57 protein-coding genes are annotated in these 55,395 nt (G+C 71.8%); 20 read left to right on the forward strand and 37 right to left on the reverse strand.

What is annotated here, in order from left to right:
- The 4 genes from EV190_RS01010 to EV190_RS01025 form a co-directional block, all read right to left on the reverse strand.
- On the reverse strand, positions 1-1,153 hold a 1,153-nt coding region (locus tag EV190_RS01010), incomplete at its 3' end, for an acetoin utilization protein AcuC (protein ID WP_133740093.1).
- A 216-nt stretch (positions 1,154-1,369) separates the two neighbouring features.
- Positions 1,370-2,164, reverse strand: a complete 795-nt coding sequence (gene proC, locus EV190_RS01015; protein ID WP_133739496.1) for a pyrroline-5-carboxylate reductase — start codon at positions 2,162-2,164, stop codon at positions 1,370-1,372.
- A gap of 104 nt (positions 2,165-2,268) precedes the next feature.
- Complete coding sequence (locus EV190_RS01020) at positions 2,269-2,853, reverse strand: TetR/AcrR family transcriptional regulator (RefSeq protein WP_133739497.1); 585 nt, start codon at positions 2,851-2,853, stop codon at positions 2,269-2,271.
- A 10-nt stretch (positions 2,854-2,863) separates the two neighbouring features.
- Positions 2,864-3,844 (reverse strand): sugar phosphate isomerase/epimerase family protein, encoded by a 981-nt coding sequence (locus EV190_RS01025; RefSeq protein WP_133739498.1) that lies wholly within the window; start codon positions 3,842-3,844, stop codon positions 2,864-2,866.
- A gap of 239 nt (positions 3,845-4,083) precedes the next feature.
- On the opposite strand from EV190_RS01025, the gene EV190_RS01030 reads away from it, so the two are divergent.
- Positions 4,084-4,671: a class I SAM-dependent methyltransferase gene (locus EV190_RS01030; protein WP_394345488.1), complete on the forward strand. Its 588-nt coding sequence runs from the start codon at positions 4,084-4,086 to the stop codon at positions 4,669-4,671.
- Between the two features lie 238 nt (positions 4,672-4,909).
- On the opposite strand, the gene EV190_RS01035 is transcribed toward EV190_RS01030, so the two are convergent.
- Positions 4,910-5,593, reverse strand: a complete 684-nt coding sequence (locus tag EV190_RS01035) for a hypothetical protein (RefSeq protein ID WP_133739500.1) — start codon at positions 5,591-5,593, stop codon at positions 4,910-4,912.
- Between the two features lie 181 nt (positions 5,594-5,774).
- Here EV190_RS01035 and radA point away from each other — a divergent pair, with 181 nt between their 5' ends.
- Entirely contained in the window at positions 5,775-7,133 is a 1,359-nt protein-coding gene (gene radA, locus EV190_RS01040) for a DNA repair protein RadA (protein WP_133739501.1), read from the forward strand.
- Positions 7,134-7,239: 106 nt separating this feature from the next.
- On the opposite strand, the gene EV190_RS01045 is transcribed toward radA, so the two are convergent.
- From EV190_RS01045 to EV190_RS01075, 7 genes are all read right to left on the reverse strand, one after another.
- Positions 7,240-7,953 carry a type 1 glutamine amidotransferase gene (locus tag EV190_RS01045; protein WP_133739502.1) on the reverse strand — a complete coding sequence of 238 codons (714 nt, stop codon included), beginning with the start codon at positions 7,951-7,953 and terminating at the stop codon, positions 7,240-7,242.
- A 13-nt stretch (positions 7,954-7,966) separates the two neighbouring features.
- A complete protein-coding gene (locus tag EV190_RS01050) occupies positions 7,967-9,223 on the reverse strand; it encodes a Mur ligase family protein (protein ID WP_133739503.1) in 1,257 nt (418 codons plus the stop codon).
- Positions 9,224-9,410: 187 nt separating this feature from the next.
- Positions 9,411-11,261, reverse strand: coding sequence for a hypothetical protein (locus EV190_RS01055; protein ID WP_243742258.1), 1,851 nt, complete (start codon positions 11,259-11,261; stop codon positions 9,411-9,413).
- A gap of 230 nt (positions 11,262-11,491) precedes the next feature.
- Positions 11,492-13,006, reverse strand: a complete 1,515-nt coding sequence (locus tag EV190_RS01060; RefSeq protein WP_133739505.1) for an RNA polymerase sigma factor — start codon at positions 13,004-13,006, stop codon at positions 11,492-11,494.
- 127 nt (positions 13,007-13,133) lie between these two features.
- On the reverse strand, positions 13,134-13,967 hold the full coding sequence (locus EV190_RS01065; RefSeq protein WP_133739506.1) for a hypothetical protein: 834 nt from the start codon (positions 13,965-13,967) through the stop codon (positions 13,134-13,136).
- Positions 13,968-14,058: 91 nt separating this feature from the next.
- The gene (locus EV190_RS01070; protein WP_133739507.1) at positions 14,059-14,505 is read right to left on the reverse strand and encodes a hypothetical protein; all 447 of its coding nucleotides are present in this window, start codon (positions 14,503-14,505) and stop codon (positions 14,059-14,061) included.
- Between the two features lie 174 nt (positions 14,506-14,679).
- On the reverse strand, positions 14,680-15,108 hold the full coding sequence (locus EV190_RS01075; RefSeq protein ID WP_243742259.1) for an ATP-binding protein: 429 nt from the start codon (positions 15,106-15,108) through the stop codon (positions 14,680-14,682).
- Positions 15,109-15,374: 266 nt separating this feature from the next.
- Here EV190_RS01075 and EV190_RS01080 point away from each other — a divergent pair, with 266 nt between their 5' ends.
- Together EV190_RS01080 and EV190_RS01085 are read left to right on the forward strand one after the other, a co-directional pair.
- Positions 15,375-16,229, forward strand: a complete 855-nt coding sequence (locus EV190_RS01080; RefSeq protein WP_133739509.1) for a helix-turn-helix domain-containing protein — start codon at positions 15,375-15,377, stop codon at positions 16,227-16,229.
- A gap of 5 nt (positions 16,230-16,234) precedes the next feature.
- Positions 16,235-16,420: a DUF397 domain-containing protein gene (locus EV190_RS01085; protein WP_133739510.1), complete on the forward strand. Its 186-nt coding sequence runs from the start codon at positions 16,235-16,237 to the stop codon at positions 16,418-16,420.
- 175 nt (positions 16,421-16,595) lie between these two features.
- On the opposite strand, the gene EV190_RS01090 is transcribed toward EV190_RS01085, so the two are convergent.
- From EV190_RS01090 to EV190_RS01110, 6 genes are all read right to left on the reverse strand, one after another.
- On the reverse strand, positions 16,596-16,898 hold the full coding sequence (locus EV190_RS01090) for a DUF1416 domain-containing protein (protein ID WP_133739511.1): 303 nt from the start codon (positions 16,896-16,898) through the stop codon (positions 16,596-16,598).
- The gene (locus EV190_RS01095) at positions 16,895-17,734 is read right to left on the reverse strand and encodes a sulfurtransferase (protein ID WP_133739512.1); all 840 of its coding nucleotides are present in this window, start codon (positions 17,732-17,734) and stop codon (positions 16,895-16,897) included. The genes EV190_RS01090 and EV190_RS01095 overlap by 4 nt, the downstream gene beginning before the upstream one ends.
- A 364-nt stretch (positions 17,735-18,098) precedes the next feature.
- Complete coding sequence (locus tag EV190_RS24450) at positions 18,099-18,224, reverse strand: putative leader peptide (protein ID WP_394345475.1); 126 nt, start codon at positions 18,222-18,224, stop codon at positions 18,099-18,101.
- A 75-nt stretch (positions 18,225-18,299) separates the two neighbouring features.
- Complete coding sequence (locus tag EV190_RS01100; protein ID WP_133739513.1) at positions 18,300-18,617, reverse strand: TlpA family protein disulfide reductase; 318 nt, start codon at positions 18,615-18,617, stop codon at positions 18,300-18,302.
- 154 nt (positions 18,618-18,771) lie between these two features.
- Complete coding sequence (locus EV190_RS01105) at positions 18,772-19,458, reverse strand: LmeA family phospholipid-binding protein (protein WP_133739514.1); 687 nt, start codon at positions 19,456-19,458, stop codon at positions 18,772-18,774.
- Between the two features lie 279 nt (positions 19,459-19,737).
- Positions 19,738-20,928 (reverse strand): putative quinol monooxygenase, encoded by a 1,191-nt coding sequence (locus EV190_RS01110; protein WP_133739515.1) that lies wholly within the window; start codon positions 20,926-20,928, stop codon positions 19,738-19,740.
- Between the two features lie 342 nt (positions 20,929-21,270).
- Here EV190_RS01110 and EV190_RS01115 point away from each other — a divergent pair, with 342 nt between their 5' ends.
- On the forward strand, positions 21,271-21,996 hold the full coding sequence (locus EV190_RS01115) for an HAD family hydrolase (RefSeq protein WP_243742328.1): 726 nt from the start codon (positions 21,271-21,273) through the stop codon (positions 21,994-21,996).
- 107 nt (positions 21,997-22,103) lie between these two features.
- On the opposite strand, the gene EV190_RS01120 is transcribed toward EV190_RS01115, so the two are convergent.
- From EV190_RS01120 to hemL, 6 genes are all read right to left on the reverse strand, one after another.
- Positions 22,104-23,066, reverse strand: coding sequence for a lysophospholipid acyltransferase family protein (locus EV190_RS01120; protein ID WP_208112979.1), 963 nt, complete (start codon positions 23,064-23,066; stop codon positions 22,104-22,106).
- Positions 23,067-23,162: 96 nt separating this feature from the next.
- Positions 23,163-24,164, reverse strand: coding sequence for an NAD-dependent epimerase/dehydratase family protein (locus EV190_RS01125; protein ID WP_133739517.1), 1,002 nt, complete (start codon positions 24,162-24,164; stop codon positions 23,163-23,165).
- 114 nt (positions 24,165-24,278) lie between these two features.
- Positions 24,279-24,377: a 30S ribosomal protein bS22 gene (locus EV190_RS01130; protein WP_078760640.1), complete on the reverse strand. Its 99-nt coding sequence runs from the start codon at positions 24,375-24,377 to the stop codon at positions 24,279-24,281.
- Between the two features lie 242 nt (positions 24,378-24,619).
- The gene (locus tag EV190_RS01135) at positions 24,620-25,255 is read right to left on the reverse strand and encodes a histidine phosphatase family protein (RefSeq protein WP_133739518.1); all 636 of its coding nucleotides are present in this window, start codon (positions 25,253-25,255) and stop codon (positions 24,620-24,622) included.
- Positions 25,256-25,289: 34 nt separating this feature from the next.
- The gene (locus EV190_RS01140; protein WP_133739519.1) at positions 25,290-26,243 is read right to left on the reverse strand and encodes a LysR family transcriptional regulator; all 954 of its coding nucleotides are present in this window, start codon (positions 26,241-26,243) and stop codon (positions 25,290-25,292) included.
- Between the two features lie 211 nt (positions 26,244-26,454).
- Positions 26,455-27,747, reverse strand: a complete 1,293-nt coding sequence (gene hemL / locus EV190_RS01145; protein WP_133739520.1) for a glutamate-1-semialdehyde 2,1-aminomutase — start codon at positions 27,745-27,747, stop codon at positions 26,455-26,457.
- 111 nt (positions 27,748-27,858) lie between these two features.
- Here hemL and rraA point away from each other — a divergent pair, with 111 nt between their 5' ends.
- Entirely contained in the window at positions 27,859-28,359 is a 501-nt protein-coding gene (gene rraA / locus EV190_RS01150) for a ribonuclease E activity regulator RraA (protein WP_133739521.1), read from the forward strand.
- Between the two features lie 273 nt (positions 28,360-28,632).
- Here the strand turns inward: rraA and EV190_RS01155 are convergent, their stop codons facing one another.
- From EV190_RS01155 to EV190_RS01190, 8 genes are all read right to left on the reverse strand, one after another.
- Complete coding sequence (locus EV190_RS01155; protein WP_133739522.1) at positions 28,633-29,304, reverse strand: bifunctional DNA primase/polymerase; 672 nt, start codon at positions 29,302-29,304, stop codon at positions 28,633-28,635.
- 140 nt (positions 29,305-29,444) lie between these two features.
- Complete coding sequence (hemB, locus tag EV190_RS01160) at positions 29,445-30,428, reverse strand: porphobilinogen synthase (protein ID WP_133739523.1); 984 nt, start codon at positions 30,426-30,428, stop codon at positions 29,445-29,447.
- Between the two features lie 13 nt (positions 30,429-30,441).
- Positions 30,442-32,133 (reverse strand): bifunctional uroporphyrinogen-III C-methyltransferase/uroporphyrinogen-III synthase, encoded by a 1,692-nt coding sequence (locus tag EV190_RS01165; protein WP_133739524.1) that lies wholly within the window; start codon positions 32,131-32,133, stop codon positions 30,442-30,444.
- A gap of 54 nt (positions 32,134-32,187) precedes the next feature.
- Complete coding sequence (gene hemC, locus EV190_RS01170; protein ID WP_133739525.1) at positions 32,188-33,147, reverse strand: hydroxymethylbilane synthase; 960 nt, start codon at positions 33,145-33,147, stop codon at positions 32,188-32,190.
- Position 33,148: 1 nt separating this feature from the next.
- Positions 33,149-34,606: a glutamyl-tRNA reductase gene (locus tag EV190_RS01175; protein WP_133739526.1), complete on the reverse strand. Its 1,458-nt coding sequence runs from the start codon at positions 34,604-34,606 to the stop codon at positions 33,149-33,151.
- 96 nt (positions 34,607-34,702) lie between these two features.
- A complete protein-coding gene (locus tag EV190_RS01180) occupies positions 34,703-35,395 on the reverse strand; it encodes a redox-sensing transcriptional repressor Rex (protein ID WP_133739527.1) in 693 nt (230 codons plus the stop codon).
- Positions 35,396-35,597: 202 nt separating this feature from the next.
- Positions 35,598-35,873, reverse strand: coding sequence for a glutaredoxin family protein (locus EV190_RS01185; protein ID WP_133739528.1), 276 nt, complete (start codon positions 35,871-35,873; stop codon positions 35,598-35,600).
- Positions 35,874-35,920: 47 nt separating this feature from the next.
- Positions 35,921-36,181 carry a MoaD/ThiS family protein gene (locus EV190_RS01190; RefSeq protein WP_133739529.1) on the reverse strand — a complete coding sequence of 87 codons (261 nt, stop codon included), beginning with the start codon at positions 36,179-36,181 and terminating at the stop codon, positions 35,921-35,923.
- 106 nt (positions 36,182-36,287) lie between these two features.
- On the opposite strand from EV190_RS01190, the gene EV190_RS01195 reads away from it, so the two are divergent.
- From EV190_RS01195 to pstB, 7 genes are all read left to right on the forward strand, one after another.
- Positions 36,288-37,046, forward strand: a complete 759-nt coding sequence (locus EV190_RS01195) for a winged helix-turn-helix transcriptional regulator (RefSeq protein WP_133739530.1) — start codon at positions 36,288-36,290, stop codon at positions 37,044-37,046.
- 300 nt (positions 37,047-37,346) lie between these two features.
- Positions 37,347-38,405, forward strand: coding sequence for a hypothetical protein (locus EV190_RS01200; protein WP_133739531.1), 1,059 nt, complete (start codon positions 37,347-37,349; stop codon positions 38,403-38,405).
- A 50-nt stretch (positions 38,406-38,455) separates the two neighbouring features.
- On the forward strand, positions 38,456-39,424 hold the full coding sequence (gene mshD / locus EV190_RS01205) for a mycothiol synthase (protein WP_133739532.1): 969 nt from the start codon (positions 38,456-38,458) through the stop codon (positions 39,422-39,424).
- 281 nt (positions 39,425-39,705) lie between these two features.
- A complete protein-coding gene (pstS, locus tag EV190_RS01210) occupies positions 39,706-40,824 on the forward strand; it encodes a phosphate ABC transporter substrate-binding protein PstS (protein ID WP_133739533.1) in 1,119 nt (372 codons plus the stop codon).
- 339 nt (positions 40,825-41,163) lie between these two features.
- A complete protein-coding gene (pstC, locus tag EV190_RS01215; protein ID WP_133739534.1) occupies positions 41,164-42,126 on the forward strand; it encodes a phosphate ABC transporter permease subunit PstC in 963 nt (320 codons plus the stop codon).
- Positions 42,127-42,174: 48 nt separating this feature from the next.
- The gene (gene pstA / locus EV190_RS01220; protein ID WP_133740095.1) at positions 42,175-43,218 is read left to right on the forward strand and encodes a phosphate ABC transporter permease PstA; all 1,044 of its coding nucleotides are present in this window, start codon (positions 42,175-42,177) and stop codon (positions 43,216-43,218) included.
- 38 nt (positions 43,219-43,256) lie between these two features.
- A complete protein-coding gene (gene pstB / locus EV190_RS01225; RefSeq protein WP_133739535.1) occupies positions 43,257-44,036 on the forward strand; it encodes a phosphate ABC transporter ATP-binding protein PstB in 780 nt (259 codons plus the stop codon).
- 70 nt (positions 44,037-44,106) lie between these two features.
- On the opposite strand, the gene EV190_RS01230 is transcribed toward pstB, so the two are convergent.
- A complete protein-coding gene (locus tag EV190_RS01230) occupies positions 44,107-45,108 on the reverse strand; it encodes an inorganic phosphate transporter (protein ID WP_133739536.1) in 1,002 nt (333 codons plus the stop codon).
- Positions 45,109-45,138: 30 nt separating this feature from the next.
- Entirely contained in the window at positions 45,139-45,756 is a 618-nt protein-coding gene (locus EV190_RS01235; protein WP_133739537.1) for a DUF47 domain-containing protein, read from the reverse strand.
- Positions 45,757-46,392: 636 nt separating this feature from the next.
- On the opposite strand from EV190_RS01235, the gene EV190_RS01240 reads away from it, so the two are divergent.
- From EV190_RS01240 to purM, 3 genes are all read left to right on the forward strand, one after another.
- Positions 46,393-46,893 carry a sterol carrier family protein gene (locus tag EV190_RS01240; RefSeq protein WP_133739538.1) on the forward strand — a complete coding sequence of 167 codons (501 nt, stop codon included), beginning with the start codon at positions 46,393-46,395 and terminating at the stop codon, positions 46,891-46,893.
- 10 nt (positions 46,894-46,903) lie between these two features.
- A complete protein-coding gene (gene purF / locus EV190_RS01245) occupies positions 46,904-48,379 on the forward strand; it encodes an amidophosphoribosyltransferase (RefSeq protein WP_133739539.1) in 1,476 nt (491 codons plus the stop codon).
- 79 nt (positions 48,380-48,458) lie between these two features.
- Entirely contained in the window at positions 48,459-49,514 is a 1,056-nt protein-coding gene (gene purM, locus EV190_RS01250) for a phosphoribosylformylglycinamidine cyclo-ligase (RefSeq protein WP_133739540.1), read from the forward strand.
- 199 nt (positions 49,515-49,713) lie between these two features.
- On the opposite strand, the gene EV190_RS01255 is transcribed toward purM, so the two are convergent.
- On the reverse strand, positions 49,714-49,977 hold the full coding sequence (locus tag EV190_RS01255; protein ID WP_133739541.1) for a DUF3073 family protein: 264 nt from the start codon (positions 49,975-49,977) through the stop codon (positions 49,714-49,716).
- Positions 49,978-50,487: 510 nt separating this feature from the next.
- Between EV190_RS01255 and EV190_RS01260 the strand changes: the two genes are divergently transcribed.
- Both EV190_RS01260 and bldC read left to right on the forward strand, forming a co-directional pair.
- Positions 50,488-51,423 (forward strand): hypothetical protein, encoded by a 936-nt coding sequence (locus tag EV190_RS01260; protein ID WP_133739542.1) that lies wholly within the window; start codon positions 50,488-50,490, stop codon positions 51,421-51,423.
- Between the two features lie 655 nt (positions 51,424-52,078).
- Positions 52,079-52,282 carry a developmental transcriptional regulator BldC gene (gene bldC / locus EV190_RS01265; protein WP_011293174.1) on the forward strand — a complete coding sequence of 68 codons (204 nt, stop codon included), beginning with the start codon at positions 52,079-52,081 and terminating at the stop codon, positions 52,280-52,282.
- Positions 52,283-52,407: 125 nt separating this feature from the next.
- Here bldC and EV190_RS01270 read toward each other — a convergent pair whose 3' ends face one another.
- Positions 52,408-52,770: a YkvA family protein gene (locus EV190_RS01270; protein WP_133739543.1), complete on the reverse strand. Its 363-nt coding sequence runs from the start codon at positions 52,768-52,770 to the stop codon at positions 52,408-52,410.
- A 283-nt stretch (positions 52,771-53,053) separates the two neighbouring features.
- Here EV190_RS01270 and EV190_RS01275 point away from each other — a divergent pair, with 283 nt between their 5' ends.
- Positions 53,054-53,866, forward strand: coding sequence for an N-acetylmuramoyl-L-alanine amidase (locus EV190_RS01275; protein WP_394345476.1), 813 nt, complete (start codon positions 53,054-53,056; stop codon positions 53,864-53,866).
- Between the two features lie 190 nt (positions 53,867-54,056).
- Positions 54,057-54,686, forward strand: a complete 630-nt coding sequence (locus EV190_RS01280; protein WP_133739545.1) for a DivIVA domain-containing protein — start codon at positions 54,057-54,059, stop codon at positions 54,684-54,686.
- Here EV190_RS01280 and EV190_RS01285 read toward each other — a convergent pair.
- Positions 54,683-55,285 carry a TetR/AcrR family transcriptional regulator gene (locus tag EV190_RS01285; protein ID WP_133739546.1) on the reverse strand — a complete coding sequence of 201 codons (603 nt, stop codon included), beginning with the start codon at positions 55,283-55,285 and terminating at the stop codon, positions 54,683-54,685. The two genes, EV190_RS01280 and EV190_RS01285, sit on opposite strands and share 4 nt — an antisense overlap.
- Between the last annotated feature and the right edge of the window lie 110 nt (positions 55,286-55,395).

Raw genomic sequence — 55,395 nt, forward strand, 5'->3', positions numbered from 1 at the left:
AGGGGAAGACTGCCTTGCGCGTCGCCTGGATGGCGCGGTCCACCGGGCTGTCCGGGTCGAAGCCCTCCTCGAACGGGGTGTAGTCGGGAACGTGGCCGTCGGTCATGCGGAGCGGGGCGAACTCGCCGGTGCGCTCCCTGACGAACTCCCGCCACTCCTCGGTGGTCGACGTTCCGGGGTCGAGGGGGTGGCCCGACGCCTCGGCCAGCAGGTGGGTCCAGGCGCGCGGGACCACCTGGACGAGCTCGTACCCGCCGCCGCCCAGGAGGACCCAGCGTCCGCCCGCGGTCTCCTTGGCGAGCTCGTGCAGCGCGGCGTAGGTGCGGCGCTGGCCGTCCAGGCTGAGCACCAGGTTGGCCAGCGGGTCGAGCGCGTGGGTGTCGCAGCCCTGCTGGGTGACCAGGACCTCGGGCTGGAACTCGCGCAGCAGCGGCGGGACGACCGCGTGGAAGGCGCGCAGCCACAGGCTGTCGTCGGTCCCCGCGGGCAGGGCGACGTTGACCGCGTAGCCCTCGGCCTTGGGGCCGCCGATCTCCTCGGCCCGCCCGGTGCCGGGGAACAGGGTCAGCGGGGACTCGTGCAGGCTGACGGTGAGCACGCGCGGGTCGTCGTAGAACGCCGTCTGCACGCCGTCGCCGTGGTGCACGTCCACGTCCACGTAGGCGACCCGCTTGGCGCCCTGCTCCAGCAGCCAGGCGATGGCCAGCGCGGCGTCGTTGTACACGCAGAAGCCCCAGGCGTTCCCGGGCATCGCGTGGTGCAGGCCCCCGGCGATGTTGGCGCCGTGCTCGGCCTCCCCGGTCCACACGGCGCGCGCGGCCGCCACGGAGGCGCCTGCGACCAGCGCGGACGCCTCGTGCATGTTGGGGAAGACGGGGTTGTCCGAGGTGCCCAGGAAGTAGGCGTCGTCGGGGGCCAGGGTGTGCCCGGCCCGCTTGACCGCGGCGATGTAGCCGGGGTCGTGGACGAGCTCCAGCAAGGCGTCGTCGGCGGGCTCCACCGGCGCGAAGGAGACTCCCGGCGCGTCGAAGACGCCGAGGCTTCGGGAGAGCGCCATGGCCAGTTCGACCCGGACCGGCGCGAGCGGATGCTGCGGGCCGAAGTTGTAGCTCGTCAGTCCGTCATCCCACGCGATGCGCAGTGAGCAGCCCATTCGCCCCCCCGTCAGCCGATTCCGTGTTCTGCACCACACAGTAGCCAAACCCGGCGGCGGACAGGATGCCCGGGTGAGGGACGGGCGGCCCGCCGCGCCCCCTCCTCCGCGCCACCGCACGCGGCCCCCGCCCCCGGGTGTCCCCGGGGACACCCGGGGGCGGGAGAACCACCCGTCCGGACCGCCGGGGGGCTCCCCCTGCCTGCGGGGCGGGTGTCACCCCTCGGAGAGCTCCCGGCTGCGGTTCCTGGCGGCCTCGATGGCGTCGGTGAACGCGGTGCGCACACCGTGCCGCTCCAGCTCGCGCACCGCGGCCGCGGTGGTTCCTCCGGGGGAGCTGACGGCCTCGCGCAGGACCACGGGGTGCTCCCCGGAGTCGCGCAGCATCGCCGCGGAGCCGGTGATGGTCTGGGTGACCAGCTTCTCGGCCGTCGTGCGCGGCATGCCCATGAGCACGCCCGCCTCGATCATCGTCTCGGCGATGAAGTAGAAGTAGGCCGGGCCCGTGCCGGACAGCGCGGTGACGGTGTCCATGTGCGCCTCCGGCACGCGCAGCACCTCGCCCACCGAGCGGAGCAGGGACTCGGCGCGGTCCAGGTCGGCCTCCGAGGCGTGCCTCCCGGCCGCGATGGCGGTCATTCCCAGCCCCACCAGCGCGGGCGTGTTCGGCATGGCCCGCACCACCGCGATGTCGGCCGCGAGGTGCTTCTCCAGCACGGCCGTGGTGATCCCGGCGGCCACCGAGACGACCAGGCAGTCCGCCTTGAGCGCGGGCGCGATCCCGTCCAGGAGCGCGACCATGTCCTGCGGCTTGAGCGCGAGGATGAGCGTGCCGGCCCGGGACGCGGCCTCGTCCGCGGTGACGACCTCGACTCCGTAGCGCGCGCGCAGCGCCAGCGCGTGGTCCTCGCGCGGCTCGGTGACGAGCACGTCGGCCGGGTCGTGCCCGGTGTTCAGCATTCCGGCGAGCAGGGCTTCGCCCATCTTGCCCGCTCCGATGATCGCGATCATGAAGTCCACACCTTTCCGAGGCCTCCAACGGTAGCGGGGCCGGGGCCGCCCCGGCCCCGGCGCCTCCTCCCCCGGCAGGGGCGGCCCCGGGCCCACCGGACCGGTCAGGGCCCCTTCGGCAGGTCCATCGCCAGGCGGACGGCGGGGGCGTACAGGGCCACCACGTCCTCGGGGGAGGCCGACGCCAGCGGCTCCACCCGGATGACGTAGCGCACCAGCACCATTCCGAAGAGCTGGGAGGCCACCAGGCTGGCGCGCAGCGGGCTCACTCCGAGCCTGGGGGCGATCCGCCTGAGGAGGACGTCCCCCATGAAGCCGCGGACGATGTCGGCGGCCTGCTCCGTGCCCACCGCCGAGCGGATCAGCGCCAGCATGGGGGCCTGGGTCCGCGGGTCGCCCCACACCTGGAGGAAGACCCGCAGCACCGCCTCGGCGGGGTCCTGGCCGGTGTCCAGCATGACGCGCTCCAGCACGTCGCCCGGATCGTAGGGCAGCTCCATCGCCGCGACGAAGACCTGGTCCTTGGAACCGAAGTAGTGGTGCACCAGAGCCGGGTCGACCCCGGCCCTGCGGGCGATACCGCGCACCGAGGCGCCGTTGTAGCCCTTCTCGCCGAAGTCGGCCCGGGCGGCCTGCAGGATCTCCTCCCGGGTCCGCGTCGCCCCCGGTCTCCTCCCCGTACGAGCCATGGCCGTCCTGTCAGGCCTCTCCGCTGACCGTGCCGTCGTCTCCGACCGAGAACACGCGCGGCTCCTCGTCGGAGGGCCGTGAGCGCATGGCGATCCGCTCGCGGCGGTCGAGGCGCCGGGCTGGCCCGGCTTCCTGCCCCCGCGCGGTCTCCGCACCGTGCCCCCGCGCGGTCTCCGCACCGTGCCCCCGCGCGGTCTCCGCGAAGTGCAACCGGGTGAAGGCCAGCGATTCGGCCAGGTCGGTCAGCCGGCCCTCGCGGTCGGACTTGCGGGTGCTGACCTCCAGCACGATCTGGCCCCGGTACCCCGTGTTGGCCAGGTGCTCCAGCAGTTCGGCGCAGGGTTGGCCGCCCCGGCCGGGGATCAGGTGCTCGTCGATGTTCTGGCCGCCGAACCCGTCGGCGAGGTGCACGTGGGAGAGCCGGCCGCCGAGCTTGTGCGCCATGTCCATGGCGTCGGAGCGCGACATCGCGGTGTGCGAGAGGTCCAGGGTGACGTCGGGGTAGTCGCGGTCCAGCGGGTTCCAGCTGGGCGCGTAGGGGACGACTTTCCGGCCGCGCATGTGCACCTGGTACATGTTCTCGACCGCGAACTTGACGTCGGTCTCCTCCTGCATGCGCTCGATGCCGGTCTCGAACTCCTTGGCGTACTCGCGCTGCCACTTGAACGCGGGGTGCACCACGATGGTCCGGGCGTCCAGCGCCTCGGCCATCTCCTTGGACTTGACGAGCTTGGCCCAGGGGTCCCGGCCCCACACCCGCTGGGTGAAGATCAGGCACGGGGAGTGCACCGCGAGGATGGGGATCTGGTGGTAGTCCGACAGTCTGCGGAGCATGTCGACGTCCTGGCTGACCGGATCGGTGGTGACCATGACCTCGACCCCGTCGTAGCCGAGCTTGGCCGCGATCTCGAAGGCCGCGGGCGTCTTCTCCGGGTAGACCGACGCGGTCGAGAGGACGACCGGCGCGTCTGGAACCTGGATAGCGTTCACTTGAACCACCCTACGTGCTGTCGTAACGGAAATCCCCGCGTATCGGTCAGATGACCGTAAGCGGCGGCCGGTTCCCGGACAGGGCCTCCGAGGAGCGCGTCCGCCGGTCGCGCTCTAAGCTCGTTCGGGTGAACAAAGCGGTCCCCGGGGCGATTCCCAGCCCCAACATCTGGAACGACCCGAGAGCGTACGAGGCGGAGAACCGCGCCGTCGACCCGGACGGCCGGATCGAGGCCGCCATGCGCGAGATCCGCGGCTGGGACGGCGCGCACGTGCTGGACGTGGGCTGCGGCACCGGTTTCCACCTCCCCCGCTTCGCCGCCGACGCGGCCGCGGTGACGGGGGTCGAACCGCACCGGCGGCTCGCCGACGCGGCCCGGGCCCGCGTGCGCGGCCTGCCCAACGTCGCCGTGCGCACCGGCGTCGCCCAGGACCTGCCGCTCCCCGACGCGTCGGTGGACGTGGCGCACGCCCGCTGGGCGTACTTCTTCGGCCCCGGCTGCGAGCCCGGCCTGGCCGAGCTGGGCCGGGTGATGCGGCGCGGCGGCGTCGCGTTCGTCATCGACAACGACGCCACCCGCAGCACCTTCGGCGGCTGGTTCCGCCGCTCCCTGCCGTCCTACGACCCCCGGTCCGTCGAGCGGTTCTGGGCCGGAAGGGGGTTCCGGCGGCGGTCCCTGGACATGGGCTGGCGGTTCGAGCGCCGCGAGGACTTCGAGGCGGTCGTCCGGATCGAGTTCGCCCCCGGCCTCGCCGCGGAGATCATCGCGACCCACCCGGGACTGGAGGTCGACTACGCCGTCAACCTCTGGTGGCGCGAGTACTGACCCGGCCCCGGCACCCCGGGGCCTCCGCCGGAACGGCCCTCGACGGGACGGGCGCCGTGGCGCGTCCCTCTCGGGGGGCGGGAGGGCCCGCCCCTGAGAAGAAGCGCGGTTCTTCCCCTCCGCCGCGGTTCCGGGGGCTCGGCGCCCCCAGCGGGGTCCGGTCGTCCGATGGTCCGTCCTTTGCCGGTCGGCTCCGGGCGGACGAGGGGGACGAGCGCGGACCCCGGGGTGGGAGCGGTCAGTAGCGCCCGTAGAAGCTGAGCCCCCCGTAGACGGAGGTCTCCAGGTCGTAGACGGTGACGCCGCCGTAGCCGTCGTCGGCCTCGCAGGTGATGCCGCTCTCGCCGACGGAGCCGAGCTGGTACTCGTCCATGTCGCAGGCCACGGCCTCGGAGTCGGCCTGCCAGCGCAGCGACTCCTCGGTGAACTCCCTGGACAGCGGGACCATGTCCGCGGCGTACTCGTAGCTGAAGACGTACTCGCCGCCGGTGACGTCCACCGTCCAGGTGCTGGACTGCCCGTAGACGAGGGAGGTGCAGGTGATGGTCTCGTCCGTGTCGGCGTTGGTGGCCGGGCAGTCCGCGTAGGACGCCGGGTCGAAGCTTCCGACGTACGAGCTGGCGGTGGAGAGGATCTCCCACTCGATCTGCTCGTCGGGGGTGCCCTCCGTCGGCTCGGGGGGAAGCTCGCCCTCGTCGAACTCGGGCATCTCGGCCGGGATCGGGCCGGTCCGCAGGCCCAGCCCCGCCGGGTCCGCGCTCTCGGCCGCGTCGGTGGTCTCGACGTCCAGCGGCGGCTGCTCCTGCGGGGGGAGCAGCCGCTGGGGGAACAGCAGGCCGCACCCGGAAAGAGCGACGACGGCCCCGGCCGACGCGAGGCCGAGTGCGATGCGGGTGACGGTCTTCGACGCGGGGGGTGCCACGGCGCGTCCTCTCTCCATGAGGAGTGCCGCGACCGCGGCCTCCAGTGTCGTTGTCTGCCCTTATGCGACTACCGGATGACTGCTCTGGTTCCGGGTTTTCCACAGGAAAATATGGAGAGATTTCCGGACTCCCCTCCGGCCGTGGGACGGAGTGTCCCCGCCAGGCGCTAGCGTGCGGGATATGGCGAAGGCTGCGAAGAGCTCGTTCCGGTGCACCGAGTGCGGGTGGACCACCCTGAAGTGGGTGGGCCGCTGCGGCGACTGCGGCGCGTGGGGCACCGTCGAGGAGGCCGGGGCGCCCGCGCCCGGCAGGGCCCTCGCGACCAGGGTCAGCGCGCCCGCGCTGCCCATCGCCGAGATCGACGTCGAGGCCGCGCAGGCCTCCCCCACCGGTCTGGACGAGCTGGACCGGGTACTGGGCGGCGGCATCGTGCCCGGCGGGGTGCTGCTGCTCGCGGGCGAGCCCGGGGTGGGCAAGTCCACGCTGCTCCTGGAGGTCGCCGCGCTGTACGCGGACCTGGGCCCCGTGCTCTACATCACGGGCGAGGAGTCCGCCGGGCAGGTGCGGCTGCGCGCGGAGCGGCTCGGCGCGCTGGCTCCCAAGCTCTACCTCGCGGCCGAGAACTCGATCGGCGCCCTCGTCGCGCACGTGGACCAGATCGCGCCCCGGCTGCTGATCGTCGACTCGGTGCAGACCATGATGGCGCCCGAGGCGAGCGGCACGCCGGGCGGGACCACCCAGGTCCGCGAGGTCGCGGCCGCCCTCATCCAGCTCGCCAAGTCGCGCAACATCGCCACCGTCCTGGTCGGGCACGTCACCAAGGACGGCTCCATCGCGGGGCCGCGCGTCCTGGAGCACCTGGTCGACGTGGTGCTCCAGTTCGAGGGCGACCGGCACTCGCGGCTGCGCCTGCTGCGCGCGGTGAAGAACCGGTACGGCCCCACCGACGAGATCGGCTGCTTCGAACTCACCGACTCGGGCATCATCGGCCTGCCCGATCCGAGCGGGCTGTTCCTGACCCGCCGCAACGAGCCCGTCCCGGGCACCTGCGTCACCGTCACCCTGGAGGGCCGCCGTCCGCTGATCACCGAGGTGCAGGCGCTCGTGGCGCCCACCGCGCTGCCCCAGCCGCGCCGCGCCACCTCCGGCCTGGACTCGGCCCGCGTGGCGATGGTGATGGCGGTCCTGGAGAAGCGGGCGAACCTGCGGGTGGGCGCCTCCGACGTCTACGCCTCGACGGTCGGCGGGGTGCGTCTGGTCGAGCCCTCGGTGGACCTCGCGCTGGCCCTGGCGCTGGCCGGTTCGCACACCGACCTCGCCCTGCCGAGCGGCATGATCGCCATCGGCGAGGTGGGCCTGGCCGGGGACGTCCGCGTCGTCAGCGGCATCCAGCGCCGCCTCCACGAGGCCCAGCGCCTGGGCTTCACCCGGGCGATCGTGCCCGCGAACACCGAGGAACCGGTCGAGGGCATCGAGACCGTCAGCGTCGAGGACCTGGGCGAAGCCCTGCGCACCGCCCTCCCGGAGCGGCGCCGCTAGGGCGCGGGCCCCGGCACCCTTTTCTCCTGTTGATCGTGGCCTTTCCGGGGTCTCAACCGCGGTTGAGACCCCGGAAAGGCCACGATCAACAGGAAGGCCGGAGGCCCTAGCGGAGCGCGGCGGCCAGGCGCTCCTCGTGGAGGGTCTCCCCCCACGACGGCTGGAGCGGCGGGATCTGGCCCACCCGCCAGCGCAGCAGCAGGTCGGCGAGTGCCGGGTTGCGCGGCAGCGCCGGTCCGTGCAGGTAGGTGCCGAGGATCTGGCCCTGGTAGGCGCCCTCGGTGGCGTCGTCGTTGCCGATCCCCTTGACCGTGGTCGACAGGGGGCGGGCCGACGGGCCGATCGCGGTGCGTCCCTGGTGGTTCTCGAAGCCGGTGATCCGGCCGACGCCCAGCGCCGGGTCCACGTCCGCGACGATCTCCCCGACCGCCCTGGTCTGCCCCCGGTTGCTGCGCACGTCCAGGATGCCGACGCCGGGCAGCGGGTTGGCCGCGTCGTCGCCGTAGGTCTCGCCGATGATCTGGTACCCGGCGCAGACCGCGAAGACGGCCGCGCCGCGCTCGGCCGCGCGCTTGAGGCCGCCGTCCGCGCGCAGCCGCTCCGCCGCGAGGATCTGCGGGCGGTCCTCGCCCCCGCCCAGCAGGTAGACGTCGCCCTCCACCGGCACCGCGTCGCTGGAGTGGACGTGCACGGTCTCGGTGGGGATGCCGCGCAGTTCGGCGCGTCGGCGCAGGATCAGCACGTTGCCCTGGTCGCCGTAGGTGCTCAGCAGGTCGGGGTAGATCCAGACGATCCGCAGCCTGCTGCTGGTGTCGCTCATGGGTGTTCCCTGTCTACTGGACGCGGCCGTAGGCCGTGCGGATCTGCTGGAAGGCGGTGTAGTTGGCGATCACGTCGATCTTGGTGATGTCGGGCTGCTCGCTCTTGAGCCTGCCGATGACCTGGTCGACCCGGTCCACCACCTCGAAGGGAACCTCGTCGGTCTCCAGGCGCAGCGCCAGGTCGGTGCGGCGCTCGCCCATCACGAACACGCGCCGCCCGCGCAGCACCGTGTAGTCCACGTCCCACAGCCAGGAGGTGTCCTTGCCGTCGGGGATCTGCGCGTTCACCGAGAGGATGACCGGCACGCGCGGCGGGTCCAGGACGGCGAACGACTCCAGCCACCCGGCCGGGTTCTTGGACAGCAGCAGCCGCACCTCGACCCCGCTGGTGACGATGGAGGTGTAGCGCCCGGCCACCGACTCGATCTCGCGCAGCCGCGGCAGCGCCTGCTCGGGGTGGATCCCGTAGGCGGCGGCCGTGGCCAGCGCGATCACGCCGTTGGCGCGGTTGGCGTCACCGGGGAGGTGCAGCTGGAGCCTGAACTCCTGGCCGTTGGGGTCGGTGACGGTGTCGGTCGCGTTGTTCACCGCCCACGTGGTGTCGGGCCTGCGCAGCCCGCACTCGGGGCACTCCCAGTGGGGGTCGGGATCGCGCTTGAGGTGGCCGCCGCACTCGGGGCAGCACCACGAGTCCTCCTTCCACCGCTGTCCCGCCGAGACCCAGGTGGCGTTCCGGGCGCCGAGCCCGGCCCAGGCCACCAGGGGGTCGTCGGCGTTGGCGATCACGTGCGTGTCGCTCATGGCCAGGGCGTCGCGCCACTTCTTGGCGAGCAGGTTGATCTCGGAGGCGCGGTCCATCTGGTCCCGGCTCAGGTTCATCAGCACCACGACGGCGGGAGCGGTCTCCCTGAGCACCTGCGGAAGGTACTTCTCGTCGGTCTCCAGCACGCCGTTGCGCGCGTTGGGCCTGTTGGAGAGCGCGGTGATGTGGCCGGTCGGCATGTTCGCGCCGTGCTCGTTGGTGGCGATCTCGCCGAGCTGGCGCAGCGCCGAGGCGATCAGCCTGGTCGTCGTGGTCTTTCCGTTGGTCGCGCTGACCAGCGTGAGCCGACGGCCGCGGGCGAGCTTGGAAAGCAGGTCCGGTTCGACCTTGAGTGCGATGCGCCCCCCGATGACCGAGCCGTCCCCGCGCCCGGTGGCCCGGGACAACGAGGCCGCGCCCTTGCCCAGCGCGGCGGCCAGCTGGGCACGCAAGGGAAGTTCGCTCATTGATCCCCACAAGATTCGATGAAAGAAGTACGATGCGCCTTCGCGACAGGCGGCGGACCCAGCCTATTCCCCGCCGCCGCGCGCCGGATCCGCGCAGCGGGCGGAGCACGCCTTCTTCACACGTCCGAAACGACCGGTCGGCATCCGGACCGCGCGGCCGGGCGCGTCCACGGGTGTCCGGCGGGGGTCAGCCCCGCCAGTCCAGGCGCTCGGGCGGGGGGCCGATGTTGGCGGGCGGCTCCTCCTCGGGCCGGACGATCCGCTCGGGGGCCGGGTCGCCGACGGGGGTCAGGGTGGCGGTGGCCAGGGTGAGGATGCCCGGGTTGGCGTCGGCGACCACGGGTCCTCCCGACGGGGCGGGCAGGACCATGGCGGTGGGCGGCAGCTGCTGGAGGCCGTAGGTGTCCAGTCGGCGGTCGGTGAGCCGGTCCGTCCCGTCGTCGTCCACCGGGTCGTCGTTCTCGGCGGCGTGCGCCGTCGCCCTGCCCCAGGCGGTGGCCGAGCGGATGTGCCGGACGAGGTCGAGCGGGGCGATCGACCTGGCGGTGTAGCGGACCGGGACCGCCGCCGTCACGCTCTCGGCGGTGTCCGTGACGTAGCCGTCCGCGGCGCTCTCGTCCAGCGCGGTGCCGACGACCTCGGTGAGGCGGTGCACCCGGCCCCGGCTGCCGGCGCCGAGGAACGCGGCGGTCGCGGCCGCCGACCCGGCGCCGGGCTGGCGCATGACGACGGGCAGGGTCCCGTCGGCGCCCAGCCACGACAGGGCGTTCCCGTCCGTCTCCCGGTACATCAGGACCAGCCCGACCGACACCCTCTCAGCGGCGTGGACCAGGCGCTCCACCGCCCAGCCGGGCAGCGTGTCGGCCCCGCACAGCACGATCGTGCGCGCCCACGGCCTGCCCGTCCCGCCCCTGCGCGCCCGCAGGTCCAGGAGCTCGCTGAGCGAGTCGAGGGTGTAGGTGCCGTAGGCGCGCCCGGCGAACTCCCCGGTGGAGCGGTCGGTGGCGATGATCTTGACCTGCGCGTAGGGCTCCTGCTCAGCGCGGCTGCCCAGTCCTTCGAAGGGGGTGAGCGCGCGCTGCAGGTCCGGCGCCCGCTCCATGGCCGCCGTGTCCCCGGTGAACGCCGCGCGCAGCTCCTTGCGCTCGTACTCGGACAGCAGCGCCAGGGCGGGGTCGTCCCGGGTGTCGGCCGCGCCGGGCAGGCCGAGCATGCCCAGGGCCGCGGTGACGCGCATGATCGCGGTGTCCTCGCCGAGGACGTCGAAGACCTTGACCAGGATGGTGCGGTCGGCCTCGATGTCGGCCCTGGGGTCGATGGCCAGGACCGTGGAGGCGAGGATGTCCGCCCGGTGCGCGGCGTCGAGGTCGCTGCCCAGCTTCATCCGGGGCAGGTCCGCGGGGAGCACCCACACCCTGGGGATCAGGCCGCAGCGCTGGACGAGCGAGACGAACTCCCCGGCCGCGGCGCGGCCCGACAGGTCCACGACGGTGAGGTCTCCGCCGTCGCGGAGCCGGGCGGCCCCGATCGTGGTGAGGAGGGCGGACCAGCCCACGTTCGCGCCGCCCGTGACCACGACCCGGCCGGTGCCCGGAGGGACCTCGACCGCGTGCCAGCGGGGCTGTGCCTCGTAGGCGCGTCTGCGGGTCTGCCACTCGGTGTACTCGGCGGCGTGCGCCTCCTGCCGCTCGCGCAGGAGGCGTCGCTTCTCCTCGAGTTCGAGGGCGCGCCTGTCCCGCTCGTCGGCGAGCCGGTCCCCCACCGCCTGGCGGCTCTGCATGAGCGCGACGACCACCGGAAGCGCCACGGCCAGGCAGGCCACCCACCCGGTGGCGGCGAGGAAGAACGGCATCGCCCCGAGCATGGCCAGCAGCACCAGGACCGTGCCGATCGCGACGAGCGCGAGGAGCACGAACAGCAGCGGGCGGTTGATGTCGGCCTCGGAGCGGCGCTGGGCCGCCACCCATTCGGCGCTGACGTCACTGTGCTCCTCGGGGGCGGGGCGGCGCGGCGGCGGCCCCGGCGACGGTACGAGCACTTCGTGCCGCCAACCGAGCAGGGTCTTCTCCGAACGCCTTCGAACCGGTCGAACCTCGGACACCGCTCAGCACCTCCCACCCGGTCGCGACCAGACGGACCGGAGCAGCTTTCGCGTGACACGTGCGATTGTTGTCGGACTGTGGCCATGGTGTCACGCGCTCACGCGAAATAAAGAGGAAGAGAACCGCGCCGGGGTTTCGCCTTCCCGAAGGTCTCGGCTTCTCGGGGTCAGCCCGGTTCCACGGGGCAGCTCCGGCGGGAGGCCGTTCCGCCGCCGCTCGCGGTCGATCCGTCCGGGGAGCTCGCCGTGACCGACCAGGTGACCTCGGTGTCCAGCGGGAGGCCCTCGGCGACGGCGTGCCAGCTGCCCGGTGCGCCGTCCGATGCCATGGCGACCTGCCGGGAGCCGAAGGCGCCGCTGACGGTCAGGGTCGCGGCGGACGCCTCCCCCTCGGTCAGCGCCGAGACCGCCAGGGTCCACGCCTCGGGGCAGCCGGGCCCGGTGACGTCCTGCCCGCTGGCCGAGGCCACGGCCAGCGGGACGGCCGGGGGCGCCGCGGTGCCGTCCGTCGGCTCCTCCTCGTCCTGGTCCGCCTGCTCCTCCTGGGCGGCCTGCTCGTCCTGGGGCGGCTCGGGGGCGGACGCCGGACCCGCCTCCTCGTTCCCGGTGGCGGCCGCCTCCCCGCTCCCGGCCCCGGCCGTGGGCCCGGGTTCCGGGGAGGTCTCCGCCGGTTCGGGCTCGACCGGCTCCAGCGAGACGACCGGGACCACCTCCACCTCCCCGTCTCCCAGCTCCGCGGCGAGCAGCGGCAGCGCCATCCAGCCCGACACGACCAGGACCACGATCCCGGCGGCCAGTGCCAGCACGGACGGCAGCCGCGCCGCCGGGCCGGTCCCGGCCTCGGTCTGGTCGGGGAACCCGTCGGGGCGGTAGGGGCCGGCCCGGTCCGCGAACTCGGCGTGGTGGTAGACCAGGTCCGGATCGAAGGCGTTGGCCAGCAGCTGGTCGTGCAGGAAGGCCGGGGCCGCCGCGACGGGCAGCACGCCCAGCAGCGACGCGGGCGCCGCCAGCACCGCGCGGCTGCGCTCGCAGTCCCCGCACGACGACATGTGGCGGTTGACCCGCTTGCGCCACAGCGGGGTGAACTCGCCGTTCCAGCCCTCGAGGAGGGCCCGCAGCCTCTCGCAGTCCCGGCCCCGGGTCCGGGCCACCAGCAGCGCGCCCAGGGCGCGCTCGAACTGCGCCCGCGCGGTGGACGCCACCGCGTTGGCCTGCTTGACGCCGACGCCGAGCACCGCGGCCAGCCCGGGGCCGTCGAGCTGGTGCCGCAGGGTCAGGTGGATGACCTCGTACTCGCGCGGGTTGAGCCCGTCCATCACCTCGTGCACGAGGGCGCGCAGCTCCCGGCGGTGGATGCCGGTCTCCGGGGGGTCCAGGGACTCGTCGTTCATGTCCGTCGCCTCGTCCAGCGGGGCGAACCGGCCGCGACGGCGCAGGACCCGGTGGCACTGGGAGCGGGCGATGGCGTACAGCCAGGGCCGCAGGGCGTCGGGGTCGCGCAGCTGGGCGATCCGTTCGCGGGCGATCAGGAAGGCGTCGTGCACCGCGTCGGCGGCCGCCTCCGGATCGCCGAGCAGCCGCAGGCAGTAGTCGTACAAGCGATCGGCGTACGCGCGGTACGCCTCGCTCAGCCCTTCCCTCTCGCCCGCGGCGATCGCGTGCACGATGTCTGCGTCACGCATGGCCAGAGCCTAGCCTCGCTGTCGTTTCAGGCACAGTCCCGCAATTGTCGCAGCGCGGTCGCGGAAACGGATCCCCAATTTCCGCGATCGCGCGTCGTTTCGGCGCAGCAGACCGGTTCGGGGCGGCTCAGGCGAGGGGGTCCCCTCCCCGCTGCTCGCGGCGGCGGGCCAGCAGCAGCCCTCCTCCGCCGACCGCGACGAGCACCGCGCCCGCGCCCGCGAGCAGCGCCAGGCCCGGACCGGTCACCGGGAGGCCGGGCCCGCCCTCGTGGGCCGGGGGTGTGCCGGGCTCGTCCCCGGGCGTGTCGCCGGGCTCGTCCCCGGGGGCGTCATCGGGGCGGCAGTCGTCGGAGACGTGGGTGAGCGGGCAGTCGGGCGAGGGGTTCACGGAGTCGTCGGGGCACTCCCCCGGCTCGCACGGTCCCGGGTCGCCGGGATCGCCGGGACCGCCGGGGTCGTCGCCGTCCGGGAGGCAGTACACGTGGTCGTTCTTGAGGTAGCAGCCGTCCTCGTCCACCTCCTGGGGGTGCTCCTCGCCCGGGCAGTACACCCACCCGTAGTCGCCGTTGTAGACGAAGCACCCGCTGTCGAGCTCGGTCCACTCGTCCTCGGGGCCGCAGGGGTCCTCGACGGTGCAGCCGTCCAGCGGCGGCTCCTCCCCGGGGTCCTCCGGTCCGCAGACGTCGACCGGGCAGGGCAGCACGAAGTCCTCGTCGCCGGCCGGGTCGGGGTCCGGGTCGGGGTCCGGGTCCGGGGTGGCGGGCGTGGTCCCCAGGTCGGGTCCGGCGGGCGGGTCCAGCCGGACCGGCGCGGACGGCTCGGCCTCGACGAGCGGACCGCCGTCCACCCGGCCGACGTCGGAGTCGGCCGCGGCGGGCGCGGCCAGGACCAGCGCGGTGAGCCCGGCGCCGAGCGTCAGGGCCCCGGCGCTCAGCGCCCGTCGGGCTAGGGAAGAGAACATGATCGCGACTCCTTCGGTGTCGGTGCTTTCTCGCGCGTGCACCGGTAAGAGCCGCGACCCTCCCCGAGGACAACGGTTTTCCCGGGTTTTTTCAGCGGAGTCTCCCGAGGGCGCGGCGCAGGGTGTGGAGGGCGCGGTGGAGTCGGGTGGGGCGGGTCTTGCGGGCGTAGTAGGCGGGGGTGGCGTGGGCGGGCCAGTGCTGGCCGGGGCGGTGGGTTCCGGCGGCGATGGCGCGCAGGCGGGCGATGGAGTCGGCGCGTTCGCGGTTCGCGGGGAAGTCCTCGCGGGTGGGGGTGCGGCCGGTGACGGGGTGCGGGGCGAGCGGGTCGCGCAGGCGGGGCCAGGGCAGCGGCCGCGGCGTCCGGGCGGGCGCCGGGGTCGCGGCCGGAGCAGGGACGGGGGCCGGAGGCGGGGTCCAGCCCATGGCGATCTCGGGGCGGCGGACGGCGAGGAGCCGGATGAGCGAGGCCAGTTCGGCGTCCTGCGCGGCGTCCCGGTCGGTGACCAGGAGGTCGCGGTGGGTGGTGGTCATGGTCATGGGTGTGTTCCTCTCTCGTGCGGGTGTGCGGGGGCCGGGTGAGGGCCGGGAAGGTTCAAGGGGCGGGGGCGAGCGGGCGCGGACGGCTTACGGCCCGGGCGGGCCCGCGTGGAGGCTCGCCCCCGGAGAAGGGATGTGCGGTCCCCTCGGGTGCTGCGGGTGCTGCGGGTGCGGTCAGGAGTGGGGGAAGGCCGGGGGCGGGGGCTCGAAGAGCGCCCACACGGCGTGCCCGCCCTCCTCGGTCACCCAGTACCCCCAGTCGTCGGTGACCTCGGCGACCAGGCCCAGCCCCCGGAAGGCGCAGGCGTCCGGATCGGACGCCACCACGCGCGGCGCCAGCGGCCGCCGGGTGCCCGGACTCGGGCGCGGACCGCCGTCGGCGACCGACAGGAACACCAGCCCGGTGCGCAGCGCCGACACGCTGACGGCGACCTTGCCGCCGTCGCCGCTGCGCGTGTGCCGGCAGGCGTTGCCGAACAGCTCCGACACCACCAGCTCGGCCTCGTCCACCACCCGGGAGAAGGAGGCCAGCACGGCCCGGGTCCGATGACGGACCTCCCGGCACCACACCGGCTCGCCCGGATACTCCCAGAACTCCGACACGGCCGTCAGACGACCGAACCGGTGCCCGGCCATCACACGACCGCCCTCAGCACAGCGACGCGGACCCGCTCAGCCAGGTCGAACAGGACCTGGGAGTCGGGAGGGGGGTTGTTCACGGACATGGGGAAACCTCCTGCAAAACCCTTCCCCTAGCCAAGAGATAGGGGTATCCGGTATTGCCTTCAACACTATGACGGGTAACTCTAGAGATCAAGATAATTTCTAGGGTTACCCGGATTTTCCTGAAGGGAGATAGGGTGATTCGCATGAAACGGAGCTACAGCCCTACTGTCCGGCGACGTCGGATCTCTGCTCAACTACGGAAGTTCCGCAAGCAGGAGGGCCTATCGGCAGCGGCAGCAGGGGAGAAGCTGGGGTGGGCGCAACAGAAGGTCTCGAAGATCGAGAGCGGCGAGCAGAAGAGGATTCCACCAGCGGAGCTTGACGCGCTTCTTGACATCTACAAGGTCACAGACCCACAAGTTCGAGACGCCCTCCATGAGTGCGCACGGCTTGCGAAACAGCGTGGGTGGTGGACGAAGTACAAGGAGGCATTTCCCGGCGGCCTGCCAGACTTCGAGAGCGAAGCGTCGGTGATTCGGTCCTACGAGGCCCAAGTCATCCCAGGGTTACTGCAAACCCCTGACTATGCGGAAGCAGTGTTCCGCGCTTACAAGCTCCGCGAGGATGCGGAGATCAAACGACTGGTTGAAGCACGCATGGAGCGGCAGCACATTCTCAATCAGGTTGGCCCGCCTGACTTCACGGCTGTCATCGACGAGGCAGCACTGCATCGACTGGTCGGGTCGGAGGAGGTGATGCGCATGCAGTTGCGCCACCTGACTCATATGGCGGCCCGGCACAACATCGACATCTATGTGCTGCCTTACAGAGCAGGCGCACATGCCGCAACCAGCGGAAGCTTCACGATCATGGACTTTCCGGACCCAATGGACACCAGTGTCGTTTACGTGGAAACCCCAACCTCTACCCTGTACCTCGAAGAGGACGAGGAAGTCCGGGAGTTCAACACCATGATCAGCCGTGCCCAGTCTGCGGCGCTGAGCCCCACCTTGTCCCTGAAACTTGTCGAAGAGACCATCACGTCCCTAGAAGAGTGAGCCGAGTGCCTGAGCAGCGAGTATGGCGGAAGAGCAGCTATAGCGGCGGACGTGAGAACTGCGTCGAGGTCGCCGACCTCCCTCTCCGCACCGCTGTCCGGGACTCCAAGCACCCCCGGGCCGGACACCTCTCCTTCACCACTCCCGAGTGGTCGGCCTTCCTCGCCGCACTGAAAGACCGCGAGGTCTGACGCTCCCCGGTGGGTTTCCGGCGATCTTGACGTTTTCGGGGTCTCAACCGCTTCCGAGACCCCGAAAAGGTCAAGATCACCGGGAAACCACCGGGTGAACGCGAGAACGCCGGTGGCGACGGGGCTTTCCCCGTCGCCACCGGCGTTCAACCGCCGTGTAGGACCCTGTCCGTCGCTACGCCTGCACCTGGATGTCGATGACCTTGCCGACCTCGGCCGTCACCGCGAACTCGCCGGTGAAGCCCTTGGAGGCCAGCACCCGCACCTTCCAGTCGCCGTCGGCGGCGAAGAAGCGGAACGTGCCCTCGGGGCCGGTCACGACCTCGCCGACGAAGTCGTCGGACGCGCTCAGCAGACGCGCGTACGCGCTGGCGAGCGGCTGGCCGTCCCGGGTCACCGTGCCCTGGATGACCGCCTGGTTGCCGGCGTCGGCGTCGGCCAGTGCCACGCCTCCGACCGGAGCTCCGCAGGTGCTCACTTGGCCTCCCCCAGCTCCACCGGAACGCCGATCAGCGACCCGTACTCGGTCCAGGAACCGTCGTAGTTCTTCACGCTCGGGATGTCGAGGAGCTCGTGCAGCGCGAACCACGCGATGGACGAGCGCTCGCCGATGCGGCAGTAGGCGATGATCTCCTTGTCGAGGTCCACGCCCGCGTCCGTGTAGAGCTCCTTGAGCTCGTCCTCGGACTTGAAGGTGCCGTCCTCGTTGGCGACCTTGGCCCACGGGATGTTGCGCGCGGTGGGGATGTGGCCGGGCACCTGGGAGACCTCCTGCGGCAGGTGCGCGGGGGCCAGCAGCTTGCCGGTGAACTCGTCGGGCGAGCGCACGTCGACCAGGTCCTTGGTGCCGATCGCGGCGACGACCTCGTCGCGGAAGGCCCGGATCGAGTTGTCCTGCTCCTTGGCGGTGTAGGTGGTCCGCTCGCGCTGCGGGACCTCCTCGACCAGCTCGCGGGAGTCCAGCTCCCACTTCTTGCGGCCGCCGTCGAGCAGGCGCACGTTCTCGTGGCCGTAGAGCTTGAAGTACCAGTAGGCGTAGGCCGCGAACCAGTTGTTGTTGCCGCCGTACAGCACGACGGTGTCGTCGTTGGCGATCCCGCGCTCGGACAGCAGCTTCTCGAAGCCGGCCTTGTCGACGAAGTCGCGGCGGACCGGGTCCTGGAGGTCCTTCTTCCAGTCGACCTTGACCGCGTTGCGGATGTGGCCCTTGTCGTAGGCCGAGGCGTCCTCGTCGACCTCGACGATGACGACACCCTCGTCGCCCAGGTGGGCCTCGACCCAGTCAGCGTCCACCAGGACGTCGGAGCGGCTCATGGGAACCTCCTTTTTCTCTTGCTGTCGTTGGTCGTCGCAAGCGTGTGGACCCGCCGGGGCGGGCCGTGGTTCCGGCACGGCACCCCGGGCGCGGCCGGTGGTGATCAGGTGTGTCTCGCGGCCTCGGCGGAAGCCGGGGGCCGCGTCGGGGGAGGCGGTGAAGCGGGGTGGCCCCGCCGGCCGCGTGTGCGGCCACGCGCTACCGGTGGGAAGAACCGCGACGGGTACGAGGGGGACGGCGGCAGCGGTGAAGCGCTGCCCCGGGGATCGACCTGCATCGTGGGTTCCCAGCTGCGTGAGCGGTGCGAGAAGGGGGTGAGGGCGGCGGCCGGGGACCGGGCCGAGCGCGCGAAGGCGGTCCGCTCTAACAGGCAGCGTGACAGAGCGCGGTGGCGACGCGGCAGAAGTCGACCGCGCGTCGCTTCGTCAAAAGCGCCTCTGTCAGGGAAGTCACGAGAGTGATGTTACGTGGTCGCGAACACGATGTCACGGGTGGGGTGCTTCACAATCCGATTGAAACCGACCGTTTCGCTTGGTTTTCACTCCGCGTGACCGCCGCTCCGCGTCAGAGGACCGTGCCCAGCGCCGCGATGACGGCGGGCTTGGTGGGCGGGCCGTCGGCGCGGGTGGCGACGCGCCCCTCCGCGTCCAGCACCAGGACGGTGGGCGTGCGCAGGACGTCCAGGCGCCGGACCAGGTCGAGGTGGGACTCCGCGTCGATCTCGACGTACTCGACGCCGTCCAGCATGGCGCCGACCTCTCCGAGGACCCGGCGGGCGGCCCGGCAGGGCTGGCAGAAGGCCGTGGAGAACTGCACGAGCGTGGCCCGCTCCCCCAGCGGCCCGCCGAGGTCCGCCGCCGTCAGTACGAGCGTGTCCGACATCCGCGCCTCCTTGCTCCCGGTCCCCGAGCGGAGCGCCCGGAACCCGCCACCCGGCCGCCGCGTTCGCCGAACGGGCCCGGCGAACGCGGCGGCCGGGGGCGCGGCGGGTCCCGCCGCGCCCCCGGCCGACCGTGCCGGGCCCGTTCGGACACCACTACCCGTTCTGGGCCCCGACGATGGGGACGTCGGTCCCGGCCGCCGTGGCCTGGATGCCGTTGGGCAGCAGCTCCACCTCGGTGACCTTCAGGTCGAAGGGCAGCCGGGGCAGCTGCACCGACGGAGCCAGCATGGACTCCGCCCAGCTCATCGGGATGATCGCCTCACCCAGCTGGACGTCGGACGGCGTGACCGTCAGGACGTCGTCCTCCACCGAGATCTGGAACTCGCTGGAGACCGAGACGCTGAAGCCCTGATAGGCGAGGTCTCCGGAGATACGGGGCTTCCCGTCCTCGGTCTCGATCACCACACCCGGGGGCAGCCGCTTCTGGAGCTCGCTGTAGGGCAGCAGCACCGTCCCCTCGACCTCTCCGGCCGTCACGCTGGGCGTCGACAGCAGGTCCATGAGCGGCGCCTCGACGCTCCGCAGCGTCACGTCGACCCGGTCCACCTGGACCTCCTCGACGGTCATCGCGCCGGTGACCACGTGGATCTCGGCGTACTCCCCGCCGACGGCCTGGTTTAGGAAGGGGAATCCCCCGATCGTGACCTCGGGCTCGGTGGTCATTCCGTACTGCTGGGCGATCCGCTTGGCGATCTCGGTCTCCGCCGCGTAGTGGGATCCCCGATCCGCGGCCACCAGTAGGACCAGCAGAAAAATCAAGAAGACGAGGAACTTTCGCATCGGGCTTCCAGCACACTCCCGTAGATCTGGCGAGTCGCGTGGCTCGTACGAGCGCACCGGACCCCGGACACCTCTGGATCGTGGCGTGTGGACCGCTCCGGAACCGCGACCACCCGGGGGTGCCCGCGCCGTCGGCGCGTTCGGACGGCCGACCTGGACGGACCGGGTCGGCGGACGCCGACCCCGGTTTGTCCACATGCCACGCCCTAGGAGATTACTTCAGCCACCCGGTTGTTCCGGTTTTGTGGTGGAGTCTCCCAGTGAAAATTGAGGAACGGTTCACTGTCGCGGCATCAGCATGTCCGCGAGGTTGTCGGTGGCCGACGCCCCCGACAGCGCCAGTTCGATGACGTTGGTCGCCACGACGTGCACGGCGCGGCGGCGCGCGAAGTCGACGACGTACGGCTGCTGCTCGTGCTCCTCGAAGGCCAGCTGGTCGCGGTAGATCGCGTAGACGATGCGCTGGAGCGGCGCCCTGGGCACGGTGTGGCAGGCGAACAGGAGCGTGTCGGGCTCGTTGCGGCCCACCTCGTCGACGACCTCCTCCGCGCACTCGTCGAAGGCCGCCGCGTGGCCGTCCGCCAGCGTGTAGATGGTGATGATCCCGTGCAGCTTCGGGGACCTGCTCCGGGACCGGGTCACCGGCTCGTCGTCATAGTCGGCAGCTCGCCGCCTGCGTCGCACCGGCTCCTCCTTCTCGACGGGGTCGTCGTCTTCGTCGTAGTCGTCGTAGTCGTCGTGATCCGGGTCAGCGTCGTCGTCGTGATCGCCGCCGCGCCGCCTGCCCCTGCGGCGCCCTCCGCCGCGTCCGCGCGGCGGGGCCGCCGCCCACACCACCGCGCCCCAGAGCGCGGCGACCGCGCCGATCAGCATGAGCTGGCCCAGCGAACCGAGCCCCAGCCGACTGACGACGACCTCCAGCAGCGCCGCCAGCGCGACGAGCCCCAGGACGGACAGCTCGCGCCGCGCCCCCTCCGGGTCGTCGCCCATCCGGCGCGCCACCGTGATCGCCGCGGCCAGCAGAGCCGCCCCCACGAACACGTGCACGAGCGTGAGCGCGCCCGTCGGAACCACGTCGTAGTGGTCGCCCAGCGCGGGATAACCCGTGTCGTAGCGGCCGCGGAGCCGGTCCATGACGAGGACCACCAGGGGGACCACGGTCAGCGTGGTGACCACCAGGCGGACGCCGAAGCGCGCCCTGGGCGAGTCCACGGCGTACTCGACCGCTCCCCACGCCAGGAGCAGCGGCCCCAGGAGGCCGACCCCGATGTGGAAGATCCGGAAGGTGACGTTGGAGAAATCCAGGAGCGCGGCGGGGAAGGCCGCGCTGAGCGCGACGGTCACCGCTGCCGCGGAGCCCACCCAGATGCCCGCGGCGAACCCCGGGCTCCGGTAGGCACGCGCGCTGAGCGCCGCGGTGGCGATCCAAGCCACCAGGGCGCCGACGAATGCAAGTCCTACCTCGACCATCCCGATAATGATGCTGCACTTTCAGCCCAGAACGCGCATTCGGTCCGGCCTCCCCCTCCTCCACCGAAGGTGATCATGCTGGCATTAGGGCTATTGCCAGCCAGAAGATGTGACTTACCTCACTCCATGTCATTCCTCGTTCCGGAGACGTGAGAACCTCGGTGCTCCGGGCCGTAGGCTCGGACCATGTGGGGCCATCTCCGAGACCGTGACCACGGCCGCGCCGCGCTCGCCGGAGAGGCGTCCGCCGCCGCGGCCGAAGCCCTCCTTCGTTCGGAAGGCGCGCCCGAACACCCCGGACGCACCAGAAGCGCCGCCTTCTTCGACGTGGACAACACCCTCATGCGGGGCGCGTCGATCTACCACTTCGCCCGCGGCCTGGCCGCGCGCGACCTGTTCACCACGCGCGACCTGCTCCGCTTCGGCTGGGGCCAGATGATCTTCCGGATCAGCGGCACCGAGCAGCCCGACCACATCAACGCCGCGCGCGAGGCCGCCCTGGCGTTCGTGGCCGGGCACAAGGTCGACGACCTGGTCACACTGTGCGAGGAGATCTACGACGACTCCATGGCCTCCCGCATCTGGGAGGGCGCGCGCGTCCTGGTGCAGCGGCACCTCAACGCCGGGCAGCGGGTCTGGCTGGTCACCGCGACACCCGTGGAACTCGCCGACATCATCAAGCGCCGCCTGGGCCTGAGCGGGGCGCTGGGCACGGTCGCCGAGTCGGTGGACGGCGTGTACACGGGCCGCCTGGTGGGCGACCTGCTGCACGGCCCCGCCAAGGCCCAGGCGGTGCGCGCGCTCGCCAAGCTGGAGGACCTCGACCTGTCCGCCTGCACGGCCTACAGCGACTCCTACAACGACCTCCCGCTGCTGTCCGCCGTGGGGCACCCCAACGCGGTCAACCCGGACGACGACCTCCAGGGGTACGCGGCCGCGCACGGCTGGCCCGTGCACGACTTCCGCAGGCACCGCAGAGCCCTCACCGTGGGCCTCCCCGCCGCCGTCGCGGGCGCGGTGGCGGGCGGCGTGGCGGTCGGGGTCCTCCGCAGGCGCAGACGGTTCTAGCCCCCTTCGTGGTTCTCCCCCGCTGGTCGTGACCTTCTCGGGGGCTCGGATGCGGTCGAGACCTCGAGAAGGTCACGACCAGCGGGGGGGAGGGCGGGCGCGGAACGCTAGAACGGGTCTCCGCGTTCGACCACCAACCGGTCCAGTGTCCGCTGGACGATCTCGCGCACCTCGTCTCCCACCTCGAAGACCACGCCCGGGTCGTCGGCCGCCTCGGGCTCGTGGCGGTCGGTGCCGACGGGGGCGCCGAACTCGATGATCCACCTCGTGGGCAGCGGGAGCAGGCCGACCGGGCCGAAGAGGGGGAAGCCCGGGGTGACCGGGAAGTACGGGAGCTTCAGCAGCCGGGCCAGGGCCTTCAGGTCCGCGATCTTGGGGTAGATCTCCTCCGCGCCGACGATGGCGCACGGGATGATCGGCGATCGGGTGCGCACGGCCGTGGAGACGTAGCCTCCGCGTCCGAACCTCTGGAGGCGGTAGCGCTCGCTGAACGGTTTCCCCAGGCCCTTGTAGCCCTCGGGGAACACCCCCACCAGCTCGCCCCTGCCCAGCAGCCGCTCCGCGTCCTCCGAGGCGGCCAGGGTGTACCCCGCTTTGCGGGCGAGGTGGGACAGCACCGGGGTCTCGAACACCAGGTCGGCCGCCAGGGTCCGGAGCCTGCGCGCGGCCCGGTGGTGGTCGCGCAGCGCCACCTGGAGCATGAGCGCGTCGAAGGGCAGCACGCCCGAGTGGTTCGACACCAGGAGGGCGCGACCGGTGTCCGGGACGTTCGAGAGGCCGCGCAGCTCGATCCGGAACCAGTACTCGTACCAGAGCCGCATCAGCGGTATGAGGACGTTCCCGGTGAGCTCGTCGTCGTAGCCGAAGTCGTCCACCTGGTAGTCGCCGTCGAGCCTCCGCTCGCAGAACTCCAGGAACCCGGCGAAGGACCCCGAACGGGCGTCCCGCCGGGTCCCGGCGTCCTCCGACCCCGCCGGCGACCCGCCCCGCCGGTCCCGGGGGACCAGCGGCAGCACCGGGGCCAGTCCGCGCTCCTCCTCCACCGGGCGGACCGCGTCATCGCCGGGCATCGTCAAGGCGCCCACTCCTCTCCCCCGGTCCGGCGGGCGGCCGGACAGTGGAACCGTCATTATTTCGTGACAGTGCCGGAAAAGGGAAAACAGCGGTCAGACGCGACGCGGCGGACGGTTCCGCCGGGCGCGGCCCGAACGGGCGCCGTGCGCGGTCCCGCGCTCGGCCACGTAGGCGTCGAACGCCTCCTGCGAGGTGTAGGCGGGCGACCAGTCCAGGGCGCGCTCCAGCTTGCTGGAGTCGAGCACCCGGCCGTAGCACAGCAGCCGCAGCTGCTCGGGGGAGTAGTCGAGCCGCCCCCTGCGCGCGAGGCTGCCGAGCATCTTCAGACCGCGCTCGGGCACCGGCATCTCGGGGCGCCCGGCGCGGCGCAGGCACTGCGACAGCGGCATCGCGCCCGGCGCGGCCACGTTGAAGACGCCGTCGCGCTCGGCGAGCGCCATGCGGCGGATGACCTCGACGCCGTCGTCCTCGTGGATGAACTGCATGCGCGGGTCGTAGCCCATCACGGTGGGCACCAGGCGCAGCCCGAAGTAGCGGGTCAGCGGGGTCTCCACCGAGGGGCCCATGAGGTTGGCGAAGCGCAGGACCGCGATGGACAGGTCCGGCCGTCGGCGGGCCAGCCCCCGCACGTACCGCTCGAGTTCGACGGCGTCCTTGGCGTAGCCCGAGCGCGGCGCGTCCCGTGCCTCCAGGTCCTCGGTGTACAGAGCCGGATCGCGCGAGGACGAGCCGTAGACCGCGGCCGTGGAGCGCACGACCAGGCGGCGCACCGTGCTGGAGCTCTGGCAGGCCGCCAGCAGCTGCATCGTGCCGAGGACGTTGTTCTCCTTCATCTTCGCCCTGCCGCCGACCGCCGAGGGCGTGGCGACCAGGCTGAGGTGAAGGACGGTGTCGGCACCCGAGTCCCTGACGACCGCGCCGACGCTGCCGTCGTGGAGTTCGGCCTTGACGAACTCGGTCCGCCCCAACGGGCGGTCGGGCGCCGCGGAGTCGACGCCGATGATCCGATCGATACCGGGGTCCGCCTGCAGGGCCTCGGCGACCCTGCCTCCCACCTGGCGGGAGACTCCGGTGACGAGCACGACGCGGGCCATGGCGACGCGCCTCCTTCCGCGTGCGGAGAAAGAAAGGTGTCTCCGCGCCGATCGCGAAACCGCCGCGCCTGACGGCGGAAGGCCGGATCTCGCGATGCGTCCGCGGAGAGACGCCTACTTCTTGTTGCGGCGCGCGATGCGGGTCTTCTTGAGCAGCTTGCGGTGCTTCTTCTTCGCCATGCGCTTGCGGCGCTTCTTGATGACAGAACCCATAAGGATCACCTCGGTTGACAGGTCGAAAAGAGACACGACGGCGGAATCGCTGAGCGTGGGGGCTCGACTCGCCGTCTTGCGCGCCCGGCGACGCGCACACGGCGCGGCCCGACAGCAGGGACGATCCGCCTCGACCGAGGCGGCACCCGAACAACCAGCCTACCCTCTCCACCCGTCCGTCGAACGCAGCGTCCCCGTTCCGGGGGTCGCCGACCGTCGTCCGCCGCGGGCTCCCGGCCGGTCTAGGCCCCGGGGACGGAGGGGCCGCCGGTGTACAGGGACCCGGCGGGTTCGGTGTAGGAGACGCTGACCAGCTGCTCCTCCAGGAAGGTCAGCGAGGTGACGCTGGCGAGGTTGCACTGGCGGCGGTCCGGGCGGTGCCACAGGCGCTGCTTCTCGGCGGCGCGGCGGGCCATCCAGATCGGGAGCTGGTGGCTGACGCAGACGGCCTCGCGCCCCCACGCCTCCTTCCGCACGCTCCGGATCACCTCGGTCATGCGCTCCACGATCTTGCTGTACGGCTCGCCCCAGGACGGCTGGAAGGGGTTGTACAGCCTGCCCCAGGTGCGCGGGTCCGCGACCGAACGGGAGCTGAACGCCTTGCCCTCGAAGCGGTTCCCGGCCTCCAGCAGCCGCGCGTCGAGGTGGACCGGGAGGCCGAACCCGGTCGAGACCGGCTCGGCGGTCTCCTGCGCGCGCTCCAGCGGGGAGGAGTACAGCACCGCGAGGTCCCGGCCCGAGAACCACTTCGCCGCGAGTTCGGCCATCTGGTGTCCGCGCTCGCTGAGGTGGAAGTCGGGCAGCCTCCCGTAGAGGATGCCGTTCGGGTTGTGCACCTCTCCGTGGCGCAGCAGGTGGACAACGGTGGTCGTGGTCATCGTGCGGGACCGTTTCCCTTCCGGTTCTTCCCGGCTACTTCGCGCCGTCGGGCTGGTGGGAGGGGACGAGAACCTGTCCCGCTCCCTCCCCCACCGTATCGACCGCTCCGCGCAGCGCCGTCACCATGGCCTGCACAGCGGGCCGGCGCCCGGCCTCGGCGCGCCACACCACGTAGATGTGCCGCACCAGGCGCGGCCGGACCGGAATGGTGACCACGCCCGGTTCCAGGAGGCCGCGGCCGAGCCGGGGCAGGACCGCCACCCCGATCCCCGCGGCGACCAGGGCCAGCTGGGTCGGGTACTCCAGCGAGAAGTGCGCGATCCTGGGTTCGACACCGCCGTTGCGCAGCGTGTGGCAGAGCCAGGCGTGGCAGATGTCGCCGGGCGGGGCGCCCACCCAGGTGTCCTCGGCCAGGTCGGTGAAGGCCAGCGAGCTCCGCCCGGCCAGCGGGTGCGAGGACGGCACCGCGACCTCGGCCGGGTCGTCCAGCAGGTGGAGCTTCTCCAGACCCTCGGGGAAGGGCAGCGGCGAGTTCTGCCAGTCCTGGACGACGGCGAGGTCGAAGTCGCCGCGCAGGACCTGCGGGAGCGCGACCTTGGGGTCGCACTCGTGCAGTTCCGCGGTGAGCTGGGGATGGACGGCGGCGATGTCGCGCAGCACGTGCGGCATGATGCCGCGCGCGGCGGTGGCGAAGGCGGCGACCTTGATCTTGCCCACGACGCTGCCGCGCTGCGCCTCCAGGTCCGCCTCCGCCTCGGCGACGAGGCTGAGGATGCGCTCGGCATGGCCGACCAGCAGCAGCGCGGCGTCCGTGAGCCGGACCCCGCGCCCGCTGCGCTCCAGGAGCCGGGAGGAGGTCTCCCGCTCCAGCTTGGCGATCTGCTGGGAGACCGCGGACGTGGTGATCCCCAGGACTTCGGCGGCCGCGCTCACCGAGCCGTACTCGGCGATCGCGTTGAGCGCCCTTAATCGATCGAGGTCGAGCATTGCACCATCGTAAAGATCTCTTTAACAGTGGGCCAGAGAAATGGGTAGCCCGACTGACCAGCGACAGAAAAGTTACCTCGCGGACAGGGCCGTCGGTGATCTTGACCTTTTCGGGGTCTCAGAGACGGTTGAGACCCCGAAAAGGTCAAGATCACCGGGAGGAACGGACATCGTGGGCGCGGCCCCGACCCTCACCCGCGCCGGAGACTCCCTAGCCCGCCCGCGCCGCGGCCTTCGCGGCGGCGGGAAGGGCGGAGACGACCCGGTCCAGGGCGGCGTCGTCGTGCGCGGCGGAGAAGAACCACGCCTCGAACGCCGCCGGCGGCAGGTAGACGCCCTGCTCCAGCATCGCGTTGAAGAACGCCGCGAACCGGGCGGTGTCCTGGGCGCGGGCGCCGTCGAAGTCGGTGACCTCCGCGTCGGTGAAGAACACCGTGAACAGGCTGCCGCCGTGCTGGACGCGGTGCGGCACTCCGGCGGCGGCCAGCTCCTCGGACACGGCCGCCGAGACGCGCGCGGCGGCGCTGTCGATGCGCGCGTACACCTCGGGGGTCGCGTTGCGCAGCGTGGCCAGGCCCGCGGCGGTGGCCAGCGGGTTCCCCGACAGCGTGCCCGCCTGGTAGACCGGGCCGCCGGGGCTGAGCTGGTCCATGATGTCGGCGCGGCCGCCGAACGCGGCGGCGGGCAGGCCGCCTCCCATGACCTTGCCGAAGGTCATGAGGTCGGGGGTGACGCCCTCCAGTCCGAACCAGCCGGACGGACCGACCCGGAAGCCGGTGAGGACCTCGTCCAGGACGAGCAGCGCGCCGTACCGGGCGGTGATCTCCTTCAGCCTGGCGTTGAAGCCGTTCCGGGGCGGCACGACGCCCATGTTGGCGGGGCACGCCTCGGCGATGACGCAGGCGATCTCGTCGCCGGCCCCGGCGAAGGCCGCCTCGACCGCGGCGATGTCGTTGTAGGGCAGCACGATGGTGTCGGCCGCGCTCGCGCCGGTGACACCGGGAGTGTCGGGCAGTCCGAAGGTGGCGACGCCGGACCCCGCCGCGGCCAGCAGCGCGTCCACGTGGCCGTGGTAGTTGCCCGCGAACTTGACCACCTTGGCGCGGCCGGTGGCCCCGCGGGCCAGCCGGATCGCGGACATGGTCGCCTCCGTGCCGGAGTTGACCAGGCGGACCTTCTCGACCGGCGCGCGGGCGGTGATCTCCTCGGCGAGCTCGACCTCCCCGGGGGTCGGCGCGCCGTAGGAGGTGCCCTTGGCGGCGGCCTCGGTCAGCGCCTCGACGACCGCGGGGTGCGCGTGCCCCAGGATCAGCGGCCCCCACGAGCAGATGAGGTCCACGTAGGTGTTCCCGTCGACGTCGGTGAGGTAGGCCCCCTTGCCCGACGCCATGAACGGCGGCGTCCCCCCGACGGCCCCGAAGGCCCGGACCGGTGAGTTCACTCCGCCGGGAACCTTGGCGGAAGCGCGTTCGAACAGCTCGCGTGATGTCTGATGAGTACCCACGGTCCCAGTGTGTCAGCTGTCCCCGGACGCGCGCGCCGGGGTGCGGTGGCCGCGCCGCGGGCCGGTGGATAGCTTGTACCGCACCTGATCGCCGACCGGGAGGAGCCCGCCATGTCCGACGCGTCCGAGGTGTTCGCCACCGCCGACCTGATCGACGCCCACGGCGACTCGATCGCGAGCTGCGAGACGCAGTTCCGCCAGTTCGGCGCCCGCGCCGCCTTCCACGGGCCGATCCGGACCGTCAAGTGCCACGAGGACAACGCGCTGGTCCGGGAGCTGCTCAACCAGCCGGGGGAGGGGCGCGTCCTGGTCGTGGACGGCGGCGGCTCGCTGCGCTCGGCCCTGATGGGCGACATGATCGCCGGGTCCGCCGCGGCCAACGGCTGGTCCGGGGTGGTGATCAACGGCGCGGTGCGCGACGTGGCGGAGCTGGCCGGGCTGGCGCTGGGGGTCAAGGCCCTCGGCTCCAACCCGCGCAAGTCCGCCAAGGCCGGCGCGGGCGTGGTCGACGAGCCGGTGGCCTTCGGCCAGGTGGTGTTCACCCCGGGCGCGTGGCTGTACAGCGACGCGGACGGCATCGTGGTGGCCGGGAGGGAGCTTCCCAGGCCCTGACCGGGCGCGGGGTGCTTCGGCGTCGGGAATCCGCCGGCCGGACCGCCGCGGTGTTCTCGTGCCCGGCACGGCGGCGAGGCGGCGACGGCGGGCGGGACCACGCGGAAAGGGCCGGTTCACGGTCCTCACCGGGAACCTACCGATGATCGTGGGCTTTCTGCCCGCTTCGGGGCCCGGAAGGGGCGGAAAGTCCGTGATCGCCACAAGCGAGGACAGAACCAGGCCCCGAGCGGCCCCGTCCGGCAGAGCCCGAACCCCCCCGTGCCGGGGGCGCTACCCCGCCTTCGGCTCCTCGCACACGTCGACCAGGACGGCCAGGACGGCGATCGGGTCCGGGAGTTCGACGCCGTCCGCTCCCCGGGACGGCGGGCGGATCCAGTCCACCCGGCCGCCCGAGGGCAGCGTCGACGGCGGGGCCGGGACGTAGCTGTTGCGGCAGTGCCAGCGCAGGCCGGGGCTGTCCGCCACCGTCTCGGGAACGCAGTCGAGGTGGCAGGACCACCACTCGTCCTCGTCCGCCGGGGAGCGGGTGGCGACGAAGAAGAGGTAGCGCCGCGCGTCCACGGCGGCGACGGGGCCGGCGGGCAGGCCCGCCCTGTCCATCTGGGCCATGGCCGACACCCCGGCCTCCGCGGGGACGTCGAAGACGTCGAAGACGCGCCCGGTCGGCAGGATGACGTTCGCGTCGGGTTCGGCGCCCCACCAGCGGGTGATGACGGCGGGGTCGGTTCCGGCCTCCATCGCCCAGGCCGCGGACATCGGGTGCGCGCCCGGGTCCGGGCAGCCCATGCGGTCGCAGGCGCACGAGCGCGGCCCCACCGGGTCGGGGTGGGCGCCCCGGCACACCGGCCAGCCGAGCGCGGCGTACTCCAGCGCGGCGTCGACCATCCCGACCGGGTTCCGGCGGCGCCGCCGCCTGCTCCTACCACTCAATACGTCGACCATGGGTGCCCCCTCGCGATCATGCCCGTTGACGGACGCTCCGCGGGTGCGGCGGACCGGTCAGGGCCGCCCGCGGAGCGTCGATGCCGTTCTTCCCGCTCCCGGCGAAGCCGCCCGGCCCGGGGAGCGCCCCCTCCGCCCGGCTACCGGAGCAGTCCCGCGGCCTCCGTCGCCCAGTAGGTGAGGATCTGCCGCGCGCCCGCCCTCCGGTAGGACGTGAGGGTCTCCACGATGGCCCGCTCGCGCTCCAGCCAGCCGTTCCGCGCCGCCGCCTCAACCATCGCGTACTCACCGCTGACCTGGTAGGCCGACACGGGGACCCGCACGGATTCGGCGACCTTCGCCACGATGTCGAGGTAGGCGAGTCCGGGTTTGACCATCACCATGTCGGCGCCCTCGGCCAGGTCGAGTTCGACCTCGCGCAGCGCCTCCAGGGCGTTGGCGGGGTCCTGCTGGTAGCTGGACCGGTCGCCGAACTGCGGGGCGCACTCGGCGGCGTCGCGGAACGGCCCGTAGAACGCCGAGGCGTACTTGGCCGCGTACGACAGGATCGCCACGTCGGTGTACCCGGCCCGGTCCAGCGCGGTGCGGATCGCTCCCACCTGGCCGTCCATCATCCCGCTGGGGGCGACCACGGCCACCCCCGCGGCGGCCTGGGCCACCGCGATGGAGCCGTAGCGCTCCAGGGTCGCGTCGTTGTCGACCCCGCCCGTGTCGGTGAGCAGTCCGCAGTGCCCGTGCGAGGTGTACTCGTCCAGGCACAGGTCGGTCATCAGCACGGTGTCGTCGCCCAGGTCCGAGGCGAGGTCCCGCAGCGCCAGCTGCACGATCCCCTCGGGGTCGTCGGCGGAGGAGCCCCGCTCGTCCTTGGACTCCGGGATCCCGAACAGCATGATCCCGCCGACGCCCGCCGCGACCGCCTCGTGCGCGCTCTTGCGCAGGCTCTCGCGGGTGTGCTGGTACACCCCGGGCATGGACCCGATCGGGTTCGGCGAGTCGATGCCCTCCTTGACGAACATCGGCAGGACGAGGTCCTCGGGCCGGACCCGCGTCTCGGCGACCAACCGCCGCATCGCGGGCGTGGTGCGCAGTCGGCGCGGTCGGGCCACCGGGAAACGGGCGGTCATGGCGGACTTCCCCCTACTGGATCATTGTCTTGCGGCGGCGGCCGCGGCGCTTCTGGCTGGGACGCAGGACGGGTTTCCCCGCGTCGACCGCGGCCCGGCGCTGTGCCGCACCGTACTCCGAAAGCGCCTCGGCGAGGGCGGAAACCGAGGTTCTGGGCGCGACGACGTCCACGCGCAGCCCGAACTCCTCGGCGGTCTTGGCGGTCTCGGGGCCGATCACGGCGATGACCGTGGTGGCGTGCGGCTTGCCGGCGATGCCGACGAGGTTGCGGACCGTGGAGGACGAGGTGAACAGCACCGCGTCGAAGCCGCCGCCCTTGATGGCCTCGCGGATCGGCGCGGGCGGCGGGGCCGCGCGCACGGTGCGGTAGGCGGTGACGTCGTCCACCTCCCAGCCGAGCTTGGCCGCACCCTCGGCGAGGGTCTCGGTGGCGATGTCGGCGCGCGGCAGCAGGACGCGCTCGATCGGGTCGATCTCGGCGTCGTAGGGCGGCCACACGTCGACGAGCCCGGCGCCGGACTGGTTGTGCGGGGGCGGCTGGAGGTCGGGCTGGATGCCGAACGCCACCAGCGCGGCGGCGGTCTGCTCGCCCACGGCCGCGACCTTGACCCCGGCGAAGGCGCGCGCGTCCAGGCCGTAGTCCTCGAGCCGCTCGCGGATGGCCCTGACCGCGTTGACGGAGGTGAACGCCACCCACTGGTAGCGGCCGGTGACCAGTCCGCGCACGGCCCGCTCCATCTGCTGCGGGGTGCGGGGCGGCTCCACCGAGATGGTGGGGACCTCCTCGGGCACCGCGCCGTAGCCGCGCAGCTGCTCGGACAGGGAGGCGGCCTGCTCCCGGGTGCGCGGCACCAGGACCCGCCAGCCGAACAGGGGCTTGGTCTCGAACCAGGACAGCCGCCGCTGGCTGCGCGCGCCCTCGCCGACGACGAGCAGGGCGGGGCGGGTGACCGTGTGGCCCTTGGCGTCGGCGGCCTTGAGGTCGGCCGTCAACCGGGACAGCGTCGAGGCGACGGTCGTCTGCTCGGTGGTGGTGCCCATGCGGGTGACGGCGACCGGCGTGGTGTCGCCGCGCCCGCCCGCGACGAGGGACTTGCAGATCCGGTCGATGCCGGGCCCGTTCGCCCCGGGGTCGTCCTCGCCGGGCGCGTCGGGGAACATGACGACGAGGGTGGCGTCGCTCTGGGCGGCGCCCGCCCAGTCGGCCCCGGCGTCCCTGGCGTCGATCACACGGACCTCGTTGACGCCCTCGGGCATCAGCGGCAGGCCCGCGTAGGCGGGGACGGCGGTGATCGAGGAGAGCCCGGGCGCGACCTCGTACTCGACGCCCGCCTCGAGGGCGGCGTCGGCGAGGTCGGCGCCCCGGCAGCCGAACAGCGGGTCCCCGCTGTACAGCCGCACCACCCGGCGGCCCTCGGCGGCCTGCGCGACCGCGAACGCGTCGGCGTCGCCCCCGCACTCGTCGGGGTCGACGACCCTGGCGTCCGGGCGGCAGTGGCGCAGCAGGGCCTGGCGGTGCCTGGCCAGCGCGGGTCCGGGCTCGCGGAGCGTGATGACGACGTCGGCCCGCCCCAGCAGCGCGGCGGCCCGCAGCGTCAGCAGCTCGGCGTCGCCCGGCCCGGCTCCGACCAGCGCGATGTGGCCGGCGGCCGGCTCGGCGGATCTCTCCGGCCCGGCCACCCGGTTCTCAGTCTGCGGGTCCAACTTCGCTCCTCTTTCTCACCTGTTCGCGTCCCGTGTGCGCGGTGGGACCGCTGTTCAGGTCTCCCTGCCCGTCGCGGCGTCGGCCACGATCCGGTCTGCTCCGGCCGCGATCATCTCGCGTGCGAGCGCTCGGCCGAGTTCCGCGGCGTCGCGGACCCCGTCGGCGGTCGCGGCCGCCTCGGCGGTGCGCTCCATGCGCACCGACTGGGTGCCGTCGGTGGACACCACGGCGGCGCGCAGCCGGAGCAGCCCCTCGGCGGTGAACTCGGCGTAGGCGCCGACGGGGGCCGCGCATCCGGCCTCCAGCTCGGCCAGGACGACGCGCTCGGCGGTGACCGCGGCGCGGGTCGCCGGGTGGTCGACGGCGGAGAGGTAGCCCAGCGCGCCCTCGGCGTCGGCCAGGCGGCACTCCACGGCGAGCGCGCCCTGCCCGGGGGCGGGCAGCATCTGCTCCGGCTCGAACACGTCGGTGACGTCGTCGAGGCGGCCCACTCGGCGGAGGCCGGCGTGGGCCAGGACCACCGCGTCGAGCTCGCCCGAGGCGACCTTGCCCAGGCGGGTCTCGGCGTTGCCCCGGATCGGCACGTACCGCAGGTCGGGGCGGAGCGTGGTGAGCTGGGCGACGCGGCGCGGCGACCCGGTGCCGACCGCGGCCCCCGCGGGCAGGTCGGCGAACTTCAGCCCGTCGCGGGCGCACAGCGCGTCGCGCGGGTCGTCCCGCTCGGTGACGGCCGCCAGGACGAGCCCGTCGGCGGGCGCGGTGGGCAGGTCCTTGAGCGAGTGCACGGCGAACTCGACGCCGCCGTCGAGCAGCTCGTCGCGCAGCGCGTTGACGAAGACGCCGGTGCCGCCCAGCTGGGTCAGGTGCGCCTTGGTGACGTCGCCGAAGCTGGTGATGAGGACCAGCTCGACCGGAACCCCGGTCCGCTCGGTGATGGCGTCGGCGACCATCCGGGACTGGTTGGTGGCCATGGTGCTGCGGCGTGTGCCGAGACGCGCCGGTGCCGGAGTCATGTCACATCTCCTCGCCGACCGCGGGGCCGGTCCTGGCGACCGCGTCGGGAATCTTGGGGTCGAGATCGAACAGTTCGCGCAGCGCCGCCTCGTAGGCGCCCCCGTCGGGGCCGGCGGCGAGCTGCTTGACCTTCACGGTCGGCTGGTGCAGGAGCTTGTCGACGACACGGCGCACGGCGTGCGTGATCTCGCCCCGCGTCCTGTCGTCGAGGTCGGGCAGGCGCCCGTGCAGCCGCGCCATCTCGGTCTCCACGACCAACTGGGCCTTGCTGCGCAGCGCGACCACCGTGGGGGCGACGCGCTCGGCGCGGCGCACCGTCTCGTACTCCGCCACCTCCTCGTCGACGATCCCGCGCACCGCGGAGATGTCGGCGACCCGCCCCGTGGTCTCCGCGGGCTCCTCGGCCACGGCCGTGCGCAGGGAGTCGATGTCGACGAGGAAGACGCCGGGCAGGTCCCGGACGCCCGGGTCGATGTCGTGCGGCATCGCCAGGTCGAGGAAGACCAGCGGGCGGCCGGGGCGTCCCTCGACGGCGGCGGCGACCTCCTCGGCGGTGAGGACGAGCCCCTGCGCGCCGGTGCAGGAGATGACCAGGTCGACCTCCGGGAGGTGGGCGGCGGCCTCCTCGAACGGCACGGCGGTGCTGCGGATCTCGTCGTAGGCCTCGGTGAGGCACTCGGCCAGCCGCGCGGCGCGGTCGAAGGTGCGGTTCGCCACGACGACCGCGGCGGCGCCCTGCCGGGCGACGGTGTTGGCGGACAGCGCGCTCATGGAGCCGGCGCCGAGCACCATGACGCGGCGGCCGGCGAGGGGGCGCGGGCACGGCAGCGCCGCCTCGACCTCCTCCGCGAGCCCCTGGTGCGCGGCGTCCACGGGGCAGCGGGCCTCCGGCCCCGCGGTCCCGGACAGCGCGTCCGGGGCGGCGGGCAGGTGCCGTCCGGCGACGGCCAGGCCGAAGGTGACCATGTCGGCGCCGGCCTGGTCGAGGTGGGTCTCGGTGTGCGCGCGCTTGCCGACGCGCAGGGCCCGTTGGCCCAGGTCGTTGAGGACCCGGCCGAGGGCCCCGCTGTGCTGGGCGTCCTTGAGGGAGTTGCGGACCTGGCCGAGGATCTGGCCCTCGCCCACGACCATGGAGTCGAGGCCGCACGCGACGGAGAACAGGTGCTGGACCGCGCGCTCCTCGTAGTGCACGTAGAGGTGCCGGGTGAGTTCGCCCAGCGGGACGCCGGTGTGCCAGGAGAGCAGCTCGGAGATCGCGGCCACACCCGGGTGGAACTGGTCGACGTCCGCGTAGACCTCCACGCGGTTGCACGTGGCGACCATCATCACCTCGTTGACCGGGGCCGTGCCGACCATCTCCGACATCGCCTTCAGGCGCGCCTCGCCGCTCAACGCGACGCGCTCGAGCAGCGCCACGGGCGAGCTCCGATGGCTCAGCCCAAGGGCGAGGACACTCATCCGCACTCCAATGCAGGCACGTTTGCGACACTTCGTTGTTCCGCCGGCGCGCGTTCGCCTCCGCGCGCCCCCCGGCCGTCCGTTCCGGACACGTTCTCAGACCTCCAGGGCGTCGGCCCATCCGGGCCCCCGCCGTCCCACGGCCTTCCGCTGCTCGTGGAAGGCGAGGATCTGGAGCTCGATGGACAGATCGACCTTACGCACATCCACGTGTTCCGGCACATTGAGGACCACGGGGGCGAAGTTCAGGATGCTTCCGACCCCCGCGCCAACGCAGCGGTCGCACACCCCCTGCGCCGCCGCGGCCGGGGTGGCGATGACCCCTATGGACACCTTCTCGTCGGAGACAACGTCCTCCAGCTCGTCGATATGCCGCACGGACAGGCCGGCCACCTCGCGCCCCACCGTCTTCGGATCCGCGTCCAGCAGCGCCGCGATCCTGAAGCCGCGGGTCCCGAACCCCCCGTAGTCGGCCAGCGCGCGCCCCAGGTTGCCCGCGCCGATGATGGCCACGGACCAGTCCTGGGTGAGACCAAGCTCACGGGAGATCTGGTAGATGAGGTACTCGACGTCGTACCCCACCCCCCGCGTTCCGTACGAGCCCAGGTGGGAGAGGTCCTTGCGCAGTTTCGCGGAGTTGACCCCGGCCACCGACGCGAGCTCCTCGGACGACACCGTGGGCGTCCCCCGTTCACTCAGGCCGTGCAGCGCGCGGAGGTACAGCGGGAGCCTCGCGACTGTCGCCTCCGGGATTCCCCTCTCCCGAGGCCGTGGTGTCCGGCTGGTCACAGGTGTGCGCTCCTGGGCGACGTCGGCGTTATGGGTCTTCTCCGGCCGGTCGGGGTTCGATGATCCCCTATGACGGTGCCTGTTGTCTGTCAAGCCCCACAGCCGGAAAAGATTTTGACCACTAGGTTACGCCCTTGTGAAAGCGCGCACAAAGTGGGTGCCGCTTTCACGTGCCGCAACATCGCGCGCGAGCGCCGCCGCCCTACCCCAGGGCCTCCCTCAACCGCTTCTCGCTCACCCTCCAGAAGTCGTGCTGCTCCCCGTCGACGAAGGTCACCGGGATCTTCTCCCAGTACTCCTCCTTCTCCTCCGGGTCCGCCACGGTGATGTCCCGGACCTCGTAGCGCACGCCCAGGTCGGCGCAGACCCGCCCGATCACGGCCAGCGCCTCGTCGCACAGATGGCATCCCGGTTTGCCCAGCATCGTGACGACGTGAGGATTCTCACCGGCTTCCCGACCCACCGGCCGACTTCCCATCGGCCCTCCTCTCCACTCCCGGCGCCCGGCCTCCGGGCGCCGCCGCGTCACCCTCCCGCGAACGGGGGCAGGACCTCCACCGTCCACCCCTCGGACAGCTCCACCCCCTCGTGCGGGCGCCTTCCCACCGGGATCTCTCCCACCAGAAAGGACGAACGCTCCAAAACCCTGAGCAATTCGGCGTTTCCCGCGTGCCTCTCCCGAACCCGTCCCAGAAGCTCCGCCAGAGTCCCCGCGTCGAAGGACTCCTCGGCCCGGCCCGCGGCGTCCTTGGCCGCCGCCCAGTACCTGATGGTTCCGATCGTCATCGATTGATTATCCTTGTGTTCATTCGGAGGCAATTTCCAAAGCATTCTCACCGGGGGCAACGGCGCCTTCGAACAGCCGCGTTCCGCGGGCGACGGGAAGAGGCGCATGAGCCACCTTCTGCTGCTGACCAACTCCAACCAACCGTCCGACCACGTCCTGCCCGCCCTGGGCCTGCTCCTGCACTCGGTGCGGATCGCCCCGGCGGAGGCGAGCGCGCTGCTCTCCCCCGGGAACGACCGTACGGCGGGCCTACCGGTGGACGCGATCCTGGTGGACGCGCGCACCGACCTCGCGTCGGTGCGCAACCTGTGCCGCCTGCTGAACACGACCGGCCTGGACTGCCCGCTCATCCCGGTCCTCACCGAGGGCGGGGTCGCCGCGCTCACCCCGGACTGGCAGGTGACGGACTTCCTGCTCACCTCCGCCGGCCCCGCCGAGGTCGAGGCCCGGCTGCGGCTCTCCATCGGCCAGGCCGACACCGCGTCCGACGACCCCGACGAGATCCGCCGCGGCGACCTCACCATCGACGAGGCCACCTATATCGCACGGCTGCGCGGACGGATCCTGGACCTCACCTTCAAGGAGTTCGAGCTCCTGAAGTTCCTCGCGCAGCACCCCGGCCGCGTCTTCACCCGCGCCCAGCTGCTGCAGGAGGTGTGGGGCTACGACTACTTCGGCGGCACCCGCACCATCGACGTGCACGTGCGGCGGCTGCGCGCCAAGCTCGGCAGCGAGTACGAGTCCCTGATCGGGACCGTGCGCAACGTCGGCTACCGCTTCGTCCCGGACCCCGCCTCCAAGGCCGCCAGCGAAGAGGCGGCGCGCCGCGTGGAGGCCCCCGAGCAGCTCACCCGCAAGAGCTGACCGCGGGCCGCGTCGCCGACGGAGGCCCCGTTCGGCCGGAGGGCCCTCATCAGCCCCTGGCGACCGGTCGGAGCCGCGCGGCCGGTCGGGTGGCCCCGGCCCGGGAGGACCACCCGGCCGGCCCCGCGCGCACGGGGGCGACCTCGCTGTTATCGGATGGTCACCGAGGGGTCGTCATCCGGGACCGGAACATCTAGGATGCTGGAGAGGCCCCGTGTGACCGACCCCACCGAGACCGGTCGCGTCGCGGGTGCCCGGACCGATCCGCGCCAAGGCGTCCCATCGAGGAGGATCGCCCTCATGCCGAGAGAAAAGGACGCCGTCGCGTCCAGATCTCCGCTGCGGGGATGGGCCGGAATCCCCCTGGGCGCGGTGTTCATCGGCTGCACCATGATCCCGGCGTCGCCCGCGCTCGCCGACGGCCCCGTCCTCTCCCTGGGCCTGAAGGGAGACCAGGTCGAGCCCGGGGACCGGTTCGAGCTCCCGCTGCTGGTCGGCAACGAACTCGACGGGACCGACATCGCCATCACCGGCGTGTCCGTGACCGACTCCCCGGACGTCCCGGACCTGAGCGTCTCGGAGCTGCCCGAGGTCCTGGAGGCGGGGACCACCGCGGCGGCCGACATCACCGGCACGGCCCCCAGTCCCGTCCCCGTCGAGGTCGCGGTCCTGATCTCGTACGAGTACGGGGTTCCGGTGGACTGCCCCGATCCCTCCCCCTCGGCCGAACCGAGCGGTTCGGCCTCTCCCGACGCCTCCCCCGACCAGGAGCCGCCGGAGGAGTCGTGCGAGGAGACCCGCACGGGAACGGCCCAGATCTCGGCGGACGTGACGGTGGCCCGGCCCGTCCCGACGCCCCCGCCCACCCCCGCGCCCACCGGCTCCGAGTCCGGCTCGCCCGGCGGCGCGCCCCCGGGGAACGGGCAGTCCACGTCCCCGGACGGCGGCGGCTCCCCTGCCCCGACGTCCGTCAGGTCCTCGCGCCCGTCGAGCCCCCGGGGCCCGTCCACCGCCTCGGGCAGCCCCGTCACGCGCCGTCCCGCCGCTCCGAGCAGTCCGGTGACGACAGGATCCTCCTCCCGGCCGGACCTGCCGAGCGGCCCCGCCGACCTGCCGTCGCTCCCGGTCCCCTCCGACGACGGGTACGCCGACCTCCCCATGGTGACCCCGGGCGAGGGGGAGAACGGGACCGCCGCCCCCGTCGCGCAGGAGGCCCGGGCGGTGCGCGGCTCCATCACCCCCGCCATCCTGCTGGGGTTCCTGGTTCTCCTGCTGCTGCTCTCCGCCCCGCTGGCCCCGGTGCGGCGGGTCCGCGTGAGCGGCGCCTACGTCGGCCGCCGCCGCAAGCGCGGGGGCTGAACCCGGGGCGTCCCCGGACTCCGGTCCGGCCGCGAACGTAGGCTCGCACCATGAGCCACATCCTCACCACCGACGTGCTCGACCCCGGCCAGGTCGACGCCGTGCTCGCGCTGGCCGAGGCCGCGCGGGCCGCGGACGGGGTCGACGCCCTGTCGGAGCAGACCCTGCTGCGGGTGCGCCACGGCGCTCCGCTCGGAACCACCCGTTTCCACCTGCTGCACGAAGAGGCCGACGGGGGGCCGCTGCTGGGCGGCTTCGCGTTCGCCGCGGTCACTCCGGACGAGCCGGACGCGGCCGAGCTGGTCGTGGCCCCGTCCCTGCGCCGCCGCGGTCTGGGGCGGCTGCTGCTGGACGACCTCCTGGCCAACGCCAGCGCGCGCGGGCTGCGGCTCTGGGCGCACGGCCGGCTCGACGGCGCGCGGGCGCTGGCCGCCTCGGCCGGGCTGGAGCAGGTGCGCGGGCTGCTGAAGATGCGGCTGCCGCTGCGCGCGGTCGGCGGGTCCCCGCCCCCCGGGCTGTCCGAGCCCCGGCTGTCACCGGAGGTGGCCGAGAGCCTGGAGATCCGGGCCTTCCGGGTCGGCGCGGACGAGCGGGAGTGGCTGCGCGCCAACGCCCGCGCCTTCGCCGACCACCCCGAACAGGGCGGCATGACACTGGCCGACCTGCGCCAGCGGCAGGAGGAGGAGTGGTTCGACCCCGACGGCTTCTTCGTCGCGGCCGACCTCCGCAGCGGTCGGATCGCGGGGTACCACTGGACCAAGACGCACGCCGACGGCGCGGGACTGACCGACGGCGAACCGGTGGGCGAGGTCTACGTGGTGGGGGTGGACCCCGCGTGGCAGGGAAGCGGGCTGGGCCGGGCGCTGACCCTGACCGGCCTGCGCCATCTGCGCGACCGCGGCCTTCCGTGGGTGCTGCTGTACGTGGACGAGGAGAACCGGACCGCGGTGCGGCTGTACGAGTCCCTGGGCTTCGGACTCTGGGCCGCCGACGTCATGTACGCCCGGCCCGAGAAGTAGCCCTTCCCCTGTCCCGTGATCGATAACCCTCGGGCGCTACCGGCCTACTGAGAGGCATAAGCGCAGCTCAAATACGGACAAAAACCTCAAATTGGACGCGGTTCACCTGTTCGACACCGGTGGGCCGCGTTCCTTTCCGCGACACTCATCCTGTCGTTCACCATTCGTTCACCCTCTCTGGTATGGCTGGCCACCTGGGCTCTCTACCTTCGGTTCCGGCGGGTTCGAGTAGGTCGTTCCCCCGCACAGGTGACAAAGTCCAGAGGAAGGACCCCGGGGCTGTGAAGCTCTCTAGGTACGGCCAGATTGCGGGCGCGACTCTCGCCGGCGCCCTCGCGCTCACTGCCTGCGGCAGCGACGACCCCACAGGCGCGGGAGACGACGCCTCCGCGGCGCCCGCGGGCAGCGTCGAGTGCGTCGACGGCGGCGGCACGCTCGCCGGCGCCGGCGCCAGCTCGCAGGAGAACGCGATGGCCGCGTGGGTCGCCGGTTACACCGGCGCCTGCGAAGGCGCCACCGTGAACTACGACTCGGTGGGCTCCGGTGCCGGGCGCTCCCAGTTCATCGAGGGCGCGGTGGCCTTCGCGGGTTCCGACGCCGCCATGGACGAGGAGGAGACCGCGCAGGCCGCCGAGCGCTGCGCCTCCGAGGTCGTGCACCTGCCCGGCTACATCAGCCCGATCGCCGTCGTCTTCAACCTCGAGGGCGTCGACTCGCTGAACATGCAGCCCGAGGTCATCGCGGGGATCTTCAACCAGGAGATCACCAAGTGGAACGACGAGGCGATCGCCGCTGACAACCCCGACGTCGAGCTTCCCGACACCGACATCGTCCCGGTGAACCGCTCCGACGAGTCCGGCACCACCGAGAACTTCGTCGAGTACCTGTCCGCGGCCGCTCCCGACGCCTGGCCGCACGAGGTCAGCGGCGACTGGCCGATCGAGCCCGTCGAGGCCGCCCAGGGCTCCTCCGGCGTCGTCTCCGCGGTCCAGGGCGGAACCGGCACCATCGGCTACGTCGACGCCTCCCACGCCGCCGAGTTCGGCACCGTCTCCGTCGGCGTCGGCGAGGAGTTCGTCCCCTACAGCCCCGAGGCCGCCGCCGCGATCGTCGACTCCGCCGCCCCGCGCGAGGGCAACACCGAGAACGACCTCGCCGTCACCCTCGACTACGCCACCGACGAGGCCGGGGTCTACCCGATCGTCCTGGTCAGCTACGAGATCGTCTGCATGGAGTACGCCGAGCAGGCCGACGCCGACCTGGTGAAGAGCTTCATCGGCTACGTCACCAGCGAGGAGGGCCAGCAGGCCTCCGCCGACGAGACCGGCTCCGCGCCGCTCTCCGAGGGCACCCGCGAGAAGATCCAGGCCACGCTGGACAAGATCCAGGTCGCGAGCTGATCAGCGCTACACCGAACGCCACAAGGGTAGGGATCCACCGACAGGGGTGGGCCCTGCCCTTGGGGCGTATGGCCGTCCTCCTCGTGGAGCCCGCACCGGGCGTGAGCACCACCACGCCCGGCGTCCTCCGCGGCAACGGAGAACCCTGGAACGCCTGCCACACCCCCGCGAAGGAACCGCACGTCAGGGGTGGGACCAGCGCTGAACCCCGAGGCGCGTTCCGGGCCGCTCCGAGCAAGCTCCACAATGTAACAGGCCCCGTCACCGCCTGTCAGGGAAACCGCGAACAGGAACACTCCCCCGGCGGCGAATCTTGAACCATCTGGACCGGAGTCTCACATGACCACCACGGACCCGTCTACGACGGCCCACGTGCCGCGGGGCAAGCGTCGTATCGGCGACGTCGTCTTCGCCAACAGCGCGCGGGGATCGGGAATCCTGATCCTCGTGATCCTGGCGGGCGTCGCGGCCTTCCTCGTCGCGCAGTCCTTCGACTCGCTGACCGCGAACACCGCGAACTTCCTCACCACCAGCGAATGGGACGCCAACACCCGGGAGGCGCCCGCGTTCGGCGTGCTCGCCCTGGCGTTCGGCACCGTGCTCGGGGCGGCGATCGCGCTCGTCCTCGCCACCCCCGTCGCGATCGGCATCGCCCTGTTCATCGTCTACTACGCCCCGCGCCGCATCGCCGCGGTCCTGGGCTACCTGGTGGACCTGCTCGCGGCGATCCCCAGCGTCGTCTACGGCCTGTGGGGCATCGGCTGGCTCGTCGTGCAGCTGGCGCCCTTCTACACCTGGCTGGAGACGTACTTCGGCTGGTTCCCGCTCTTCGCGGGCCCGGTCTCCACGACGGGTCGGACCATGCTCAGCGCCGGAATCGTGCTCGCGGTCATGATCCTGCCGATCATCACCGCCATGTCGCGCGACGTCTTCCTCCAGGTCCCGCAGTCGCACCGGGAGGCGGCCCTCGCCCTCGGCGCCACCCGCTGGGAGATGATCCGCATGGCGGTGATCCCGTTCGGCCGCCCCGGCATCATCGGCGGCGCGATGCTCGGCCTGGGCCGCGCCCTCGGCGAGACCATGGCCGTGGCCATGATCCTGTCCCCCTCCCTCGTCGTCTCCTGGTTCCTGCTGCAGAGCGGGAACCAGACGATCGCCGCCCACATCGCCCTCCAGTACCCCGAGGCCACCGGCTACGGCGTCTCGGCGCTGATCGCCGCCGGTCTGGTGCTCTTCGCCATCACCCTCCTCGTGAACATGGCAGCGCGCTTCGTCGTCTCCCGCCGCAAGGAGTTCGCGTAAATGTCCGCCCCTACGCAACTGTCCGAACCCATCGCCGAGGACGCCCGGATGGCCGCACCGAACACCCTCTCCCTCGGCGGGTCCCTGCCCAGGTTCACGCCGCCGGTGACGCTGGCCGTCCTCCTGCTGGTGTCGGCGGGCGCGCTGTTCCTCCTCGACGCGTGGAACCCGGCGGTACTGGTGATCGTCACCGCCGTCGCCTACATGGTCGTCATCACGCTCGCCTCGGTGATCGTGGAGAACAGCCGCAAGGCCAAGGACCGCCTGGTCACCGCCGTCGTCTACGTCTGCTTCGGCATCGCCATGGTGCCGCTGGTCTCGTTGCTGTGGACGGTCCTGGCCGAGGGCATCGTCCGGCTGGACGGCTACTTCCTCAGCGTCTCCATGAACGGGGTCACCCCGAGCATGGACGCGGGCGGCGCCTACCACGCCGTCCTCGGCACGCTCGTCATCACCGGGATCGCCGCGCTGATCTCGGTCCCGATCGGCCTGATGACCGCCATCTACCTGGTGGAGTACGGCCGGGGCCGCCTCAAGACCGCCATCACGTTCTTCGTCGACGTCATGACCGGCATCCCCTCCATCGTGGCCGGGCTGTTCGTCGTGGCGCTGTGGATCATGATCTTCGGGCCGGGCGAGACCAACGGCCTGGCCGGCGCGATCTCGCTGTCGGTGCTGATGATCCCGGTGGTCGTCCGCTCCTGCGAGGAGATGCTGCGGCTGGTCCCCAACGAGCTGCGGGAGGCCTCCTACGCGCTGGGCGTGCCCAAGTGGCTGACCGTGCTCAAGGTGGTCCTGCCGACCGCGATCGCGGGGATCACCACCGGCATCATGCTGGCCCTGGCCCGCGTCATCGGTGAGACCGCGCCCCTCATCCTCACCGCGGGCTCCTCCGCGGTCGCCATCAACGCCAACCCCGTCGAGGGACAGATGATGAGCCTTCCGGTGTTCATCTACTCGCAGGTCCGGATGGGCGGCGCCATCAACTACGAGCGGGCCTGGGCCGCGGCGCTGACGCTGATCGCCATCGTGATGCTGCTGTTCTTCGTCGCCCGGCTGGTCTCACGCTTCTTCGCGCCCAAGGCGCGCTAGTACCTCCCTCTCCACGAAACACGGTCTTAGGAAACACAGTGGCCAAACGAATCGACGTCTCCGGACTGCACGTCTACTACGGCGACTTCCTCGCCGTGGAGGACGTCTCGATGACCATCGAGCCCCGATCGGTGACCGCCTTCATCGGCTCCTCGGGCTGCGGCAAGTCGACCTTCCTGCGCACCCTCAACCGCATGCACGAGGTGACCCCCGGCGCCCGCGTCCAGGGCAAGGTCCTGCTCGACGACCAGGACGTCTACGGCTCCGAGGTGGACCCGGTGGCGGTGCGCCGCGAGGTCGGCATGGTGTTCCAGCGGCCCAACCCGTTCCCGACCATGTCGATCTACGACAACGTCATCGCGGGCGCGAAGCTGAACAACCAGCGACTGAACAAGTCCGCGGCCGACGACCTGGTGGAGCGCTCGCTGCGCGGCGCGAACCTCTGGGAGGAGGTCAAGGACCGCCTCGGCCGCCCCGGCGCGGGCCTGTCCGGCGGCCAGCAGCAGCGCCTGTGCATCGCGCGCGCCATCGCCGTGGAGCCCAGCGTCCTGCTCATGGACGAGCCCTGCTCGGCCCTGGACCCCATCTCCACGCTGGCGATCGAGGACCTGATCTCCGAGCTGAAGGAGAACTACACGATCGTCATCGTCACGCACAACATGCAGCAGGCCGCCCGGGTCAGCGACGTGACCGCGTTCTTCAACCTCGCGGGCACCGGCAAGCCGGGCAAGCTCATCGAGATGGGCGAGACGAACAAGATCTTCACCAAGCCGGAGAAGAAGGAGACCGAGAACTACATCACCGGCCGCTTCGGATAGGCCGGGGCCTCCTCGCAACGGAGGCGGCGGCGGGCGACGGCCCGCCGCCGCCTCCGGCGTTTCCGGGGACTCACAGGCCCAGCAGGACCGCCAGGCCGTAGACGCCGGCGCCGATGAGCGCCGTGGCGGGAACGGTGCAGAGCCAGACCAGGACGATGTCCCAGGCCACCCCCCAGCGCACCGCCGACAGCCTCCGGGTGGCGCCCACTCCCACGATCGCCGAGGTGGTCGTGTGGGTGCTGGAGATCGGCACCTGCCAGATGAACGAGGTCGCCCCCGTGATGACCGAGACGGTGAGCTCGACGGCGAAGCCCTTGGGCGGGTCGAGCTGGATCACCCGGTGGCCCAGGGTGCGCATGATCCGCCAGCCCCCGGTGGCCGTGCCCAGCGACATCGCCGCCGCGGCGGACACCACCACCCACGCGGGAAGGTCGTAGTCGCTCTGGTAGCCGGTGGTGACCAGGGCCAGGACGACGACGCCCATCGTCTTCTGCGCGTCCTGGAGCCCGTTGCCGAGCGACATCGCGGCCGCCGAGACGCTCTGGGCGAGCTTGAACCGGCGGCCCGCCGAGCGCGGGTTGGCGTTGCGGAAGACCCACATGATCGTCAGCATGACGAGGTAGCCGAGCAGGCCGCCGACCAGCGGGGACAGCGCCATGGGGAGCAGGAAGCTGGTCCCCACGCCGCCCCATTCGATGGTCGCCGCCGAGGCCAGCCCCGCGCCCAGCAGACCGCCGACGAGCGCGTGCGAGGCGGACGAGGGCATGCCCCGGTACCAGGTGAGGAGGTTCCAGGCGACGGCGCCGCACAACGCGGCGAACAGCACCACGAGCCCGTCGTGGCCGCCGGGCGGGGTGATGATGTTCTGCCCGATGGTGCGGGCCACCCCCTCGCCGAGGAAGGCGCCCAGGAGGTTCATCAGGGTCGCCAGGGCGACCGCGGCCCGGGGCGTGAGCGCCCGGGTCGAGATCGAGGTGGCGATCGTGTGGGCGGCGTCGTGGAAGCCGTTGGTGAACGCGAATACCAGCGCCGCTGCCACGACAGCGAGCAGGGCCGGTTCTAAGGGAGGCACGATAGCTCTTCGAGTCGGCGGGGCCGCGGCTCAGGATTCCTTGACCGCGATGCTCTCGACGGTGTTGGCCACGTGCTCGAAGGCGTCCGCGGCGGTCTCCAGCTCCTCGATGACGTCCTTGAGTTTGAGCACGGTCAACGCGTCGTACTCCCCACTGAACAGGTGCGCCAGAAGGCGCCGGTAGATCTGGTCCGCCTGGTTCTCCAGCCGGTTGATCTCGATCCAGTAACCGGTCAGGTCCTTCAGGGAGCGCAGTCTCGGCATGGCCTCGGCGGTCAGCTCCGCCGCGCGCTCCAGTACCTCGACCTGGTCGATGATGCCCTTCGGCAGGCGGTCCAACCTGTACAGCCCGATGAGGTCCACCGCGGCGTCCATGGAGTCCATGACGTCGTCAAGACAGGAGGCCAGCCGGTAGATGTCCTCCCGGTCGAACGGGGTGACGAAGCTCTCGTTGAGCCGGCGCATGATCGCGTGGGTGCGCTCGTCCCCCGTCTGCTCGCAGGCCCGCATCTTCTCGGTGATGGCTTCTCTGTCGGCGTCTTCACTGATGAGTTCCACCAGCAGCCGTGAGGCTATGACCAGGTTGTTCGCGGAGTCCGCGAACATCTCGTAGTAGCTGTCATCGCGTGGAGTCAGGCGAAGACGCACATCTTTCTCCCGTGGAATGCGGTAAGGCTCGTTGTCCGTCTGGGCTGTTCGGACCCTGGTCCCGCGGAAGGCCCCTCCCTTTTGGGCGCGACCGCGCCGCACCCCCCTCCATCGACGCGGGGTGCGTCACTCGATGTTCATCTTTGACCACCCCGGCAAACCGCCGAATGCCGACGTAGTGGAGCAATCATCCTAACCTTCCCCCCTCGCCGTGCGAGGTGGGACGGGAGGATCGGCCGGTCGGCCGCTCTTCGGAGGCGGTGTGCGTGAACGGAACCCGAATCAGCGAGGAACACCCGACTGCGGACGGTCCGCCACCCCTGCTCCATCGTTCCGACATGCAGACTTAACTTACTATCCACTCCCGGTTTCCCCAATGACCAAAATCGGGGGGTTCCCGTCACCGTCCGGCCTCCCTCCCGCGGGCCGATCGTTTCAAGATCGTGATGCCCCCGGCTCGTCGCCGCCTCCCCTGCCGGCCCCGCCCGGGACCGGACGACCGAGGTTCTCAGACGCCGCGTCGCGCCGGGGCGGCCGGGTGGGCCCTACCGCTCCGGAGGCGATCCGGAGGGGTCCCGGCCGAGGACGGTCCGGGAAGCCCGCGCGACCGACGAAAAGCTCAGTAGGGTCGACGGTGTGCCATCCAAGCCCACTGCGGCGCAGCGTCGGTACGCGGCGCTGCGTTCCGCGCTCGACGACCAGCTCGCCGCGCTCGGCGAGGCCCCCCACTCCGGACCGGACCGGCCCGCCCCGGTCCTGGAGGCCTGCGCCCGCGCGGTGCTGCTCGCCCGGGAGCGGGGCCGCGAACCGCAGCGGGCCGCCCTCAAGGCCGTGGTCCGCGGCAGCCTCGCCGAACTCGCCGAACGCTTCCCCGGGCACGCCCTGGAGGTCCGCGTCCCTCCGTACGGGGCCGTGCAGTGCCTGGAGGGCCCGAGGCACACCCGGGGCACACCGCCGGGCGTGGTGGAGACCGACCCGCTGACCTGGACCGCCCTGGCCGCGGGGGAGCTCGGCTGGGCCGAGGCCGCGGACACGCACCGCGTCTCGGCCAGCGGGGTCCGCGCCGACCTGTCTCCGCTGCTGCCGCTGTGGCCGCCCGGTCCCCCGCGTGACCCGGGCCCCGGGAACAGCCGATAAGCTGGATCACGTGTCGCAATCCGACGGCCGGCTCAGCATGGACATCGATCCCCTGGAACGCGGACCGCAGGACGCCTGCGGAGTGTTCGGGGTCTGGGCTCCCGGCGAAGAAGTCAGCAAGCTCACCTACTTCGGCCTCTACGCTTTGCAGCACCGCGGTCAGGAGTCCGCGGGCATCGCCCTCAGTGACGGCGAACGCATCGTCGTATACAAGGACATGGGACTCGTCTCCCAGGTATTCAACGAGGCGACCCTCGAATCCCTCAAGGGGCATCTGGCCATCGGCCACTGCCGCTACTCCACCACCGGGTCCCCGGTGTGGGAGAACGCACAACCGACCTTCTACAGCGCGCGTGAGGGCGGCCTGGCCCTGGGCCACAACGGCAACCTCATCAACACGCCCGAGCTCGCGGCGATGCTCCCCTCGGACCAGCTGTCGGCGACCACGGACACCGAGGTCCTGACCAGCCTGCTGGCCGTCAATCCGGACCGCACCACCGAGGAAGCCGCCATGGAGCTGCTTCCCCTGGTCAAGGGCGCTTTCTCGCTCGTTTTCATGGACGAGGACACGCTGTACGCCGCCCGCGACCCGCAGGGCATCCGCCCGCTGGTGCTGGGTCGGCTGGACAGCGGGTGGGTGGTCGCCAGCGAGACCGCCGCCCTGGACATCGTCGGCGCCACCGTGGTGCGCGAGGTCGAGCCCGGCGAGCTTCTCGTCATCAACGCCGACGGCGTGTCCTCCCGGCGGTTCGCTCCCGCGGAGCCCAAGGGCTGCCTGTTCGAGTACGTCTACCTGGCCCGTCCCGACACCACCATCGCCGGGCGCAACGTCAACAGCACCCGCGTCGAGGTGGGGCGCCGCCTGGCCAAGGAGCACCCGGCCGAGGCCGACATCGTCATCCCGGTCCCCGAGTCCGGCACGCCCGCCGCGGTCGGCTACGCCGAGGGCAGCGGGATCCCGTTCGCCCAGGGGCTCGTCAAGAACTCCTACGTGGGCCGCACCTTCATCCAGCCCAGCCAGACCCTGCGCCAGCTCGGCATCCGGCTCAAGCTGAACCCGCTGCGCGAGGTCATCGCGGGCAAGCGGCTGGTCGTCGTGGACGACTCGATCGTGCGCGGTAACACCCAGCGCGCGCTGGTGCGGATGCTGCGCGAGGCCGGCGCCGCCGAGGTGCACGTGCGCATCTCCAGTCCGCCGGTCATGTGGCCCTGCTACTACGGCATCGACTTCGCCACGAAGGCCGAGCTGATCGCGGGCAACCTCTCCACCGAGGAGATCCGCCGGTCCATCGACGCCGACTCCCTCGCCTTCATCACCCTGGACGAGTTGGTCTCGGCCACCGAGGTGCGCAAGGACCGGCTCTGCCGGGCCTGCTTCGACGGCGTCTACCCGGTCGAGGTGGACGAGGACTCCCGCGGAAAGTACCTGCTGGAGAAGTCCTGCGGCACGCCCAGAAGCGTGTCGCTGCCCACGTCCGCGCAGTAAGTCCTCGCGCTCCCGGTCCGGTCGCGGAACGGCCGGACCGCAGTCGGATCGCGGTTCCACCACAGAAGAGGTTTTTCGCGTGTCAGAGGGTGCCACTACCACCCCGGCGTACGCCGCCGCAGGTGTCGACATCGCCGCCGGCGAGCGTGCGGTCGAGTTGATGAAGAAGCACGTGGCGCGTACTCGCAGGCCCGAGCTCGTCACCGACGCCAGCGGGTTCGCCGGGCTGTTCCGGCTCGACCCCGCCAAGTACACCGCCCCGGTGCTGGCCACCTCCACCGACGGGGTGGGCACCAAGGTGCTGCTCGCCCAGGCCATGGGCCGGCACGACACGATCGGCATCGACCTGGTCGGGATGGTCGTGGACGACCTCGTGGTCAGCGGCGCCGAGCCGCTGTTCATGACCGACTACATCGCCTGCGGCTCGGTCGTGCCCGAGCGCATCGCCGAGATCGTGGGCGGGATCGCCGAGGGCTGCCACCAGGCGGGATGCGCGCTGATCGGCGGCGAGACCGCCGAGCACCCCGGAGCCATGGGCCCGGACGAGTACGACCTGGCGGGCGCGGGCACCGGCATCGTCGAGGCCGACGCGATCCTGGGGCCCGACCGGGTCCGGCCGGGCGACACGGTCATCGCGATGGCCTCGTCCGGACCGCACTCCAACGGCTACTCGCTGATCCGGCACATCGTCGACCGGGCCGGGCTGGACCTGGCCGCGGAGGTGCCCGAACTGGGCGGCGTCCTCGGGGAGGTCCTGCTCACCCCGACCAAGGTGTACGCCAAGGACTGCCTGGCACTCGTCGAGGCGGCCGAGGTGCACGCGTTCTCGCACGTCACCGGTGGCGGACTCGCCTCGAACCTGGCCAGGTCCCTCCCGGACTCGGTGGACGCCCTCCTGGACCGCGCCACCTGGCGGCCCGACCCCGTCTTCGGGTACCTGGCCGCGCGGGGCGGGATCTCGCGCGAGGACATGGAGGCCACGTTCAACATGGGCGTGGGCATGGTCGCGATCGTCGCCGCGGACTCCGCCGAGCGCGCGCTCTCCACGCTGGCCGAACGGAACGTGCGGGCCTGGACCATGGGAACGGTCACACCGGGGACGGGACGGGCCGTCCTCGAGGGGGACCACCAGTAGGCGGACATGCGAAACCGGGGCCTCTCAGTGAGAGAGCCCCGGGTTTCGACGCCCCGTTTCGGGGTTCCCTGTCGTTCGCCTTCGGGCACGAAACCGTCCGTCCGGTCCACTGGCGTGGGCCGCAAGGAGCGTGTCCGTGTTCGCCGACGAACCCGGTTGAGCGGATTTATGCAGCTTGTCGACGGTAAAGCTCGATAGATCAGCGGCGGTCCGAATCGGATCCGTCCCCCGCGGACTTGTCACCACCCGCGTACTTGTCTGCGTAGTCCGCGTAACGGTCGACCAGGTCGTCGTAAGGGTCTTCGTATGGGTCGTCCGGTGGCCCCGAAGGCTCCGTCACCGACACATCTTCCTCAGCGACACCCAGCTCTGACCGAAGCCGATCCAGATCAGTACCACCGGCGCTGTACTTCAACCGCCGGGCGACCTTCTGCTGCTTGGCCTTGGCTCGGCCGCGCCCCATTGGCTCGACCCCCTCAACGATTGGGTTCTCACAAACCCCAGTTCACTAGCAAAAACCGCAATGCCGGGCTGGCGGCCGTCACCGCACTGACGACGAACGCCAGCTTACGTACGGATACAACCGTACCCGGTTCAGAGCCGACCTGCCTACGCCGCCCGTCCCTAACCCGGGCGTGCCTCACCACATCGACGCGGACACCGACAACCTCCGGCGTCCCTCTCGACGGCCCGGCCCACCCCTGCGCACCCGCGCCCGTCTCCCGTCACGAGGCGCACGTCGCAGCCCCGTGACGCTCGTTCCGGCGAGTGCCACGCACACGCTACCGCCTCCTCCGCGCTCTCCCACCCCCGGCGTGCCCTGGGACGGGTCCCGGGGCACGCGCCCCCGAGCGGAACCCTCCACCGCCCGGATGCGGAGCGTCACGGCCCGGGGCGGGCGGAGTGTCCTCCCGGTTCCGGCCGATCGCGCGGAACCCTCCGCACCGCGCCGGTTCTGTGCCACCATGCGAACGTGTTCCCCTACACGGCCTATCTCCGCCTGTACCAGCCGCTCGTGGCGTTCTCCAGCCGGGAGCGGGAGCACTGGAGGGCCTACGCGAACTCACCGCACCGTCCCCGGCGGGTCGACGCGATGGCGGTCGAGCACGCCGAGAGCCTCGCCCGGCTGACCGCCGACCCGCCGGTCGTGGTTCCCCCGGGTGAGAGCCGCGACGCCTACGTGCGGCGCGTCGGCGACGAGCTGTTCGTCTGCCCCTGGCAGTCCCGGCTGCGCTCCTGGATCGCCTTCACGGCGTTCCGCGCCTCGACGTCCGAGCAGGTGAGCAGGGCGTTCGTCCCCGAACCGGTCGCGAGGGAGACGGAGCGCGACTTCGAGCGCTGGCGCCGGCGCACCGGACCGGCCCAGCCGCAGATCCTGACGAGCACCTGGGAGGTGCCGCCGGCCTGGTTCGTGCCGTTCGACACGAGTGAGCGCTGCCTCGTGCTGGGACCGAGCCGGAACGCCACCCGCGGCGAGACCGATTCCCGGTTCTCCGCCCACCTGGGCGGTGCCGGGCTGCCGGGCGAGGCGGCGCTCCCCCCGCCCGAGCACGCCCAGCCCCGCGCCCTGCTGTACGTCGCCGGGATGTCCGACGTGCGCGCGCGCCTGGAACGCGCCGTACGGCTGCTGAGCGGGGTCTCCGCGGCCCATTCCTCGATCCTGTACAACGTGGAGCGGCTGGAGGACTGGGCGGGCTCCCTGGCCCATCCCCGCGCGCTCCTGGAGCTCGACTACGGCGGCCTGGTGCACCTGCTGGACGACGACGCGCTGCGCGCGGACCACTCGGTGGCCGAGACCTCCGCCGTGCTCACCGGCCTGGAGGCGGACCGCCCGGAGGTCGTCAAGGCGATGCGCGCGCGCCTGCGGCGGCGCTGGGACGCGGTGCGCGCGCTCCGACACGCCAACTGACGGCCCGCGCGCCGGCCCTGTCGGGTACCCGGCGGGGAACCTGGTCTACCAGGTTTCTTCGGATGTGTTTCCGGTTTTCGCACGGGTAGGGACGGGATAGGTCCGGACGAGCTACACAGTTGACATCAACTTTGCCGAAATTGGGCATACCATCCGATAGATATCGACATAGACTGTGTTGAGACTGTTACAGAGTGCACTCTGCGTAACCAAGAAACCCGCGCCACGAAGCGGATCCGCGTGGCGCACAAGAGTCGCCGACCCTGGTCGGCGCCAATAACGACCGCTCCGGCCGTGCCGCCGAAAACAGCTGGTGGACGGACCGACGCCGCAACCCTCCCCCGGGTGGGACCCCGTTTGAGTCCGCGTCGCCCTAACACTTTCGGCCCGCCGGATCGAGAAAAACAGGGCCGGAGAACGAAGTTTTGACCGAATACGCCACATGCCACTAAACGTGTCGCTAGAATCACTCAGCGTGACCCGTCGCATGTGCGACTTTGGAGCTCCCATCCAACAAAGTCGCGTTAAGTGGTCGCGCAATCACCTCGGGTGATGCCAATATATAGACCTAAGGGCAATATTGGACATCCGGGCCAAGTGCCAGGATTGAAGTCTCAAGGATCGGCACACAGATCCAGGAGGAGAGGCCGTACACATGTCAACTCGCACGCCCGAGGCGGAGCCCCTGTTGACCCCTGCCGAGGTCGCCACCATGTTCCGCGTGGACCCCAAGACCGTCACGCGCTGGGCGAAGGCCGGCAAGCTGACCTCGATTCGGACGCTGGGTGGCCACCGCCGTTACCGTGAGACCGAAGTCCGCGCGCTCCTGGCCGGTATCCCCAGCCAGCGCAGCGAGTAGCCTCCCTCGACCCGCTCCTAGTCCGGCGGGATAACGGGGGGCCGTCCGACACATGAAGGCGGGGCGCCCGAACAGGCGGCCCGCCTTCGGCGTGCGGTGCGTTCCGGAAGGCGCCCCTCCGGAGGTCAGGACACCACGTGCCCCTCGACGTAGTCGGTGCCGACGCGCTCCCAGTCGATGAAGCGCTCGGTCTCGCCCATCAGCGCGGCGGTCAGCCAGACCGCCACGCCCACGTCGTCGGCGACGCCCAGGAACGGGACGAAGAGCTCGGGGACGAAGTCGACGGGGGACGCGATGTAGGCCAGCGCCACCACGAACAGCGCGATCCGGGACCCGGACAGTTCCTGGTAGTGGCCGCGGAACCGGGCCCCGAACATGCGCGGGAGGGCCTTGACCCGGGCCAGGACGGACGGCTTGCCCTCCTGGGTGCTCTCGTGGACCATCTGCCAGGCGGCGGCGCCGGCAGCGGCGCGGTTGGACTTGCGCATTCGCTTCACCTCGACACTGATCGGTGCGCTCGGGAACGCTCCGAGTGCTTCTTGCGATATGACGCGTTCCCCGACGTTTCTGTTCCCACCGACCGCGCGGTTATTCGGGAAGGCCGTGAGATCCTCCTCCCGCGTTCCACCGGAGGCGCGTTCCGAGGCGGATGTGACGTAGGTTGTTACGCGGACCGTTTCCGGCCGTTCCGTCCCGAACACCGTCAGCCTGGGGGGAAGCATTCCCAGTCACCGCCCGTCCAGGCCTCGCGGCCCCGTCCGCCCGCTCGCGGTGGCGGCCGGACTGCTTCTGGCGACCTCGTGCGGGGTCGCGCTTCCCGGCGAGCCCCGCCCCGAACCCGGGGCCACCGCGACGCTGCCCGGCCCCGGCGGGGGCACCGCCCCGGACGGCGGATCCGCCGCGCCCTCCGTCGCGGACCTGCCGCTGGCCGGCAGGGTCGTGCTCATCGATCCCGGCCACAACGGCGGCAACGTCGACGCGTCGGACGAGATCAACCGGCAGGTGCCCGCGGGGCCCGAGACGAAGGCCTGCGACACGGTGGGCGCCTCGACCGACGACGGCTATCCCGAGCACGAGTTCAACTGGGACCTGTCGCTGCGGGTGCGCGACTACCTGACGGCGGAGGGCGCCGAGGTGGTGCTGACCCGCGAGGACGACGAGAGCGTCGGGCCCTGCGTGAACGAGCGCGCCGAGATCGGCAACGAGGCGGACGCGGACGCGGCGGTCTCCATCCACGCCGACGGCGCCTCGGCGGGCGTCCGGGGCTTCCACGTGATCGCGCCGGGCGAGGTGACCGGTTTCACCGAGCCCATCCTGGAATCCTCCTACCTCCTGGCCGAGGACCTGCGGGACGAGTTCCACGAGGTGACCGGCCAGCCGTACTCCGACTACCTGGGCGAGGAGGGCATCGACGTGCGCACCGACCTGGGCGGCCTGAACATGTCCACCGTCCCGAAGGTCTTCCTCGAGGTCGGGAACATGCGCAACCCCTCCGACGCGGAGAACCTGACCGACCCGGAGTGGCGCGACCTGGCCGCCGAGGGCATCGCCGCGGGCCTGTCCCGCTATCTGGAACGGGACTGAACCGGAGGCGGCCGGCGGCGCGCGCCCGCGCCGCCATCGCTTCGTGAACGCCGCGCACCCATCGGAGGCCCGCTCCGGCCCCCGATGATCCGGACGCGCACCGCCTCGCCACCCGCCGCGGACGCTCCCGGAACACGCCCCACGACCTGCCAGTGTGGTGCCGGTCACCTTCGATCGGCACAATGTTGCCATGCCACTGACGGCCAGTGATGTCCACAACAAGCGGTTCAACACCTCCCGCCTTCGCCCCGGCTACGTCCAGGAGGACGTGGACGCCCTGCTGCGCAGGGTCGAAAGCACACTCTCGGCGCTCGAGCAGGGCGCGCGCCCCGGGGGGCTCATCACCGCCTCCGACGTGATGGGGTCGCACTTCCGGACGACCATGGTGCGTCCCGGCTACGACGAGGAGGAGGTCGACACCTTCCTCGACGAGGTCGCCGAGGCCCTGCGCGCGCGGGGCCTGTACGCGTCGGAGGCGCGGACCGGAAAGCACAGCCCCGAGTACTTCCGGCAGAACGCGCCCCCCGAACCGGCCCCCTCCCCCGGGATGCGTCCCGAGGACGTCCGGGACAAGGGCTTCACCACCACCCGGCTGCGCGCGGGCTACGCCGAGGAGGAGGTCGACGAATTCCTGGACCGGGCCGAGGCCACCATCGCGGCCCTGGTCTCCGGGAACCGGGAGGAAGCCTCCCTGACCGCCTCGGAGGTGCGCGCCGTCCAGTTCTCCGGCACCCGCCTGCGCACGGGCTACGCCGAGGAGGAGGTGGACGACTTCCTCGACGAACTGGCCGACGAACTGGAGCGCTACGGGCTCTCCTAGGGCGTGCGCAGACTGGCCAGCAGCAGGTCGGCGTAGTAGGCGCCGACCTGGGCACCGGACAGCTCCCCCTCCGCGCGGTACCACATGCCCAGGTGGTGGACGGCACCGAAGTACTGGTTGACGACGATGTCGGCCGGGACCCCGTCCTGGAAGGCGCCCTCGCGCACTCCCTCCTCGATCAGCGAGCGGAAGAGCTCGTGGTACCTGCGGCGCTCCTTGCGCACCTCGCTCTGGCGGCCGGGGGAGAGCATGTGCAGCGAGCGGAAGAAGATGAGCGTGTCGTCGAGGTTCTCCACGGTGGTCATGACGACGTCCGCGGCCGCCTCGTGCAGCCGGTCGGCCACGGAGCCGCCGTTCCCGGCGATCTCGGCGAGCCGGGCCATCTGCATGGTCAGCACCCGCTCGTAGACCGCGTAGAGCAGGTCGTCCTTCGACGTGAAGTAGTGGTACATCGCGCCTTTGGTGACCCCCGCGGCCTCCACCAGTTCCTGGACCGAGGTCCGCTCGAAGCCGCGTTCGGCGAACAGGCGGGTGGCCTCCGCGAGAAGCCGATCCGGCACCGAGGGGGTGACCGTCTTCGGCTCGACCGGCTTCGTCATGTGTCCTGCCTCCAGCGTTGGCGGTGCGTCCGCGAGAGCCGCCGGGGCCGTGCGGCCCCGGTGCGAACGCTCCTAGAATAGGCCACCTGGCATACCGGTCGGTCTGTGGC

Origin of the sequence: Actinorugispora endophytica, assembly GCF_004363075.1 — a bacterium.
In the GTDB taxonomy this organism is placed as follows: Bacteria; Actinomycetota; Actinomycetes; order Streptosporangiales; family Streptosporangiaceae; genus Actinorugispora; species Actinorugispora endophytica.

Excerpts from the sequence above, each read along its gene's own strand:
- EV190_RS01115 (WP_243742328.1), top strand. The coding sequence starts at position 21,271 with ATGCGGGGCGCGTCGATCTACCACTTCGCCCGCGGCCTGGCCGCGCGC.
- hemB (WP_133739523.1), bottom strand. The coding sequence starts at position 30,428 with ATGACCGCCCGTTTCCCGGTGGCCCGACCGCGCCGACTGCGCACCACG.
- EV190_RS01105 (WP_133739514.1), bottom strand. The coding sequence starts at position 19,458 with ATGCGAAAGTTCCTCGTCTTCTTGATTTTTCTGCTGGTCCTACTGGTG.
- EV190_RS01200 (WP_133739531.1), top strand. The coding sequence starts at position 37,347 with ATGCCGAGAGAAAAGGACGCCGTCGCGTCCAGATCTCCGCTGCGGGGA.
- EV190_RS01140 (WP_133739519.1), bottom strand. The coding sequence starts at position 26,243 with ATGCTCGACCTCGATCGATTAAGGGCGCTCAACGCGATCGCCGAGTAC.
- EV190_RS01280 (WP_133739545.1), top strand. The coding sequence starts at position 54,057 with ATGCCACTGACGGCCAGTGATGTCCACAACAAGCGGTTCAACACCTCC.
- pstC (WP_133739534.1), top strand. The coding sequence starts at position 41,164 with ATGACCACCACGGACCCGTCTACGACGGCCCACGTGCCGCGGGGCAAG.
- EV190_RS01130 (WP_078760640.1), bottom strand. The coding sequence starts at position 24,377 with ATGGGTTCTGTCATCAAGAAGCGCCGCAAGCGCATGGCGAAGAAGAAG.
- EV190_RS01190 (WP_133739529.1), bottom strand. The coding sequence starts at position 36,181 with ATGACGATCGGAACCATCAGGTACTGGGCGGCGGCCAAGGACGCCGCG.
- mshD (WP_133739532.1), top strand. The coding sequence starts at position 38,456 with ATGAGCCACATCCTCACCACCGACGTGCTCGACCCCGGCCAGGTCGAC.
- EV190_RS01100 (WP_133739513.1), bottom strand. The coding sequence starts at position 18,617 with ATGTCGGACACGCTCGTACTGACGGCGGCGGACCTCGGCGGGCCGCTG.
- EV190_RS01110 (WP_133739515.1), bottom strand. The coding sequence starts at position 20,928 with ATGGTCGAGGTAGGACTTGCATTCGTCGGCGCCCTGGTGGCTTGGATC.
- hemC (WP_133739525.1), bottom strand. The coding sequence starts at position 33,147 with ATGACTCCGGCACCGGCGCGTCTCGGCACACGCCGCAGCACCATGGCC.
- EV190_RS01175 (WP_133739526.1), bottom strand. The coding sequence starts at position 34,606 with ATGAGTGTCCTCGCCCTTGGGCTGAGCCATCGGAGCTCGCCCGTGGCG.
- EV190_RS01270 (WP_133739543.1), bottom strand. The coding sequence starts at position 52,770 with ATGCGCAAGTCCAACCGCGCCGCTGCCGGCGCCGCCGCCTGGCAGATG.
- EV190_RS01285 (WP_133739546.1), bottom strand. The coding sequence starts at position 55,285 with ATGACGAAGCCGGTCGAGCCGAAGACGGTCACCCCCTCGGTGCCGGAT.
- EV190_RS01065 (WP_133739506.1), bottom strand. The coding sequence starts at position 13,967 with ATGTTCTCTTCCCTAGCCCGACGGGCGCTGAGCGCCGGGGCCCTGACG.
- EV190_RS01195 (WP_133739530.1), top strand. The coding sequence starts at position 36,288 with ATGAGCCACCTTCTGCTGCTGACCAACTCCAACCAACCGTCCGACCAC.
- EV190_RS01020 (WP_133739497.1), bottom strand. The coding sequence starts at position 2,853 with ATGGCTCGTACGGGGAGGAGACCGGGGGCGACGCGGACCCGGGAGGAG.
- pstA (WP_133740095.1), top strand. The coding sequence starts at position 42,175 with ATGGCCGCACCGAACACCCTCTCCCTCGGCGGGTCCCTGCCCAGGTTC.
- EV190_RS01135 (WP_133739518.1), bottom strand. The coding sequence starts at position 25,255 with ATGACCACGACCACCGTTGTCCACCTGCTGCGCCACGGAGAGGTGCAC.
- EV190_RS01030 (WP_394345488.1), top strand. The coding sequence starts at position 4,084 with ATGCGCGAGATCCGCGGCTGGGACGGCGCGCACGTGCTGGACGTGGGC.
- EV190_RS01255 (WP_133739541.1), bottom strand. The coding sequence starts at position 49,977 with ATGGGGCGCGGCCGAGCCAAGGCCAAGCAGCAGAAGGTCGCCCGGCGG.
- EV190_RS01155 (WP_133739522.1), bottom strand. The coding sequence starts at position 29,304 with ATGGTCGACGTATTGAGTGGTAGGAGCAGGCGGCGGCGCCGCCGGAAC.
- EV190_RS01045 (WP_133739502.1), bottom strand. The coding sequence starts at position 7,953 with ATGAGCGACACCAGCAGCAGGCTGCGGATCGTCTGGATCTACCCCGAC.
- EV190_RS01185 (WP_133739528.1), bottom strand. The coding sequence starts at position 35,873 with ATGGGAAGTCGGCCGGTGGGTCGGGAAGCCGGTGAGAATCCTCACGTC.
- EV190_RS01120 (WP_208112979.1), bottom strand. The coding sequence starts at position 23,066 with ATGCCCGGCGATGACGCGGTCCGCCCGGTGGAGGAGGAGCGCGGACTG.
- EV190_RS01070 (WP_133739507.1), bottom strand. The coding sequence starts at position 14,505 with ATGACCATGACCACCACCCACCGCGACCTCCTGGTCACCGACCGGGAC.
- EV190_RS01095 (WP_133739512.1), bottom strand. The coding sequence starts at position 17,734 with ATGAGCCGCTCCGACGTCCTGGTGGACGCTGACTGGGTCGAGGCCCAC.
- rraA (WP_133739521.1), top strand. The coding sequence starts at position 27,859 with ATGTCCGACGCGTCCGAGGTGTTCGCCACCGCCGACCTGATCGACGCC.
- bldC (WP_011293174.1), top strand. The coding sequence starts at position 52,079 with ATGTCAACTCGCACGCCCGAGGCGGAGCCCCTGTTGACCCCTGCCGAG.
- EV190_RS01060 (WP_133739505.1), bottom strand. The coding sequence starts at position 13,006 with ATGCGTGACGCAGACATCGTGCACGCGATCGCCGCGGGCGAGAGGGAA.
- radA (WP_133739501.1), top strand. The coding sequence starts at position 5,775 with ATGGCGAAGGCTGCGAAGAGCTCGTTCCGGTGCACCGAGTGCGGGTGG.
- EV190_RS01050 (WP_133739503.1), bottom strand. The coding sequence starts at position 9,223 with ATGAGCGAACTTCCCTTGCGTGCCCAGCTGGCCGCCGCGCTGGGCAAG.
- proC (WP_133739496.1), bottom strand. The coding sequence starts at position 2,164 with ATGATCGCGATCATCGGAGCGGGCAAGATGGGCGAAGCCCTGCTCGCC.
- EV190_RS01125 (WP_133739517.1), bottom strand. The coding sequence starts at position 24,164 with ATGGCCCGCGTCGTGCTCGTCACCGGAGTCTCCCGCCAGGTGGGAGGC.
- EV190_RS01080 (WP_133739509.1), top strand. The coding sequence starts at position 15,375 with ATGAAACGGAGCTACAGCCCTACTGTCCGGCGACGTCGGATCTCTGCT.